This window comes from Lysobacter brunescens (assembly GCF_042677005.1).
GTDB lineage: Bacteria > Pseudomonadota > Gammaproteobacteria > Xanthomonadales > Xanthomonadaceae > Lysobacter_I > Lysobacter_I brunescens.
In genome coordinates, this window is the sequence record NZ_JBHTIF010000003.1 from 280,968 (window position 1) to 335,243 (window position 54,276).

At 66.4% G+C, this 54,276-nt stretch carries 62 protein-coding genes and 4 tRNA genes (1 of these 66 cut by a window edge); 53 read left to right on the forward strand and 13 right to left on the reverse strand.

Features of this window, described 5'->3' with window-relative positions; all coding sequences use genetic code 11:
- Positions 1–266 precede the first annotated feature (266 nt).
- Positions 267–608, forward strand: coding sequence for a hypothetical protein (locus ACFQ0E_RS15245; RefSeq protein WP_386825240.1), 342 nt, complete (start codon positions 267–269; stop codon positions 606–608).
- Positions 609–660: 52 nt separating this feature from the next.
- Here the strand turns inward: ACFQ0E_RS15245 and ACFQ0E_RS15250 are convergent, their stop codons facing one another.
- Positions 661–1,671, reverse strand: coding sequence for a phage portal protein (locus ACFQ0E_RS15250; RefSeq protein ID WP_386825242.1), 1,011 nt, complete (start codon positions 1,669–1,671; stop codon positions 661–663).
- Positions 1,668–3,428 (reverse strand): terminase large subunit domain-containing protein, encoded by a 1,761-nt coding sequence (locus ACFQ0E_RS15255; protein WP_386825244.1) that lies wholly within the window; start codon positions 3,426–3,428, stop codon positions 1,668–1,670. Before ACFQ0E_RS15255 ends, ACFQ0E_RS15250 begins: the two co-directional genes overlap by 4 nt.
- 153 nt (positions 3,429–3,581) lie before the next feature.
- Here ACFQ0E_RS15255 and ACFQ0E_RS15260 point away from each other — a divergent pair, with 153 nt between their 5' ends.
- The 23 genes from ACFQ0E_RS15260 (at position 3,582) to ACFQ0E_RS15370 (ending at position 21,175) form a co-directional block, all read left to right on the forward strand.
- Complete coding sequence (locus ACFQ0E_RS15260) at positions 3,582–4,421, forward strand: GPO family capsid scaffolding protein (protein WP_386825246.1); 840 nt, start codon at positions 3,582–3,584, stop codon at positions 4,419–4,421.
- A gap of 66 nt (positions 4,422–4,487) precedes the next feature.
- A complete protein-coding gene (locus tag ACFQ0E_RS15265; RefSeq protein WP_386825247.1) occupies positions 4,488–5,528 on the forward strand; it encodes a phage major capsid protein, P2 family in 1,041 nt (346 codons plus the stop codon).
- A 69-nt stretch (positions 5,529–5,597) separates the two neighbouring features.
- Entirely contained in the window at positions 5,598–6,455 is an 858-nt protein-coding gene (gpM, locus tag ACFQ0E_RS15270) for a phage terminase small subunit (protein WP_386825249.1), read from the forward strand.
- A 105-nt stretch (positions 6,456–6,560) separates the two neighbouring features.
- Complete coding sequence (locus tag ACFQ0E_RS15275) at positions 6,561–7,037, forward strand: head completion/stabilization protein (RefSeq protein WP_386825250.1); 477 nt, start codon at positions 6,561–6,563, stop codon at positions 7,035–7,037.
- Positions 7,037–7,252 (forward strand): tail protein X, encoded by a 216-nt coding sequence (locus tag ACFQ0E_RS15280; RefSeq protein ID WP_386825252.1) that lies wholly within the window; start codon positions 7,037–7,039, stop codon positions 7,250–7,252. Before ACFQ0E_RS15275 ends, ACFQ0E_RS15280 begins: the two co-directional genes overlap by 1 nt.
- Position 7,253: 1 nt before the next feature.
- Complete coding sequence (locus tag ACFQ0E_RS15285; protein ID WP_386825254.1) at positions 7,254–7,628, forward strand: hypothetical protein; 375 nt, start codon at positions 7,254–7,256, stop codon at positions 7,626–7,628.
- A 1-nt stretch (position 7,629) separates the two neighbouring features.
- Positions 7,630–8,070 carry a hypothetical protein gene (locus ACFQ0E_RS15290; protein ID WP_386825256.1) on the forward strand — a complete coding sequence of 147 codons (441 nt, stop codon included), beginning with the start codon at positions 7,630–7,632 and terminating at the stop codon, positions 8,068–8,070.
- A complete protein-coding gene (locus ACFQ0E_RS15295) occupies positions 8,060–8,716 on the forward strand; it encodes a glycoside hydrolase family 19 protein (protein WP_386825258.1) in 657 nt (218 codons plus the stop codon). The genes ACFQ0E_RS15290 and ACFQ0E_RS15295 overlap by 11 nt, the downstream gene beginning before the upstream one ends.
- Complete coding sequence (locus tag ACFQ0E_RS15300; protein WP_386825259.1) at positions 8,716–9,216, forward strand: hypothetical protein; 501 nt, start codon at positions 8,716–8,718, stop codon at positions 9,214–9,216. Before ACFQ0E_RS15295 ends, ACFQ0E_RS15300 begins: the two co-directional genes overlap by 1 nt.
- Complete coding sequence (locus ACFQ0E_RS15305; protein ID WP_386825261.1) at positions 9,213–9,713, forward strand: phage tail protein; 501 nt, start codon at positions 9,213–9,215, stop codon at positions 9,711–9,713. Before ACFQ0E_RS15300 ends, ACFQ0E_RS15305 begins: the two co-directional genes overlap by 4 nt.
- Positions 9,703–10,164 carry a phage virion morphogenesis protein gene (locus ACFQ0E_RS15310; protein ID WP_386825263.1) on the forward strand — a complete coding sequence of 154 codons (462 nt, stop codon included), beginning with the start codon at positions 9,703–9,705 and terminating at the stop codon, positions 10,162–10,164. Before ACFQ0E_RS15305 ends, ACFQ0E_RS15310 begins: the two co-directional genes overlap by 11 nt.
- Positions 10,165–10,250: 86 nt before the next feature.
- Complete coding sequence (locus tag ACFQ0E_RS15315) at positions 10,251–11,147, forward strand: baseplate assembly protein (RefSeq protein ID WP_386825265.1); 897 nt, start codon at positions 10,251–10,253, stop codon at positions 11,145–11,147.
- A complete protein-coding gene (locus ACFQ0E_RS15320; RefSeq protein ID WP_386825267.1) occupies positions 11,140–11,697 on the forward strand; it encodes a phage tail protein I in 558 nt (185 codons plus the stop codon). Before ACFQ0E_RS15315 ends, ACFQ0E_RS15320 begins: the two co-directional genes overlap by 8 nt.
- 4 nt (positions 11,698–11,701) lie before the next feature.
- The gene (locus tag ACFQ0E_RS15325; protein WP_386825269.1) at positions 11,702–13,093 is read left to right on the forward strand and encodes a hypothetical protein; all 1,392 of its coding nucleotides are present in this window, start codon (positions 11,702–11,704) and stop codon (positions 13,091–13,093) included.
- Complete coding sequence (locus ACFQ0E_RS15330) at positions 13,093–13,728, forward strand: hypothetical protein (protein ID WP_386825271.1); 636 nt, start codon at positions 13,093–13,095, stop codon at positions 13,726–13,728. Before ACFQ0E_RS15325 ends, ACFQ0E_RS15330 begins: the two co-directional genes overlap by 1 nt.
- 61 nt (positions 13,729–13,789) lie before the next feature.
- Positions 13,790–14,341: a phage baseplate assembly protein V gene (locus ACFQ0E_RS15335; protein ID WP_386825273.1), complete on the forward strand. Its 552-nt coding sequence runs from the start codon at positions 13,790–13,792 to the stop codon at positions 14,339–14,341.
- Entirely contained in the window at positions 14,338–14,691 is a 354-nt protein-coding gene (locus ACFQ0E_RS15340) for a GPW/gp25 family protein (protein ID WP_386825275.1), read from the forward strand. The genes ACFQ0E_RS15335 and ACFQ0E_RS15340 overlap by 4 nt, the downstream gene beginning before the upstream one ends.
- A 14-nt stretch (positions 14,692–14,705) precedes the next feature.
- Entirely contained in the window at positions 14,706–15,869 is a 1,164-nt protein-coding gene (locus ACFQ0E_RS15345; RefSeq protein WP_386825277.1) for a phage tail sheath subtilisin-like domain-containing protein, read from the forward strand.
- A 47-nt stretch (positions 15,870–15,916) separates the two neighbouring features.
- Positions 15,917–16,426 carry a phage major tail tube protein gene (locus tag ACFQ0E_RS15350; RefSeq protein WP_386825279.1) on the forward strand — a complete coding sequence of 170 codons (510 nt, stop codon included), beginning with the start codon at positions 15,917–15,919 and terminating at the stop codon, positions 16,424–16,426.
- A 104-nt stretch (positions 16,427–16,530) separates the two neighbouring features.
- The gene (locus ACFQ0E_RS15355; protein ID WP_386825281.1) at positions 16,531–16,866 is read left to right on the forward strand and encodes a phage tail assembly protein; all 336 of its coding nucleotides are present in this window, start codon (positions 16,531–16,533) and stop codon (positions 16,864–16,866) included.
- 126 nt (positions 16,867–16,992) lie between these two features.
- Positions 16,993–19,785, forward strand: a complete 2,793-nt coding sequence (locus ACFQ0E_RS15360) for a phage tail tape measure protein (protein WP_386825283.1) — start codon at positions 16,993–16,995, stop codon at positions 19,783–19,785.
- Between the two features lie 2 nt (positions 19,786–19,787).
- A complete protein-coding gene (locus tag ACFQ0E_RS15365; RefSeq protein WP_386825285.1) occupies positions 19,788–20,183 on the forward strand; it encodes a phage tail protein in 396 nt (131 codons plus the stop codon).
- Positions 20,180–21,175 (forward strand): contractile injection system protein, VgrG/Pvc8 family, encoded by a 996-nt coding sequence (locus ACFQ0E_RS15370; protein WP_386825286.1) that lies wholly within the window; start codon positions 20,180–20,182, stop codon positions 21,173–21,175. Before ACFQ0E_RS15365 ends, ACFQ0E_RS15370 begins: the two co-directional genes overlap by 4 nt.
- Before the next feature lie 254 nt (positions 21,176–21,429).
- Here the strand turns inward: ACFQ0E_RS15370 and ACFQ0E_RS15375 are convergent, their stop codons facing one another.
- Positions 21,430–22,038, reverse strand: coding sequence for a hypothetical protein (locus ACFQ0E_RS15375; protein WP_386825288.1), 609 nt, complete (start codon positions 22,036–22,038; stop codon positions 21,430–21,432).
- 29 nt (positions 22,039–22,067) lie between these two features.
- On the reverse strand, positions 22,068–22,340 hold the full coding sequence (locus tag ACFQ0E_RS15380; protein ID WP_386825290.1) for a hypothetical protein: 273 nt from the start codon (positions 22,338–22,340) through the stop codon (positions 22,068–22,070).
- 485 nt (positions 22,341–22,825) lie between these two features.
- Between ACFQ0E_RS15380 and ACFQ0E_RS15385 the strand changes: the two genes are divergently transcribed.
- Positions 22,826–23,245, forward strand: coding sequence for a hypothetical protein (locus ACFQ0E_RS15385; protein ID WP_386825292.1), 420 nt, complete (start codon positions 22,826–22,828; stop codon positions 23,243–23,245).
- Here ACFQ0E_RS15385 and ACFQ0E_RS15390 read toward each other — a convergent pair.
- Together ACFQ0E_RS15390 and ACFQ0E_RS15395 are read right to left on the reverse strand one after the other, a co-directional pair.
- Complete coding sequence (locus ACFQ0E_RS15390) at positions 23,197–24,765, reverse strand: MASE1 domain-containing protein (RefSeq protein ID WP_386825293.1); 1,569 nt, start codon at positions 24,763–24,765, stop codon at positions 23,197–23,199. The two genes, ACFQ0E_RS15385 and ACFQ0E_RS15390, sit on opposite strands and share 49 nt — an antisense overlap.
- A gap of 52 nt (positions 24,766–24,817) precedes the next feature.
- The gene (locus ACFQ0E_RS15395; protein WP_386825295.1) at positions 24,818–25,921 is read right to left on the reverse strand and encodes a helix-turn-helix domain-containing protein; all 1,104 of its coding nucleotides are present in this window, start codon (positions 25,919–25,921) and stop codon (positions 24,818–24,820) included.
- A 43-nt stretch (positions 25,922–25,964) separates the two neighbouring features.
- Here ACFQ0E_RS15395 and ACFQ0E_RS15400 point away from each other — a divergent pair, with 43 nt between their 5' ends.
- The 18 genes from ACFQ0E_RS15400 (at position 25,965) to ACFQ0E_RS15485 (ending at position 38,503) form a co-directional block, all read left to right on the forward strand.
- Positions 25,965–26,270: a hypothetical protein gene (locus ACFQ0E_RS15400; protein WP_386825297.1), complete on the forward strand. Its 306-nt coding sequence runs from the start codon at positions 25,965–25,967 to the stop codon at positions 26,268–26,270.
- Positions 26,267–26,548, forward strand: coding sequence for an ogr/Delta-like zinc finger family protein (locus ACFQ0E_RS15405; RefSeq protein WP_386825299.1), 282 nt, complete (start codon positions 26,267–26,269; stop codon positions 26,546–26,548). Before ACFQ0E_RS15400 ends, ACFQ0E_RS15405 begins: the two co-directional genes overlap by 4 nt.
- Positions 26,545–26,694, forward strand: a complete 150-nt coding sequence (locus ACFQ0E_RS15410; protein WP_386825301.1) for a hypothetical protein — start codon at positions 26,545–26,547, stop codon at positions 26,692–26,694. The genes ACFQ0E_RS15405 and ACFQ0E_RS15410 overlap by 4 nt, the downstream gene beginning before the upstream one ends.
- Positions 26,687–27,016, forward strand: coding sequence for a hypothetical protein (locus ACFQ0E_RS15415; protein ID WP_386825302.1), 330 nt, complete (start codon positions 26,687–26,689; stop codon positions 27,014–27,016). Before ACFQ0E_RS15410 ends, ACFQ0E_RS15415 begins: the two co-directional genes overlap by 8 nt.
- A gap of 220 nt (positions 27,017–27,236) precedes the next feature.
- Positions 27,237–27,440: a hypothetical protein gene (locus tag ACFQ0E_RS15420; protein WP_386825304.1), complete on the forward strand. Its 204-nt coding sequence runs from the start codon at positions 27,237–27,239 to the stop codon at positions 27,438–27,440.
- An 18-nt stretch (positions 27,441–27,458) separates the two neighbouring features.
- Complete coding sequence (locus tag ACFQ0E_RS15425) at positions 27,459–30,152, forward strand: toprim domain-containing protein (protein WP_386825305.1); 2,694 nt, start codon at positions 27,459–27,461, stop codon at positions 30,150–30,152.
- Between the two features lie 23 nt (positions 30,153–30,175).
- On the forward strand, positions 30,176–30,337 hold the full coding sequence (locus tag ACFQ0E_RS15430) for a hypothetical protein (protein WP_386825307.1): 162 nt from the start codon (positions 30,176–30,178) through the stop codon (positions 30,335–30,337).
- 89 nt (positions 30,338–30,426) lie between these two features.
- Entirely contained in the window at positions 30,427–31,299 is an 873-nt protein-coding gene (locus ACFQ0E_RS15435) for a hypothetical protein (RefSeq protein ID WP_386825309.1), read from the forward strand.
- A gap of 92 nt (positions 31,300–31,391) precedes the next feature.
- Positions 31,392–31,796: a hypothetical protein gene (locus ACFQ0E_RS15440; RefSeq protein WP_386825310.1), complete on the forward strand. Its 405-nt coding sequence runs from the start codon at positions 31,392–31,394 to the stop codon at positions 31,794–31,796.
- A 68-nt stretch (positions 31,797–31,864) separates the two neighbouring features.
- On the forward strand, positions 31,865–32,452 hold the full coding sequence (locus tag ACFQ0E_RS15445; protein WP_386825312.1) for a carbon storage regulator: 588 nt from the start codon (positions 31,865–31,867) through the stop codon (positions 32,450–32,452).
- A complete protein-coding gene (locus tag ACFQ0E_RS15450) occupies positions 32,449–33,018 on the forward strand; it encodes a hypothetical protein (RefSeq protein WP_386825314.1) in 570 nt (189 codons plus the stop codon). The genes ACFQ0E_RS15445 and ACFQ0E_RS15450 overlap by 4 nt, the downstream gene beginning before the upstream one ends.
- Complete coding sequence (locus tag ACFQ0E_RS15455) at positions 33,011–33,379, forward strand: DUF2528 family protein (RefSeq protein WP_386825316.1); 369 nt, start codon at positions 33,011–33,013, stop codon at positions 33,377–33,379. The genes ACFQ0E_RS15450 and ACFQ0E_RS15455 overlap by 8 nt, the downstream gene beginning before the upstream one ends.
- A complete protein-coding gene (locus ACFQ0E_RS15460) occupies positions 33,376–34,032 on the forward strand; it encodes a hypothetical protein (protein WP_386825318.1) in 657 nt (218 codons plus the stop codon). Before ACFQ0E_RS15455 ends, ACFQ0E_RS15460 begins: the two co-directional genes overlap by 4 nt.
- Entirely contained in the window at positions 34,029–35,864 is a 1,836-nt protein-coding gene (locus ACFQ0E_RS15465; protein ID WP_386825319.1) for a DNA cytosine methyltransferase, read from the forward strand. The genes ACFQ0E_RS15460 and ACFQ0E_RS15465 overlap by 4 nt, the downstream gene beginning before the upstream one ends.
- A complete protein-coding gene (locus ACFQ0E_RS15470; RefSeq protein WP_386825321.1) occupies positions 35,861–36,136 on the forward strand; it encodes a hypothetical protein in 276 nt (91 codons plus the stop codon). The genes ACFQ0E_RS15465 and ACFQ0E_RS15470 overlap by 4 nt, the downstream gene beginning before the upstream one ends.
- Positions 36,133–36,378 (forward strand): hypothetical protein, encoded by a 246-nt coding sequence (locus ACFQ0E_RS15475; protein WP_386825323.1) that lies wholly within the window; start codon positions 36,133–36,135, stop codon positions 36,376–36,378. The genes ACFQ0E_RS15470 and ACFQ0E_RS15475 overlap by 4 nt, the downstream gene beginning before the upstream one ends.
- A complete protein-coding gene (locus ACFQ0E_RS15480; protein WP_386825325.1) occupies positions 36,353–36,826 on the forward strand; it encodes a DNA N-6-adenine-methyltransferase in 474 nt (157 codons plus the stop codon). Before ACFQ0E_RS15475 ends, ACFQ0E_RS15480 begins: the two co-directional genes overlap by 26 nt.
- Positions 36,827–37,003: 177 nt before the next feature.
- Complete coding sequence (locus tag ACFQ0E_RS15485) at positions 37,004–38,503, forward strand: recombinase family protein (protein WP_386825412.1); 1,500 nt, start codon at positions 37,004–37,006, stop codon at positions 38,501–38,503.
- On the opposite strand, the gene ACFQ0E_RS15490 is transcribed toward ACFQ0E_RS15485, so the two are convergent.
- From ACFQ0E_RS15490 to ACFQ0E_RS15515, 6 genes are all read right to left on the reverse strand, one after another.
- A tRNA-Glu gene (locus ACFQ0E_RS15490) sits at positions 38,463–38,538 on the reverse strand. The two genes, ACFQ0E_RS15485 and ACFQ0E_RS15490, sit on opposite strands and share 41 nt — an antisense overlap.
- 81 nt (positions 38,539–38,619) lie before the next feature.
- A tRNA-Ala gene (locus ACFQ0E_RS15495) sits at positions 38,620–38,695 on the reverse strand.
- A gap of 166 nt (positions 38,696–38,861) precedes the next feature.
- Positions 38,862–38,937 (reverse strand) — tRNA-Glu (locus tag ACFQ0E_RS15500).
- An 81-nt stretch (positions 38,938–39,018) separates the two neighbouring features.
- Positions 39,019–39,094, reverse strand: a tRNA-Ala gene (locus ACFQ0E_RS15505).
- Positions 39,095–39,171: 77 nt separating this feature from the next.
- The gene (locus tag ACFQ0E_RS15510) at positions 39,172–40,461 is read right to left on the reverse strand and encodes an NAD(P)/FAD-dependent oxidoreductase (RefSeq protein ID WP_386825327.1); all 1,290 of its coding nucleotides are present in this window, start codon (positions 40,459–40,461) and stop codon (positions 39,172–39,174) included.
- Positions 40,462–40,495: 34 nt separating this feature from the next.
- Positions 40,496–41,875: a glutamine synthetase family protein gene (locus tag ACFQ0E_RS15515; protein ID WP_386825329.1), complete on the reverse strand. Its 1,380-nt coding sequence runs from the start codon at positions 41,873–41,875 to the stop codon at positions 40,496–40,498.
- Between the two features lie 213 nt (positions 41,876–42,088).
- Here ACFQ0E_RS15515 and ACFQ0E_RS15520 point away from each other — a divergent pair, with 213 nt between their 5' ends.
- The 10 genes from ACFQ0E_RS15520 (at position 42,089) to ACFQ0E_RS15565 (ending at position 54,265) form a co-directional block, all read left to right on the forward strand.
- Positions 42,089–42,865 carry a gamma-glutamyl-gamma-aminobutyrate hydrolase family protein gene (locus ACFQ0E_RS15520; RefSeq protein ID WP_386825331.1) on the forward strand — a complete coding sequence of 259 codons (777 nt, stop codon included), beginning with the start codon at positions 42,089–42,091 and terminating at the stop codon, positions 42,863–42,865.
- 6 nt (positions 42,866–42,871) lie between these two features.
- A complete protein-coding gene (locus tag ACFQ0E_RS15525; RefSeq protein WP_386825333.1) occupies positions 42,872–44,323 on the forward strand; it encodes a glutamine synthetase family protein in 1,452 nt (483 codons plus the stop codon).
- Positions 44,324–44,346: 23 nt separating this feature from the next.
- Positions 44,347–45,705 (forward strand): aspartate aminotransferase family protein, encoded by a 1,359-nt coding sequence (locus ACFQ0E_RS15530; RefSeq protein WP_386825335.1) that lies wholly within the window; start codon positions 44,347–44,349, stop codon positions 45,703–45,705.
- A gap of 95 nt (positions 45,706–45,800) precedes the next feature.
- Positions 45,801–46,940: an extracellular solute-binding protein gene (locus ACFQ0E_RS15535; RefSeq protein ID WP_386825336.1), complete on the forward strand. Its 1,140-nt coding sequence runs from the start codon at positions 45,801–45,803 to the stop codon at positions 46,938–46,940.
- 64 nt (positions 46,941–47,004) lie between these two features.
- Positions 47,005–48,165 (forward strand): ABC transporter ATP-binding protein, encoded by a 1,161-nt coding sequence (locus tag ACFQ0E_RS15540; RefSeq protein ID WP_386825337.1) that lies wholly within the window; start codon positions 47,005–47,007, stop codon positions 48,163–48,165.
- Positions 48,162–49,082 carry an ABC transporter permease subunit gene (locus tag ACFQ0E_RS15545; protein WP_386825339.1) on the forward strand — a complete coding sequence of 307 codons (921 nt, stop codon included), beginning with the start codon at positions 48,162–48,164 and terminating at the stop codon, positions 49,080–49,082. The genes ACFQ0E_RS15540 and ACFQ0E_RS15545 overlap by 4 nt, the downstream gene beginning before the upstream one ends.
- An 11-nt stretch (positions 49,083–49,093) precedes the next feature.
- On the forward strand, positions 49,094–49,951 hold the full coding sequence (locus ACFQ0E_RS15550; RefSeq protein WP_386825414.1) for an ABC transporter permease subunit: 858 nt from the start codon (positions 49,094–49,096) through the stop codon (positions 49,949–49,951).
- 3 nt (positions 49,952–49,954) lie between these two features.
- Positions 49,955–51,316, forward strand: a complete 1,362-nt coding sequence (locus tag ACFQ0E_RS15555; RefSeq protein WP_386825341.1) for an NAD-dependent succinate-semialdehyde dehydrogenase — start codon at positions 49,955–49,957, stop codon at positions 51,314–51,316.
- A gap of 140 nt (positions 51,317–51,456) precedes the next feature.
- Positions 51,457–53,544, forward strand: coding sequence for a hypothetical protein (locus ACFQ0E_RS15560; protein WP_386825343.1), 2,088 nt, complete (start codon positions 51,457–51,459; stop codon positions 53,542–53,544).
- 4 nt (positions 53,545–53,548) lie between these two features.
- The gene (locus tag ACFQ0E_RS15565) at positions 53,549–54,265 is read left to right on the forward strand and encodes a DUF3142 domain-containing protein (protein WP_386825344.1); all 717 of its coding nucleotides are present in this window, start codon (positions 53,549–53,551) and stop codon (positions 54,263–54,265) included.
- On the opposite strand, the gene speB is transcribed toward ACFQ0E_RS15565, so the two are convergent.
- Positions 54,249–54,276, reverse strand: partial view of an agmatinase gene (gene speB, locus ACFQ0E_RS15570; RefSeq protein ID WP_386825346.1) — the 3' portion only. Its footprint extends 980 nt past the window's final position; only the last 28 of its 1,008 coding nucleotides appear in the window; its start codon lies off the right edge, out of view; it ends in the stop codon at positions 54,249–54,251. The genes ACFQ0E_RS15565 and speB overlap by 17 nt on opposite strands.

Below are 54,276 nucleotides of genomic sequence, written 5' to 3' on the forward strand. Positions count from 1 at the left end.
GGCCGCCATCGTCCCAATCGCAGAACGATGCCCGGAGGGTCTGCCGTACCCCCTGAGTCGGCTCCAGGGGGCTGCGTTGCTCTTTGCACATGAGGCGCGAAGGCGCGGCGGGGTCTCGACGGCGCGCGTGCGGGTCAAGGCATGCCGGTCCGTACTGGTTTGTTCATATGCGTATGGATTGGGCCTCGTCGCGGCTGCTGCCGAGACAGCAGCCGCTCGTCGCGGCTGTTCAGGGGCTGAGACTGGCCGGGCGTAGCATCGCGGCCATGCCCGCCTGCCATGCCCGATACGACGTGCGCTTCAACGACGGCACAGGGGTCGCCGTGGGCGGTGGCCCGCGCTACCAGGCAGTGGTGGACATGCAGGAAGAGCGCCTGCCGGACGACTGGGGCGACCCCGGCCCGCTGGTGTCGGCGCAGCTGCACCGCTGGTGGTCCCCGTTCGTGCGCTCGATCGACTACGCCCCCGTGGGGCATCGCAAGCGCATGCGGCTGTGGGTCGACGGCACACCGCGCATCACGCGCGCCCATCGTCGCCACCTGCGCTGGTGGCTGCCCGACGAAGACCCGCCGCCGGACTTCGATCCCGAATGGATCACGCCCCCCTGAAACGACGACGCCGGCATATGGCCGGCGTCGGTGTCGTAAGTGGCGGCTGCGCTCAGGGCTTTGGCTGCCCGATCACGTAGGGCCGGAAGCTCACCACCTCTTCGCCCACCCAGTCATTGATCTGCCGGAACATGATCTGCAGCGGCAGCAGCTCATTGGCGACGAACACCTCGGCCGCCTCGCTGGCCTTGCCGAAGCCCCCGGTGTTGTTCGGGACCAACCCCAGCAGCTGCGGCGGCACGCGGTGCGCTGCGAGGATGTCGTTGCGGCTGGTCTCCTTGATCGCCTTGAAGTCGTCCTTGCTCGCCACCTCGCTGATCGGGATCAGCTTCACGCCGTCGTTCTTGCCGTTCGGGCTGTAGATGAAGAAGTTCCGGAAGTTGCCCTTGCCCCGCGAATCACGCAGCGCGGCCTTGATCGCCTCGATGTCGGTGCTCTCGTGCAGGGCGTCGTTGATGTACAGGATGAAGCCCGCATGGCTGCCGTTGGCGTAGTACCGGCGGCGGAACACGGTCGCCGCATCGTCCAGCAACAACGACTGGATGGCGGCCAGGTACTGCGGGCGCCCGTAGATCTCCTGGCGCAGGTCCGGCTCGCGCAGGTGGAACACCGAATCCGGTGCGAACTCGAAGGGCGCCGCATAGTTCTGCACGAACCAATGCTGGCCGGGGTTCGTGCCCACGCGCGTGTACATGCTAAGCGAGTGCTGCAGCTTCAGGGGGCGACGGTTGATCGCCATCCGGCGTTCCAGGTAGGCATCACCGAACACCAGCAGGTCCAGGCACGACGCCGAGAACGTCGCTGCATCCATCATCCGGCTCGGGATGAAGGTGGAGAGCAGGATATTGCGCTTCGCGTAGATCGCCGACGAATGGTGCGGCGATGCCTCGAACAGCTTGGCCAGGTGCGACGGCGCCACGGGCGGGTCGTACCAGCGCCCGTTGTGCATCAGCTCGAAGAAGTCGAACAGCTCGGCCCGGTCCATCACGGCCGTCGGTTCGTCGAAGGAAAACACCTCGGCGTGCGCGGGCAGGGTGCCGGCGGTCGCGGTCAGCTCGGTCATGAGAAAATTTCCACTTGGGCCTTGCCGTGGTCGCCAACGGCAGTCAGGGGTTCATTGCGGAGCGCGTGCATCGTGGCCCACGCCACGTCGGCATGGCCGATGCTCTCCGAACGCTGCGAGTAAAACGTGATATGCCGGCCGCTGGCGGTGATGCCCTTGCGGATCGCCATGAACGCATGCGCCACGTCCTGCCAGCCCCGGTCGAACTGCAGGCGCCGCGCCATGATCACTTCCTTGGCCTTGTAGACCATCGCCGTCTTCACGGCCGGCGTGTAGGTGTCGCCAACCACCGTCGGGAAGAAGGTGCGCACGGCCTCGATCACCGACGCGCCGACGGCATTGGTATCCATGCCGATGTGCACGACGTTGTAGCGCTCCGTGAGCCTGCGGATGTGCTCCACCTGCACCGTGTAGTCCATGCCCTTGAACATCTCGCGCTCGACGATGCGGAAGGGCGACAGCGGCGTCTGCGGGGCAGCGATGACCACGATCGCCGCACCGTCGCCGCTCTTCGCCGGGTCGTAGCCGATCCACACCGGCCGGTTGCCCAGCGGGCGCGGCGCGAACGGCTTGAGGTCAAGCCACTCTTCCCAGCTGTCCACCATGCAGGGCTGCAGTTCGGCGAACGGGAACACGCTGGCCGTGTCGTCGATCGGCTGGCATCCAAACTTGTTGGCGTACTCATCGGGGCTGTTTTCCGCGCGGATGTCGTCGATGTCGAACAGGTCGCAGCCGTCCGCCAGAGCGTCTTCCAGCGTCACGATGTTGCGCCACTGGCGGTCTGGCCCCAACGCGCCTTCGCGCAGCGCGTCGTGCGAGATGTCGATGACCACGCGCTCGCCGGCCGGGCGCTTGCTGTTCCAGTGGTCGCCGGACCACAGCGACCAACCGTCGTGCGTCGTGCTTGACGGCGTGGTGATGTACGTCTGCGTGAAGCGTTTCTGCGCCGCCATGCCGGCGGCGGTGTGGCGGATCTTCAGGAAGTTCGCCGTCCACTGGTATTCGTCGAAGATCAGGTCGCCGGAAAAGCCCTGCGTGACGCGGAAGTTGGTCGCGAGGAAATACAGCCGCGCTCCGTTGTTGCCCAGCGTGATCGGGTCGCCCTTCAGCTCCACGCCGACCTCGCGCGCGAAGTCCACGATGTAGGCGCGGAACGCGTATGCCTGGGCCTTCGATGCCGAGATGAACAGCTTGTTCTTGCCGGTCTTCAGTGCATCGATCAGCGACTCGAACGCGATGGCGTAGGTGGCACCGATCTGCCGGGACTTCAGGATGTTGCGGATGCGCGCCGTCAGCAGCGCTTCCTTCCAGCGCAGCTGGTAGCGGAACATCCGGTCCTGATAGTTGCGCTCCAGCTGCTCGATCTGTGCCTCGGTGAAGAAGTTCGCGGGCTTGCGCTTCTTCTCTCCCTTGTTCCGGTTCTCGACGTTCGGGTTGAGGTGGGCTTCATTCCCGCCCGGTTCGAGGAACCGATTGATGCGCGCATGCCGCTCCAGCTGCCGGCCGAGCAGGTCGATTTCCTTGAAATCGTGCGGCGTCTTTTTGTCCTTCAGGACCAACTGCATGTAGCGCGCTTCGGTCGCGGCCTCGATGCGCGCGATCACCGGTGCCTTGTCCCAGCCATCGCGTGTACGCCACGAATGCAGCGTCGTCAGCGGCCTGCCGAACTCGCGAGAAAGCGATGGAATATCCCAGCCGGTCCAGTACAGCAGGCGGCACGCACGGCGGGTGTCGGTCTCGGGGCAGGGGATGAGCATGGCCGAAAGTCTGGCCGGTCGCGCGCGCGCGTCGAACATGTCGCGCACGTAATCGCCGCGCTTACGTCATCGCATCATTGCCCATGTTTTTCAGGGGTTGCAGCATCCTAACCACGCAGCGATGCGGTCAACAACCCACACGAGGCAATCACAATGGCCCGCAAGACCAAGAACATCCGCGTCGCGACCGCCGGTCCGACGATCGACGGCCGAGAGATCAAGGCAGAAGACCTCCGCGAGATGGCCGCTACCTACAACCCGGCGCTGTACACCGCGCGGGTGTTCGTCGAGCACGTGCGGGGCTTCTCCGCAAATAGCGATTTCCCGGCTTGTGGCGATGTCGTGAGCCTGGAGGCCAAGGAGGAGGGCGGCACGGTAGCGCTTTACGCGGTCATCGAAGCGAACGAGCACCTGCTCAGGTTCAACGGCAAGGACCAGAAGGTGTTCCCGTCTATCGAGATCGCCCGCGACTTCGGTGGAACCGGCAAGGCCTATCTCGCCGGCATGGGCATCACCGACACCCCCGCCAGCCTGGCTACGCAGCGTCTGTCTTTTTCCGCCAACGCCAACCGCAGCGAAGGCAGCGGCATCTTCCGCTCGCAGGGCGAAGGCGTTGCGCTGGAGTTCGATGGCGGCGGCACGTTCGACGACTTCAAGGACTGGCTGTCGCAGAAGTTCAGCGCCCTGGCGCCCGCTCCGGCACCCGCTCCGGCCCCCGCTCCGGCCCCCGCTCCGGCCCCGGCCCCGGCCCCCGATCCGTCGCTGCAGAGCTTCAATGCGCAGGCGGTGGCCACAGCTGTTGCCGCGCAGATCATGCCGACCATCGGCGAAGCATTCTCCAAGTCGGCCGACGCGCAGAAGGTGGTTTCGGACGGTCTCGCGGCGCTGGCTTTGCGCGTCGATGCAATCGAAAGCCACAACGCCAACACCGACGGCGATCCGGTCGTCCGCCCGCCCGCCACCGGCAACGGCGGCGACGGCTTCGTCTACTGATCAACCTCGGCGCCCACGCGCAGCACGCCCACACGGGTCATCAATACCCCGCACCTGGAGACACCCATGGATTCCAATACCCGTCGGCTTTTCGATGCCTACTGCGCGCGTGTCGCGCAGGCCAACGGCGTCAGCTCGGCCCACACCCAGTTCACCGTGACCCCGGCGGTCGAGCAGCGCCTGGAGGCGGCGATCCGTCAGGATTCCAGTTTCCTGCAGCTCATCAACATCCAGGGCGTGCGCGACATCAGCGGCCAGGCGATCGGTGTCGGCACCACCGGCACCATCGCCGGTCGCACCGATACCAGCGGCTCCGGCGTGCGCACGCCGCGCGAGATGCATGCGCTGAACGGCGAAAGCTACATCTGCAGCCAGACCGACTTCGACACGGCCATCCGCTACGCAACGCTCGACGCCTGGTCCTCGCAGCCGAACTTCAATGCGCTCGTCTCTGCTCAGATCGTCTCGCAGATGGCCGAGGACCGCATCATGATCGGCTGGAACGGCACCAGCGTTGCCGCCACCACCAATCGCAACACCAATCCGCTGCTGCAGGACGTCAACAAGGGCTGGCTGCAGCGCTACCGCGACGACAATCCGGAGCGGGTCATGGATGAGGGCGTTACCGGGTCCGGCATCATCAAGATCGGCGGTACAAACCCCGACTTCGCGAACCTCGACGCGCTCGTGTACCAGGCCGTGCACGAGCTGATCCACCCGCGCATGCACGGCAGTCCGCGCCTGCGCGTGATGCTCGGTATCGGCATGCTGGACGAGAAGTACTTCCCGCTGATCAACACCAGCAATGCCCCGAGCGAACAGAACGCGCTCGATGTGCTGATGTCGAAGAAGGCCGTGGGCGGCGTTCAGGCGTTGCTCGTGCCCTTCATGCCGCTAGGTACGATCAAGATCGGCGATCCCGCGAACCTGTCGATCTACTACCAGCGCGGTGCCCGTCGTCGCCATATCAAGGATGAGCCCACGAAGAACCGCATCGAGAACTACGAGTCCTCGAACGAGGCCTACGTGGTCGAGAACTACGAGTTCGGCTGCGTGCTGGAGAACATCCAGTTCGGCGACGGCGTGCAGCAGGGCGGCGGCGACTGATCCTCACCCTTCCGATGACCTTCAACGGGGCATGCCAAGGCCTGCCCCGATAGACACCACAGGCCCCACATGACGAACCTCTGCCGCTCCACTTTCATGCGCAAGCGCGCTGCCAGGCTCGGCGTTGCCCCGCAGGGTGCCGACTTGGCAGCGGTCGAAGAAGACACCGCCCACGAAGCCGTCCTTCGCGTGCTCGCGTCCCACAAGTCGCGCCTGAAGGCCATCAGCTCGATCGAGAAGAAGATCGAGTACAAGCGCACCGCGCTCGGCGACATCATGCCGTGGGTCATGGGTGCGGTCGAAGGCGACCGTGGCGCGCAGGACCCGGTGGTGGCGCATGCGCTGCCCTGGCTGCTGGATGTCGGCGCCTACACCGATGCTTTCGTCGTCGGCGAGTACGTGCTGCGCCATGGCCTGAAGATGCCCGACGAGTACAAGCGACCGCCCGCGACCGTCATCGCCGAGGTCGTGGCCGACGATGCGCTGAAGGCGCTCGACACCGGGGCGAAACCTTTGATGTCGGCCATCCTTGTCGCAATCGAATTGACCGCCGGTCACGACATGCACGACCAGGTGCGCGCCAAGCTGCACAAGGCCGCCGGGATGGCGCTGCTGCCGGCGGAGCTGCCCACCAGCTACACCGACGCTGACGAATCGCCCATCCGCGAATCCCTCGGCCACATGCGCCGCGCCTTCGAGCTGCACACGCAGGTCGGCGTGAAGAAGCCGATCGAGCGCGCCGAGCGCTGGCTGGCCGAGTACGACAAGCGCCGCGCGGCCGAGGCCGCAGGCAAACCGAACACCACCGAGAGCGCGAGTAGTACCGGCGCGGAAACCGGCCAGGACGGTGCCGGGGACGCATCGGCCAAGTCGGACGACGGCGGCAATGGACAGCCGCCGCCGCCCGCCAAGGAACCCGCGCCGTAACCGAGTCGACCCGCGCGACAGGCGGCACCGTGGGATGTCGGGCGCATCCCCTGCATCCCCCGGCATGCCCACGGTCCACCGCCTACAACCACACACAGGTGCCTCATGGCCGGATTGGTCGCAACACCGAACATCTCGCAGGCCGAGGCCGCCATCACCATCGCCAGCGATGGCTGGTTCCCGGCGGTCAGCCTCGCCCAGGTCCGCGAAGACCTCGTGCTCGACGGCACCATCACCACCACGCGGCTGCGTCGCGCCATCCGCCATGGCATCGCCCAGGTCAACAACGAACTGCGGGCGTGGAAGGACGAACAGGTGCAGGCCACTGGCGCCGCCAACCTCGCCGCTGTCCCGTCCGAGACCATCGACGGCGAGCACGTCAAGTCGGGCTTCTACTTCCGCGCCGTCTGCGGCTATGTCGAAGCCGACCTGTTCGAGAAGCACCGGGGCTACGACCTCACCGCCGAAGGCCAGCGACGCGCCGAGATGCTGGACGCGCGCATCGGAGAGGCCCGCCGGAACGCGTTCTGGGCGCTGCAGGACATCCGCGGCCTGCCGCACACCGTCAGCGGGCTGGTCTGATGGCGATGACGGTGCGCGCACAGGCAGGCGACACGGTGGACGCCGTGTGTTGGCGGCACGTCGGCCGGACCATGGGCATCACCGAAGCCGTCTTCGACGCCAACCCCGGCCTCGCGGCCGTCGGCGTCCAGCTGCCCGCAGGCCATCCGATCCTGATACCCGACACCGTGGCGACCGTGCGAACGGAATCGCGCACCATCAAGCTGTGGGACTGACATGCACGCGCATCATTTCGCCCGGAACATCGCCGAGAACGTCGCACTGCCCGCATCGTCAGCCGTGCTGGCGTGGAGCTGGCCCTTCGACCAGGTGGCCATCCCGGCCGCCGTGCTCTTCATGGCCTTCCTCGGCGCCGCGATCTGGGTATTCCTCGACCAGCCGCGCGGCTCGCGACTGCGCGTGTACGGCATGGCCATGTGCTATGCGCTGGTGTCGGCGGCATGCGCCGTCGTCGCCGTCTACCTGTTCAACCTCGACCACCGCATCGCCGCGCCCATCGCGCTGCTGATCGCGTCGGGCGGGAAGCTGTTCTACAACGCGTTCCGCCAGGGGGCAACCGAGCGCATCCGCAAGGCTGCAAAAGGTGAATGACATGTCTCCCGATCACATCCTAGCCCTCGCGCATCTCGCCATCGTCTTCGCGGCCATCGTCGGCTGGCTCACGGCCGGCGCCAAGCTCGCCGAGATGCACCCCGGCCTTACGATTCTCGCCACCGCGTGGCGGGTCACCGCAGGCGCCTGCATCCACGGTGCCCGCTTCGGCCTGCATGCGATCGACACCGAGGCCTGGCGACGCGCCATCCGTCCCGTCGTGCGCGCCATCACCGCCGCGCTGGTGTTCGCAGCAGCGCCCGCCGCGCTGTTCGAACTGCTCTTCACGGGGGTGGTCGGGCCCTTCGGGGCTGCGCTCGTCCTGTGCCTCGCGCTGGAAGTGGCGACGACCACGCCCTGTCCGTGGATTCGCTATGTCTTCATCGGCGAGAGGCGCCGCGTGCAGCGGCCGTTCAAGGGAGAGGACCGCCGTGCTCGATAGCCGCAAGCTCGCCGAGTGCCTGCAGTGCCCGCAGTCGTTGGCGGACGCATGGTTCCCGGTGCTGTGGGGGCGCATGGCCCGCCACGGCATCAACACCCCGCGCCGCATCGGCCATTTCCTCGCGCAGATCGGTCATGAAAGCCAGGGGCTGACGCGCGGCGTGGAAAGCATGAATTACAGCGCGCAGCGCCTGGCCGAGATGGGCGTGGCCAACGGTCCCGGCAGCGTCTGGGCGCGCGCTGCTGCGCAATCCGCCCGCCTGGCGCGCAATCCGCAGGCGCTGGCCAACTTCGTCTACGCCGGCCGCAACGGCAACGGCGACGAGGCCAGCGGCGACGGCTGGCGCTATCGCGGGCGTGGCCCCATCGGCCTCACCGGGCGCGGCAACTACGCCGACATGGCGCGCGACACCGGCCTGCCGCTGGTTGAACAGCCGGACCTGGTGTCGGGCATCGAGGGCGGCGCCGCCGTCGCCTGCGCGTGGTGGAAGGACAAGGGCTTGAACGTCTACGCCGACCAGAACGACGGCTTGTCGATCGGCCGCATCATCAACCTCGGCACAGCCAAGACCCGCCGCATGCCCATGGGGCAGGACGACAGGCACCGCCGCAAGCTGCATGTGTTCCGCGTGCTGGGGATCAGCTGATGCGTGCCACCGTCGCCATCATCGTCGCCCTCGTCATCGCGCTGCTGCTGTCGATCATCTACAGCTTGCGCGCCGACGGCAGGGCGGACGAAGAGCAGCGCAAGGCACAGGCCGCGTTGGTTCAGGTCGGCATGCTGCAGTCCGCGCTCACCACCGAGGCCGGCAAGGAACGCATCGTCACCCGTTACGTCGATCGCGTGCGCGTGGTGCGCGAAGTCGGCGCCACCATCGTGAAAGAGGTCCCGCGCTATGTCACCGTTGAAGATGATCGCGCTTGCGCTATCCGTGATGGCTTTGTCCGCCTGCATGACGCCGCAGCCCAGGGAGTGCCCCCCGCCCAGGCCGGCACCGGAGCTGCTGATGCGTCCGCCCCCGCCGTTGCGCTCTCTACCGTCGCCGAAACCGTCGCCGACAACTACACCACCTGCCACGCCATCGCCGCGCAGCTGATCGCGCTGCAGGAACACGTGCGCCTGATCGAGGGTGGGGCAGGGCGGTGAACAAGGTCCACTCACTGCGCGACCACCTCACCACCCATTTCGGCTGGCTGGCCGCCAACCCGCAGGCCATCTCCGTCTTCGTGAAAGGCGGCACCTTCGGCGACGTGCTGTCCGAACCCGGCGAGCCGCTGCACATCGGTTACGCCTACACGGCGCGCATCCTGCTGATCGACTTCGCGGGCGACATGCGCGAGTTCACGGCGGTGCTGTGGGACTGGATCAACCGCCATCAGGAAGACGTGGCGCAGAACCCGCAGCGCCGTGCCATGGTCCGCTTCGAAGTCGAGCTGCTGGACAACGCGTTGGCGGATGTCCAGATCGATCTGCCGCTCACCGAACACGCGAAGTTCACACCACGTCCGGGCGGTGGCTTTGAGGTCGAAGATGGCCAGGAACCGCAGTGGGAAGCACCTCATTACCCCGCAGGCTGGGGCGTTACTGTGGACGGCCAGATAATCCGCCCGTTCCCGAGCACGGACGACCCGGGTGAGCGATGACTTGACCGCGCTGGAGACCTGGGCCGAGCCGCTGCTTGCGCGGCTGTCGCCCGGCGAGCGCCGCGCACTGTCGATGACCATGGGCCGCGAGATTCGCCGATCACAGCACGCCCGCGTGCAGGCCCAGCTCGACGCCGATGGCCGACAGTTCGTGCCGCGCAAGGCCCTGCGCGACCAGGCCGGCCGCATCCGCCGGCAGCGCGACGGCAAGCTGTTCCGGCAACTCACCAAGGCAGACTACCTGCGCGTGCAGGCCACCCCCGATGGCGTTGCCGTGGGTTTCTTCGGCCGCGTGGCGCGCATCGCGCTGGTGCATCAGGAAGGGCTGGTCGATCAGGTCAAGCCGGGCGGCCCGTCCGTGCGCTACGAACGCCGCAAGCTGCTGGGCTTCACGCCCGAAGACCGCGAGCGCATGCGCGACCTGCTGCTGCAGCATCTTTCCGCGCGATGACGTAATCCCGGCGTTCACGGTCGCCGCCGCTGGAGGATACGCGCGCGCGCGTCGACGCTAGGCGGAACCTTCCCACGCCTGCGGCCATGACCGAATTCACCGCCATCGATGTCAGCCGGCTGCCCGCGCCCGCAGCGGTGGAAGTGCTGGATTTCGAGGTAATTCTCGCGGACATGGTCGCCACGCTGACCAACCCGGACGTCTTCCCGCAGTTCAGTGCGATCACCGAATCCGACCCGGCCTACAAGGTCCTGATCGTCTGTGCATACCGCGAGATGGTGCTGCGGCAGCGCATCAACGACGCCACGCGGCAGAACATGCTTGCCTTCGCCACCGGCTCGAATCTCGACCACCTCGCCGCCAACCTGCTGATCACCCGCAAGGTGCTGGTGCCTGCAGATCCCGAGACCAACACACCGGCCGTGATGGAAAGCGATGCGGAGCTGCGCCGCCGCGTGCAGCTGGCGCCGGAGTCCTACACCACTGCCGGCAGCGCCGGTAGCTACGTCTTCCACGCGCTTGGCGCACACCCCGACATCCTCGATGCGTCGGTCGATTCGCCCGAGCCCGGCGAGGTCGTCGTCACCATCCTGTCGCGCGTCGGCGACGGCGTGCCCAGCACCGCCGCACGCGATGCCGTCGTGGCACGGCTGTCCGGCGACACCGTCCGCCCGCTTACCGACCTGGTCACGGTCAACAACGTCACCGTGGTCGACTACGCGATCGAGGCGGAGATCTACACCTTCGAGGGCCCGGATTCCGCGCTGGTGATCGCTGCGGCGCAGGCCAATGCCGAGGCCACCCGCGACGCGCTCAAGCGGATTGCACGCGACATCCCGCTGTCCGCCATCTACGCCGCGCTGCACGTCGAAGGCGTCAGCCGCGTGGTGCTGATCACGCCGGCCAGCAGCATCACCATCGGCCCCGGCGAGGTCGGGCACTGCACCGTCATCGAGCTGATCCACGGTGGCATCGATGCCTAGCATCCTGCCGCCCAACGCCACGCCGCTGATGCGGGCGCTGGAGCAGGTCGCCGAGCGCGCCTTCGACATCCAGCACCCCATCGGCCAGATCAACAACCCCGACACCTGCCCGGCGCGGTTCCTGCCGTTCCTCGCCTGGGCGTACTCGGTCGACACCTGGCGGCCGCAGTGGCCCGAGCACGTGCAGCGCGCCCGCATCAAGGCCTCGCTGTCGGTGCACAGGCGAAAGGGAACCGCTGCAGCCGTGCGCGAAGTGGTCGCCAGCTTCGGTGGCTCGCTGGTGCTGCGCGAATGGTTCGAGATGCAGGCCGCCGGCATCGCTGCGCCGCCGCACACCTTCGAGATCACGTTGAACGTGGCCGATGCCGGCGACCCCTACACCGCGTCTGCTGCCTACGTCGACGACATCATCGCCGAGGTCATCCGCACCAAGCCAGTGCGCTCGCATTTCACCTTCACACAGGGCGTGCAGGCACGCGGCGATGTCGCGCTGGTCGCCGCCGCGCGTGTCCAGACGTACCGCCGCATCGAAGTCACCGCAACGGGATAAGCCCATGCAACTGCGCATCACCGCCGCCGGCCGCGCCGCGCTGAGAAACAATCAAGGAACTGGGACGCAGGAAACGGTGATCGCCGAGATCGGCCTCACCGCCACAGCCTTCAACCCGTCCACCGCCACCTCGCTGCCCGGCGAGATCAAGCGCGTCACCAGCTTCGGCGGCGACGTGGTGGACGAGGAAACCATCCACGTCACCATCGTCGACAACACCACCGACACCTACAGCCTGCGCGGGCTCGCGGCCTACCTGGACGACGGCACGCTGTTCGCCATCGGTGGCGATGAGAATGCCGCGAACGTCATCACCGAGAAGGCCAGCGCCGCGCAGCTGCTGCTCAGCGTGGACGTGCGCCTGGCCGAGCTGACCACCGCCACCATCACTTTCAGCGGTGGCGGCTTCACCAATCCGCCCGCGTCCGAAACGGTGCTGGGCGTGACCCGCAGATCGAGCACCTTGCAGGCCATCGGCGGCGTGAACACCGATACCGCGATGGCCCCCGCCACGACCAAGGCACAGATCGATGACCGGTTCGGCGCCGAGGCCCCGAGCGCGCTCACCAAGACCATGCTGGCGCGGACGACGGCGGCACAGCTGCGCAGTGACCTCGGCCTCAAGTCGGCGGCGCTGAAGGACGAAGGCACCGGCAACGGACTGGATGCCGACACGCTGGATGGCCTGCAGGCGACGGCGTTCCTGCTCGCCACGTCTCGCGGCGCCAACGGCGGCGTCGCGCCACTGGATGCCGGCGGCAAGGTGCCGGAATCGTACCTGCCCAGCATCGCCGTCGTGGACGTCTTCCCGGTGGCATCGCAGGCGGCACAGCTGGCGCTGTCAGCGCAGCGTGGCGACGTGGCGGTGCGCACCGACCTCAACCGGTCCTACATGCGCAACGCCGGCACGTCCGGCACCATGAGCGACTGGACCGAGCTGCGCACGCCCACCGATGCCGTGCTCAGCGTCGCCGGGAAGACCGGCGCCGTAGCCCTGGTCATCGCCGACATCGGCGGACTGCAGCTTGCGCTGGACGCCAAGGCCAACCTGTCCGGCGCCACGTTCACCGGTACGGTCGCCGCGCCTACCTTCAACGGCACCAGCGCGCCGCCATCGTCCGAGCGCTACAAGGAATTGATCCGGGGCATCGACCCGGCCGACGCCATGCAGATCCTGCGCGACATCGGGTTCTGCTGGTACCGGATGCGCGAGAGCGGCCTCGAATCGGCCGGCGTGATCGCCGAGCGCCTGGCCGATGGCCCGCTGGATTTCTGCGTGCTGCGCGATGCCCAGGGCCGTCCCGATGGCGTCAACTACCACCCACTGTTCACCGTCGCCTGCGCCGCCGTGCTGGACATCGACCGCCGCCTGCGCGCGATCGAGGAGTCGCGCTGATGCCTGGCCGCATCCTCTGGCAGGGGCAGCCCTGGGAAGACCTGTTCGATGCGGACGTGATCGGCGACGGGCCGCAGGCGCACAGCTTCACCGACGATGGCGTGCCCATGAAATTCGCGCACATCCAGCACGGCACCAAACGCCCCGACATTGGCTTCACCGTGCGCATCGGCGGCGTGGACGTGGACGTGACCACGCTGTGGGCGCAGAAGGGCAGCGCCGTCTACATCAACACGGCGGCCGTGCCTGCCGACCTGATTGTGGTCAACGAAGGATCTACACCTCCGGTCACCGCCACGGTGTCCATGGCCTTCAACCGCAACGGCACCGTCACCTTCGTCAACGGCGGCGCCGCCACCGCAAACTTCATTCTGAACCCAACGTCCACCAGCGGCGATGCCTACCGGGTGCGCTTCCGGTTGATATCGAAGTCCACCGCCGGCACATTGAGCGGCACGTTGGACACCTGGCTGCAGATCAGTGAATCGCGCAGCATCGCCTTGTCGGTGACCGTGCCCAACGCGGTATTTGTCACGGCGTGGGCAAACCTGCAGATCGATATCCAGCGCATCAGTGACGGCGCAACCGTGCACACCTACGCTGTCCGCATGGAAGCCGGCGCCGGCATCACGTAATCCCCGCGCTTACAACCGCCGCCGCGTGAGTCCCGCGCGCGTGCGTGGCAACGTTTGCGGCATGAGTACGCACGACGACACGCCACGCGAGCTGCAGGCCGCCACGCTGTTCGGCACGATCGAATCGGTCGATGTCGCAACCGCGACCTGCCGCGTGCGTTCGGGCGACATCCTCACCGATGCCGTGCCCTGGGCGGCGCAGCGCGCCGGCACCACGCGGCGCTGGTCTCCGCCGACCGTTGGCGAACAGGTCGTGCTGCTATGCCCCGGCGGCGACACGCACGGCGCGGTGGCGCTGCTTGGCCTGTACACCACCAGCAACGCCGCGCCGTCCGCCAGCGCCGATGAGGACGTGACCGAGTACCCGGACGGCACGCGCATCGTCTACAACCACGCCGCCAAGAAGCTGACCGCCACGCTCGCGGATGGCGGCGAGATCGACATCACCGCCACCAAGATCAAGATCACCGGGGATGTGGAGGTCGACGGCAAGATCGACTGCACGAAGACCGTGACCGCGACCGAGGATGTCATCGGCGGCGGCAAGAGCCTGAAGACGCACCCGCACACCGGCGTCCAGTCCGGCAGCGGCACATCGGGTCCGCCCGCATGATCGGCATGCACGCCCGCACCGGGAAGGCCGCAGACGGCGTCGAACACCTGGCGCAGTCGGTGCTCGACATCCTCACCACGCCCGTCGGCACGCTGCCCATGCGCCGCGACTACGGCTCGCTGCTGCCCGCGCTGGTGGACCACCCGTACAACGCCGAGAACCGCGTGCGCCTGTTCGGCGCCACCGCGCAGGCCTTGCGCCGCTGGGAGCCACGCCTGCGCCTGCAGCGCGTCGCCGTTGACCAAGGCCCGAGCACATCGCAATTCACCGTGCGGATCGAAGGATTCCGCATCGATACCCCCGGCAAGGCCGAAGCCGTTCGGCTGTCCATCCCCATCACAGGCAACTGAAGCGAGGCCCCACCATGAGCGCACCCTTCCACGGCATCAACATCGTCGAGAGCAGCGTCGGCGCCCGCCCGGCGTCGCGCGCACCGAATGCCGTCATCTACCTGGTCGCGACCGGCGACGACGCCGATGCCGACACCTTCCCGGCCAACGATCAGGTGCTGATCACCAACGTCCGCGCCGCCGTGGGCGCCGCCGGCACCACCGGCACGCTGCGCGGTGCGCTGCTCGCCATCGCCGACCAGTGCGAGCCGCTGGTCATCGTCATGCGCGTGCCGGCCGGCGAGGACGCGGCCGCCACGGCCGCCAACACCATCGGCAGCAGCAGCGGTGCCACCTACACCGGCCTGCAGGGTGCCCGCGTCTCCCGGCAGCGCTTCGGCCTGGTGCCCAAGATCATCGGCGCGCCGGGGCTGGAAACGCAGGCGGTGATCGCCGCCATGGTATCGGTCGCCCAGGCCGTGCGCGGCATGTGCTACGCCAATGCCGAGGGCGCCACCAAGGAAGAGGCCGCCACCTTCCGCGACAACTTCGATGCCCGCGAGCTGGTACTGCTGTGGCCCAACGTGGTCCGCTTCGACACCGTGGAGGAAGACAACGTCGAAGCGCCGGCCAGCGCCTACGCGCTCGGCATGCGCGCCAAGATCGACGCCACCATGGGCTGGCACAAGACCCTGTCGAACGTGGCGATCAACGGCATCCTCGGTCTCGCGCAGGATGTCAGCTTCGACATTCTCAGCGGCGCGAATGATGCCGGCTACCTGAACACCAACGATGTGTGCGCGGTGATCCACTCGAATGGCTACCGGTTCTGGGGCAACCGCACCACCTCCGACGACGCGGCCTTCGCCTTCGAGTCTGCAACGCGCACCGCGCAGGTGCTGCATGAGGACGCCGCCGATGTGCTGGCCGCCTACATCGACAAGCCGATGGGTGTGCAGTCCATCCGCGACATGACGGAAAGCATGAACGCCCGCGCCCGCGCCCGCGTGGCGTTGGGTCAGCTGATCGGCGCTCGCTACTTCATCGACCCCGCACTGAACCAGCCCAACCAGCTGGCGGCCGGTCAGCTGCGCATCTCGTGCACGTATACAGCCGTGCCGCCGATGGAGTCGATCACCGTCGATCAGGCCATCACCGACGAGTTCTTCTTCCAGTTCGCCCAGGCCATCGCCGCCTGATCCGCCGGCACCGGCGCCACGCACACGCATAGATCCCGGAGGATCCCATGGGCCTGCCCTATTCGCTGTACCGCTTCAACACCTTCATCAACGGCGATTCCTTCCTCGGCGAGACCGAAGAAGTCGAACTGCCCAAGCTGTCGCGCAAATTCGAGGAATTCCAGTCCGGCGGCATGGGCGGGCCGGTCAAGCTGGACTTCGGCAACGAAGCCATGGAGGCGTCGATCAAGTTCGGCGGCCTGGTCCGCCGTGCGCTGTCGCACTACGCCGCACCCACCGTGGATGGCGTGCAACTGCGCTGGGTCGGTGCCTACAAGTCCGGCACCAGTGCCATCCCGCAGTCGCTGGAAGTGACCATGCGCGGACGGTTCCAGGAAATCGAGTTCGGCACGCAGAAGGCTGGCGAGAAGTCCGAGCAGAAGATGAAGTTCCCGATCAGCTACTACAAGGTCGTGATCGACGGACAGACCGTCATCGAGATCGACCAGCTGGCCGGCATCACCATCGTCGACGGCGTGGATACCGACGCGGCCTTCCGCGCCATCATCGGTCTGTAACGCCGGCACTCGCTTTCGCTGTCGGCGTGAAGGTGTCGGCGCCGGCAGCGCTTTTTCCCACGGCACCAACGCGCACACCGCGCACCACATAACGAGACCCACCCATGAATCAGACCGACACTGACACCGCAGCGGCCGCGCCCCAGCGCGACCCGCACGCTTTCACGCTGGAACAGCCCATCAACCGTGGCGACATGACCATCAGCGTGGTCAAACTGCGCAAGCCGAACGTGGAAGCCACGCGCGGCCTGCAACTGGCCACCCTGGCGCAGATGGACGTGGACCAGCTCACCAAGCTGCTGCCGCGCATCAGCACGCCAGCACTGACCGAGCACGACGTAGCCCAGCTGGACGTGGCCGACCTGCTGAAGGCCGGCGGGATCGTGCTGGGTTTTTTGTTCCCGAAGGCAGCGGGCGACCTGCAATCCCTGAGTGCGTAGAGGACGCCGAAGCCTACCTCTTCGGCACATGGGGTGGCTTCAACCCGCAGGTCACAGGCCCCATGGCGATCGACGAGCTGATGGAGTGGTACCAGCGGGCCGTAGACCAGAACCGAAGGCAGAACGATGGATAAGCTGCAGCTCGAACTCATCCTGTCTGCCATCGATCGCGCCACGCGCCCGCTGCGCGCGATCAACAAGGAATCCGGCGCAACGGCCAAGGCGCTGCGCCAGAGCAAGGATGAGCTGGCGGCACTCAATGCCCTGCAGCAGCGCGTGCAGGGCTTCCGCAAGCTCAAGATCGACGCCGATGCGTCAAAGGTCGCGCTCGCCGCTGCCACGCAGCGCCTGAAGGCCATCAAGGCCGCCACCGAAGGCACCGTCGAACCCACGCGCAAGCAGGCCGTCGAGCTGGCCCGCGCGACCAGGGCGCTGGAGAAGAGCCGCGCCACGCACGTCGCCAACCTCGGCGCGTTGCGCCGATCGCGCGAGGGCCTGCAGGCCGCCGGCATCTCGGTCGCCAAGCTCAGCCAGCACGAGAAGGACCTGGCGATGAAGATCGCCGCGGCGAACACGCGCGTCGATCAGCAGACCACCAAGCTGCGCGCCCTGGCCGACGCCAACCGCCGCGTGCAGCGGGCGCAGGAGGCCGTGAACAAGGCACAGGCGGCAGCAGCGAACCTGCGCAGCACCGGCGCTTCGGCAACGGCCGGCGCGGGCGCCATGGGTGCGGCAACGCTGGCGCCCATCCTCGCCTTTGCCAAGCAGCAGGAAGCCGCCGCGCAGCTGCAGGCGTCCATGATGGGCGCCGATGGCCGGGTGTCGGCCGAGTTCGCGAAGCTCGACGCGCTGGCCAAGAGCCTGGGCGACCGCCTGCCGGGCACCACGTCCGACTTCTACGAAATGCTGACCATGCTGCGCCGGCAGGGCATGTCGTCCACGGTCATCCTCGGCGGGTTGGGCGAGGCGACGGCGTACCTGGGCGCGCAGCTGCGCATCCCCTACACCGAGGCCGCCGAATTCAGCGCCAAGCTGCAGGACGCCACGCGCACCAGCGAACGCGACATGCTCGCGCTGTCCGACGTCATCCAGCGCACGTTCTACCTCGGCGTCGACCAGAACAACATGCTGCAGGGCTTCTCGAAGCTGTCGCCGGCATTGAGCACCCTGCGCATGGAGGGCCTGCAGGCGGCCGAAGCGCTGGCGCCGCTGCTGGTGCTCGCCGATCAGGCGGGAATCAAGGGCGAGGCGGCCGGCAATGCGTTCCGCAAGGCCTTCCAGTACAGCCTCGACCTCAAGAAGCTGGGCAACGCCAACGAAATCCTCGCCGGCACCGGCATCAAGCTGGACTTCAGCGACGGCCGTGGCGAGTTCGCCGGCCTCGAAAAGATGTACGCGCAGCTGGCGCAGCTGCGCCGGCTCGACACGCAGACCCGCAACGCGGTGATCAACAAGATGTTCGGCGACGATGCCGAGACCATGCAGGTCGTGACCATCATGATCGAGAAGGGCATGGCCGGCTATCGCGAAGTGCAGGCCAAGATGGCCGCACAGGCGAACCTGCAGACCCGCGTCAATTCGCAGCTCGGCACCATCAGGGCCCTGTGGGAAACCGCCACCGGCACCCTGACCAACGTCCTGGCCACGGCCGGCGAAACCGTGCGGCCCGACATCGAGAAGCTGATCAAGACACTGGGCCGTTACAGCGAGCGCGCCGGTAAATGGATCCGCGAGAACCCGCAGCTGACCGCCGGGCTGCTCAAGATGGCGGCCGTCGCCACGGTGTTGTTCGGCGTGTTCGGCATCGGCGCCATGGCTGTGTCCGCGCTGCTCGGCCCGCTGGCGATGGCCCGCTATGCCGTCACGGGGCTTGGCGTCCGCTTCGGTCCCCTCATGCGCAACATCATGCCCCTGGCGCGCAACGCCATCCCGATGCTGATGCATGGCCTGCGGCTGCTGCTGCCGCTGTTCGCCGGCATTTCCGGCCCCGTGCTTATCGTCATCGCCGTGGTCGCGCTGCTGGCTGGCGTGATCTACAAATACTGGAAGCCGATCAAGGCATTCCTGTCCGGCTTCTTCGACGGCATGAAGCAGTCGTTGGCGCCGGTGATGGATCAGCTGATGGCCGCGCTGGAACCGCTGCGCCCGGTGCTGGATGCCGTGAGCGGCGCGCTCGGCGATGTGTGGACGTGGATCACCGAGCTGTTGACGCCCGTCAACTCGACCAGCGAAGAGCTGAAGAACGCCGAGGGCTACGGCCGCAAGTTCGCGAACGTGCTGTCCATCTTCGTGGTGCCCGCGATCCAGGGCGCCATCATGGTCATCGGCTGGATCGCCGAGGCACTGGCGGTTGCCTTCAAGTGGTCGCCGCTGGGCCTGATCATCAGCAACTGGGACGCGATCAAGGCCTACTTCACCGGTTTGCCCGCGAGGATGCGCACCATCGGTGGGCAGATCATGGACGGCCTGCGCGTGGGCATCGAGATCGCGATGGGTCCGCTTACCTCCGTCATCAAGCGCGTCGGCAACATGCTGCCCGACGGGCTGCGCGCCAAGCTGGGCATCAAGAGCCCGTCCCGCGTGTTCATGGGCATCGGCCAGCACACCATGGCAGGCCTGGCCTTGGGCATCACCGGCAACAGCGGACTGCCGGTGCGGGCCATCGACGCGCTGCAGGGCCGCGTACAGGCCGCAGGCGAGGCGCTGGCCCGTGGCCGCCCCGGCACAGCCACGCGGCCCGGCACGGCGCCTGCAGGCGCTGCCAGAGGGCAGGGCGGCGGCAACACCTACGCCATCACCATCAAGGTGGCCAACGGCGACCCCAACACCATCAAGCGCGCCGTGCGCGAGGGCATCGCCGAGGCCGATCGCGCCAGGCAGACCCGCACCCGCAGCGCCCTGACCGACTCCGGTGACTGACCATGCACCTGCTCGCCCTCGGCACATTCGTCTTCCAGCTGACCACGCTCCCGATCGAGCAGCTGCGCCGCACCCGTGACTTCCGCCACCCCACGGTCGAGCGCGTGGGCGCGCGGCCGGCCTCGCAGTACGCCGGCCCGGGCGAGGAAAAGATCACCCTCGGCGGTGCCATGCCCATCGAATTCAGCGGCGGCATGCTGCCGATCGACACCCTGGCCGCCATCGCCAACAGCGGCGAATCCCGCGAGCTGGTCACCGGCTACGGCGAGGTGCTGGGCAGCTTCGTGGTCACCAACTTCAGCGAGAGTCACCGGGGCCTGATGCACGACGGCATGCCGCGCCTAGTCGAGTTCGACATCGACCTGCTGCGCGTGGACGACCCGACGGAATACGCATGAGCCAGAACACGCAGCCGCGCTCCGCCTACCGCCTCACCATCGACGGGCAGGACATCACCGGGCGCGTGCGGCCCATCCTGTCGTCCCTCAGCATCAGCGACCGCCAGCGCGGCGAGGCTGACGAGCTGGAGATCCGCCTCGACGATACCGACGGCAAGATCGAGATCCCGCGCAAGGGCGTGGTGTGCCGCGTCGCGATCGGCTGGGAAGGGCAGGCGCTGGTCGACAAGGGCGCCTTCGTCGTCGACGAGACCGGCCACGAAGGCCCGCCCGACACCGTGGTGATCCGCGCCCGCTCCGTCGACTTGACCAACCAGGCGCGCAACCGCCGCAACCGCAGCTGGCACCAGACCACGCTGGGCGCCGTCATCAGGGACCTCGCCGCATCTCAGGGCCTGCAGCCGCGCATCTCGGCCGACCTCGCGCAGATCCCGGTGGCGCACCTCGACCAGGTGGGCGAGTCCGACGTGAACCTGATGACGCGGCTCGCGAAGCAGCACGACGCCACCGCCACCGTGAAGGGCCGCGCGCTGATCTTCCTGCGCATCGGCAAGGGCACTACGGCCAGTGGCGCAGCACTGCCCGGCTTCACGATCGAGCGCAGCAACTGCGGCCGGCACAACGTCACCTTCGCCGACCGCGACCGCTTCAGCGGCGTGCACGCCGAGTGGCACGACAAGGCCAGCGGCACGCGCAAGAAGGTGCAGGTGGGCGACGGCAAGAACAGCAAGGGCCTGCGCCGCGTCTACCACAGCGAGAGCGAGGCCCGGCAGCATGCCGACGCCGAGTACCGCAAGCACCAGCGCGGCGAAGCGCGCATGAGCGTCACGCTGTCACGCGGCGACGCTAACCTCTCCGCCGAGATGATCGGCCGTGCACGCGGCTGGCGGCCCGAGATCGACAGCATCCGCTGGCTGGCCGCATCGGTGAATCACACGCTCACCGGCAGTGGCGGTTTCGAGACCACCCTGGAGCTGGAAAAGGCGCCCTGAGCCTGTAGGGTTTTTCCTACACCGCGCCGCGCACTTCCCCGATGGCCCGGCCTGCGCCGCAGGCCTAATCTGTCCCTGTCAGCAACGCCCGCGCATCGATTACGACGCGAAGCCATCCCACGATTCGTCCGATGGTGTCACCGATCGAAGCCATCCACCGGGCGGGCCCCACTCGGGAGAGTGGGGCTGCTGGCAAATCCCGCGCAAAGAAAAACCCCGCCGGAGCGGGGTTTTGAATGAACCTGTCTCGCAGGCTAGGCAGCCTGCAGTTGCCCATGGAACAGTTGCTCCATGTATGGCACGCGCTGATACAGCTTGCTCAGATTTTCCGTCGGGTTCTTCTTGCTTGGGATCGAGGTCAGCACGGGCTCATGTTCGTGATGCTTCGACTGAAGAGCTGTGTGCAGCTGCTTCAGGATCACATCGGCAACGCCGGCGTCGACCATGTACCGGAGGTTCCTGGCGTACTCATTGCTGTAGGCCATGCTGGCCAGCGAGATCTTCAGCATGATCGAGCGAACGCGGTCTTGCTCTTCTTTCGACAGCGCGTCATAAGCGGTCTTCTTGCCTTTCCGTCGCCCTGTGTCCGCATGCTCGGAAGCCATCGCTGCAAGATCAGGGTTGTTCGCGATCTCGTACAGGAACTTGCTGGACAAGGCCATGGTGGCGATGTTTGAAACGTACTGCTTCAGGTTGTGTGATGCGCTCTTGTCGTCGAGCAGAACATCGCAATCCTTGAGGATGGCTTCGCGGATGTCGTAGCTGTACTGCGTGTTGATGTATTGTTCCCGCGCTTTGTATGCGCTGTAGATTGCGAATCCGGCAAGCAGGGCAATCACTACGGTGGTGGCGATAATTAACATTGACATTCTTGTCTCCAGATAGAACTCGATTAGTCCTTCGTGACCGATTTTTTCAACTTCATCCTTTCAGTATCGTGTTCTAGCTTCTTTACTTTTAAGAAAATATCTCGGGTGTCCGGGGATTTCAGCAGGGAAGCTTCAAGCTTTTTGATCAACAAGCGATAGCATAGCCAAGAGAGGAAGGCTACTAATCCGATGACCGATAGCAATGAAATTAAAGGATAGGCAGCGCCGGCTGCTACAAGCACCGCCTCCACCCCATCGGGTGGCAACGGTTGGGTGGGTATAGGCAAATCTTGCACCAGCTAGCTCCTCCGTTGAGCGCAGCGCGTTGGCAGTCTTGTGCGATTGCGACCGGGGGATCGCATTGTTCTGGGCTGGCATCACCGGTGCAGACTCATGGGGGGTCTCATCTGCAAAGCCGGTCGGTGCCGGGATGGGGGAACGGTAATCCTTAAAGGCAAGCCCAACAAGGGGTTTCTGACCTCTAGGGGCACATTTTTGGTCAATTGGGCACATTTTGTACCTTGGCGGGGCCTGATTTGCGCGGTGCAGTGCCTAACGATAGGCCCTGTCAATTGTGGTGGTCCGAGCCATCTACGCAGGTAGACCATCCCTGAAAGGCCGAGTTCCCAAACCCTCAGTGAGATTGATCCGATAGCAACCCGCCCGGGGAAAGCGCCTGGGCATGGACGGGTGAAACCCGTTGACCACAGATCAGTTCTGTAGTGGTAACGTCGCTCGGCGCTGGTAATGGCGCATTCACATAACTGCAAGGAGCTGAAGCATGTCTCGCTACCAACCGTTTGCTGTCGTTGCCCTTGGCCTGGCCATTTTGTCGGTGCCTTCATTTGCTCACGCCTGTTGCCCTTCCGGTGGAAACACGGACCCCAAGCCGGCGTTGGGGCTCGGCCAGGAATACCCGTCTGCGGCCAATGAATCGATCGACCCGAACTGGCGCGTCTACAACTTCGAGCGTGACGGGATTCATTATCTGCAGGTCAACGACAGCAATGGTGTTGTGCGTGCAGCCGTAGGCCGGATTGCAGACACGATGTGGGTTCTGCCTCTGGGTAGCGATGCTGACCGCGTCAACACCGACAGTATCAGCGCTGGGCTTCTCATCTACAGCGACGAGACGATCGAAGTCCGCCGCTATCAGACGCCAAACGGGGATGCCTGGTTGATCGGTCCGAATGATCGATAAGCCTCCAGTGTGTCCGTGTCAGGCAAAAGAACACTGATCTGATGCCCTCGGCGGCGCCAGCTGGCGCCGTTTCGAGTTTGAACGCGATTATCGATGTCGATCTCTGACATCGACGACGCCATGGTTGCATTCAGCCGCCCGCCGCCTACAGCCTCGATGCACAGGTAGATTCCCCGTGATCTCTTGGCAATCCAGACGCGTGCATGCACTCGATAACCGGCAGGGTGCGCGGCTGATAGAACCCCGATGGCGCTACTGATGGTGCGGTACGCGGTGAGTTGAGCATCCGTCGATAGAAGCTTTGGCTGCCCCTTGAGGCGAAAGCGTACCTCGCTGCCACCGGCGACGATGACGGGGAAGGAGGACGACTGTAGTGCGTGATACAAGCCCTCGGACAAGATCGAAACAGGATAAAGGGCGCTGTTGTGGGCCTCGAAGAATTGAGGCTGCATGACCCACGCGCGGATGACTTCTTCCGCAGCCGAGTGGTTGCCTTCTGCACGCAGACGGGCGACGAGCTGGGCTTGCGCTTCTTCGATCTGGTTCTGGCACTGCATGAGGAACATGACGCGGTCGCGCATCTGCTGCTCCGTGTCGATGATCCCCAGGCGCGCTATACGCTTGGCCTTTTCCTCGGCAATGCCGAGGCGGCGCAGTGCTTCGAAATGACGCGAAAACAACTCGCCGCTGATGATCAGAATTGTTGCGAAAAAAGCCAAGACTAACTGAGCATTGAAAGTCGTCGTGTTGTGGTCGCCAAGCTTGCTCAAGTCAGGGATGCTCAGCCCGATTGCAACGTTGGTCATCGTGACGCCAATGGCTGCACCGCGCCAGCCATGCACGGCACTCAGCGCCATGGCGGGCGTGATCAACACCAGTAGCAGGACCACACGGAGCGAGTTTTCCATATTCGGCGCAGCCATCAGGCCAAGAAAGAGGCCCAGAACGATCACGCCGGCAAGCCCGACATCCCGTACGAAGTTGCTGACGACCGGCTCGGCTTCCCTCGCCCGGTCATAGACCAGGATAGGCGGGACGATGACGAGCATGCCCAGGTAGTAGCCTGCAGCCCACCGCAAGAAGATTTCCAGCGTCACGGGCTGCGGCATGGTGAATGCATTGATGGTCTGCATCCACAAGGCGGTCCAGATTGCCATGGCCGCGAAGATGACGGGCTGCCAGAGCCCGGCCTTCGAGAATTTGGGGATGAACAATCGGCTGATGAACGGGATGATGGAAATCAGTGGCAAGAGCAGTATCGATGCCACGATCGCACCGATGACCTGTTCGTCGTTTGTCGCCTGCGGTATGCGCAGGTACATGACCGCAGCAGCATCGCCGATGAATACGTAAGGCCACAGCCGATACCGCAGCAGCAGCAGGCTGGCGGCCCGGATGCCTGCGGGCAGGTACCACTGGTCAAACGAAAGGTGCCAAAGGCCCACGAAGAGTGCGGCGTAAATGAAGCTGGTTAGCAGGCCGCGCAGCACGGCCACAATATCGATGCGCAACAAGTCCATTTCCCCCGTTCCGTGCCGCTCGGTACCCCCTGGCGGCTCCCTGTTGTCAACTTTATAGCACCGCGATCACGACCCCCAGAATCTGCAGCCCTGCAAGATCTGACAGGTACACGTCGCGCGAGTCGCCGCCGCGCCCCGGGCCGGCCAACGTCCAGTGGTCCTTGCGGATGAGGATGCGGCGGATGTCGGCGCGGCCGTTGAGCGTGTAGGCGTAGACCTCGCCGTCGGTCACCTGCTCGCGCGTGCAGCGCGACACGTCCAGCGCGACGGCGGCGCCGCGTGCGATGGCGGGTTCCATGGCGGCGGTGGGCATCAGGCCCCAGCGCACCGCGTCCAGCGGCACCGCGCCGGCCTTGGCGCGCACGATGAAGTCGGGGAACAGCGCGAACAGCGGCGCATCCAGCGCGCCCAGCTGGGGCACGCGTTCCAGGCGCAGGTGGCCCGGCGGCGGCTCGCTGCTGCTCCGCGCCGGCAGCGGCGCGGCGCCAGCGGGCAGGGCGTCGGCATGGCGGCGTGCCAGGTCGCGCATCACCCAGGCGCGCTCGCGCGGGGCCAGGCTGCGGAAGGCCTGCAGCAATGCGGTCTCCTGCGGCGTTTTCGCGCTGGGCTGGCCGGTGAGCACATAGCCCACGTCCATGCCGTGCGCGGCGGCGTCGATCAGCACGGCGCTGTTGGGCAGGTTCCTGCCCGCCTCGAAGTTGGCCACGGCATTGCGCGAGACGCCGATCAGTTCGGCCCAGCCGGAGGCTGTGTGCCCCAGCGCCACGCGCTCGGCCTTCATGCGTTCGCCGGGCGTAGCGGGTACCGGTTGGGCGATGTAGGCGGGCCGGTCCTCTTCGCCGACTGCCAAGTTAACTGTGCACGCCGCATCGGCTGCTGCCTGCGCCTCATAGCCATTCCGGCCTAATTCGGCGACGCGCTGACCTGTAACCAAAAAGTGAACGTCGTATCCCAAGCGCGCCAGAGAGAAAAGTACCTCTGCACTTGGCGAATACCTGCCTTTTTCAAGGCGATTGACGTGCCCCTGACTCAGGCCGGTTGCATCGGCGACAGAGGCCTGCGTGATGCCCAAGCGCAACCGTTCGTCGCGAAGTCGCGCAGCCAAAGCTTCGCCCTCTTGACGTATGACGTATTCGTCAATACCTTTCCGGTCCATGGACGATTTTATCCCCAATTGTCCCAATCAGGACGCACACCCCATGACTTACGCGAAACAGGCAAAGCGCAGGACAGCCGCGAAAAACAGCCGAAAGGCCGCAGCGACCAAGCCCGAGCCCGCCAACGCACCCCGCACCATCCGCTGCACCCGCGTGGTCAGCCGCGACGAAGCGCGTGCCAAGTTGATTGCGCAGGGCCTGACGGTGTCGCAGTGGGCCAAACAGAACGGCGTGCCCTACGACACCGCCCGCAAGGTGCTGCAGGGCCACAACACCGGCAAGTTCGGTGCGGCCCACAAGGTCGCCGTGCTGCTCAGCCTGAAGCGGGGCACGGCTGTCCTGGCATGAACAAGCCGGCCGCCAGCCACTTCCGGATGACGTGCCCGCACTGCGAGGCGCCCGCCCGGGTCCGCGACAGCCGCGAGCAATCCACGCTCGTCCGCGCGCTGATCTTCCAGTGCACCAACTGGGAATGCGGCCACGTCTTCGCCGCGCTGCTGTCGGTCGAACGCACCATCTCGCCCTCTGCCATCCCCAAGCCCGACGTCGTGCTGCCGCTGTCGCAGCACATCCGCAGCGACGTGCTGCTGCGCCAACTCGACATGTTCCCAAAGGAGCAACCATGAACAGCTTCGACAAGTTCCTTGCCATCTGCGTGATCTGCGCCGCCAGCATGCTCGGCGGATTCTTCATCGGCTGGTCCGCCCTCGCGTTCGGCGCCGCCGGCATCGGCTTCGTGGCCCTGGCGAAGGAGTCGGGCAGCCATGAATGAAGAACTGCGCGCCGCCGCGCTGCACGCGGCCACGGCCTTCTACGACGAACACGCGGCCCAGTACCTCAGCCGCGACGAAGACACGCTGCAGGCCCTGTGCGGCGACTACATCGCCAACCGCTACGGCATCAGCACCCGCGAAGGGCAGGGCATCGCCATGACAGCCCGCGCCGACATGCTCAGTGCCGGCGCCGAGGGCTTCATCGACCTGGACCGCTGCACCTCGAGCATGGTCGTGATCCGCGACACCGCGCAGGACCGCGTGCGGATGGTGCCGGTGACGAAGCTGTTGGCGATCAGCCGCGAAGGCGGTGTGGAATGAAGAGGCAGATAGGGACATCAAGGTTTCAACTGCTTGCGTTTTTGCTTGCGGCCTCTGCCACTCCGGTTTTGCCAACGCCCGCGACATCTCCCAAAAAGCCTCAGCCATGCCGTGACGAAGAAGACATCAGTGCACGTCAGAGGAAGCGGCAGGCAAAGCTCGCCAGGCGCGCAGCAAAGCATGCGGGTGATGCGAAGGCAGAACGCGAAGGCGGTGTGGCGTGAAGACCCGAATCCACGATTGGTTCGACACCAAGCGCAACCGTGTCATGTACGGATTCCAGGTGCACACGGCAGACGGCTGGAAGAACGTGGCCGAAGACGGCAAGCCCTGCATCTATACCTGCCCGGAACAGCGCGACGCGAAGCGTGCCGAATACCGCCGCCGCAAAGCGATCCGCAATACCAACTTCAGCGCCAACTGACCCGACGAACACACCCGCATGCGCCCAGACCTGCACGCTGAAATCACCCGCCGCCTTGTGGCCGAGTACGGCTTCAAGACGCACGGCCGGTGGCTGCAAAAGGGCAAGTGCCCGGAGTGCGGGCATTCGGAGATGTACACCAGCGCGGAAAAGCCGTGGATGCTGCGCTGCGGCCGGGCCAACAACTGCGGCGCGGAGATCAAGGTCAAGGATGTCTTCAGCGACCTGTTCGAGAGCTGGTCCGACAGGTACGTGGCTACCGAGACCGATCCGACGGCGGCGGCCGATGCCTACCTGCAGTTCAACCGCGGGTTCTGCCTCAACCGCCTGCGGGGCCTGTATACGCAGGACGTGTATGCGCCGCGCGACCTGGGCATCAGCAGTGCCACGGTGCGCTTCGCGCTGCCCGGCGGCAGCTACTGGGAGCGCATCATCGACCGCCCGGAGCGGTTCGGGAAGCGCAAGGCGAACTTCGGCTACGGCACCGCGTACCAGGGGCTGTGGTGGGAGATGCCGGACACGGTGCAGATGCCGAACGAGCTGTGGCTGGCCGAGGGCATCTTCAAGGCGATTGCGCTGGAGTTGAACGGCATACCCGCCCGCGCGCTGCTGTCGTGCGTGAACTACCCGGAGAAGGCCCTGCAGGCGCTGGCCGCGCAGTGCCGCGAAGCCAACGTGCCGCGCCCGAAGCTGGTGTGGGCGCTGGACGACGACGAGGCCGGCAAGCGCTACACGCTGGAGTTCGTGGAGCGCGCTCGCAAGGATGGCTGGGAGTGCGATGCGGCGCAGCCGCCGGCAGGGAAGGGTGGCGAGAAGCTGGACTGGGACGAGCTGCACGCACGCGGGCGCATGGCCGCGAAGGACGTGGAGGAATACCGGCATCTGGGCGCGCTGCTGATCGCGAAGACGCCGCGTGCCAAGGGCAAGCTGATCCACAAGCGCAGCCGCCGCAACGCGTTCCACTTCGAGTTCCGCGACCGCCTGTTCTGGTTCGCCTACGACCCGGCCAAGGCCGAGAAGGCACGCGGCACCAGCACCGCCGACGAGGCCGAGGATGCCGACGACGAAGCCGGCGAGGCCGCCACCACCGAGGACGCCGACGCCCAGGCGATCACCGTCACCGAGATCTGCAACGTGCACCCGGTGCCGCTGTACTACATGCGCAACGACCTGACCGATGAAGCCTGGTACCAGTTCCGCGTGAACGTGCCGTGGCGCAAGGCGCCGATGCGCACCAGCTTCACCGCGCTGCAGCTGAGCAGCGCGCCCGAGTTCTGCAAGCGCCTGATCCACTCGATTGCCGGCGCCGACTTCTACGGGTCGCCCTCGATGCTCAAGGCCTACTACCGCGAGACGTGCAGGGACCTGAAGGAAGTGAAGACCATCGACTTCATCGGCTACAGCGCCGAGCACAAATGCTACGTGTTCAGCGATTACGCGGTGAAGGACGGCGTGGTGTACCCGATCAACGCCGACGAATACTTCGAGATGGGCCGGCTGTCGATCAAGACCCTGACGGCCAGCCTGAAGCTGGCGATGAATCCGGACCTGAAGGCCTTCCGCACCGACTGGGTAGACGCTCTGTGGCGCTGCTACGGCCCCAATGGGCTGATCGCGCTGGCGTACTGGCTGGGCAGCCTGTTCGCCGAGCAGATCCGCGCGGCACACGAGATGTTCCCCTTCCTCGAAATGTCGGGCGCACCCGGCGCCGGCAAGTCCGCGCTGATCGCGCTGCTGTGGAAGCTGGTGGGCCGCACGGGCTATGAAGGCATCGACCCGACCAAGTCCACGCTGGCGGGCCGCTCGCGCACGTTCCTGCAGACCAGCAACATCCCGGTGGTGCTGGTGGAGGCCGACCGCGCCGACGAGAAGAGCCGCGAGAAGCCCTACGACTTCGACGAACTCAAGCCGCTGCTCAATGGCCGGTTCGGCCGCGCCATCGGCGTGAAGACCGCCGGCACCAACGACACCTACGAACCGCCGTTTCGCGCCTCGATCGTGATCGAGCAGAACGCCCAGGTGACCGGCTCGCAGGCGCTGCTGGAGCGCATCATCTACACCCACTACGACAAGAGCCGACACACGCCCGAGAACCGCCGGCACGCGCACGCGCTGAACGCGTTGACCGTGGACGAGCTGTCCGGCTTCGCGCTGCTGGCCGTGCGCAAGGAAAAGCAGCTGCTGGAGATCGTCGCCGCCGAGCGCACCATCTATTCCGAGCAGCTGACCGGCAACGGCGAGGTCACCAACTACCGCATCGCCGACACCCACGCGCTGATGATGGCGCTGGTGGATTGCCTGCGTCTGGTGCTGAAGATCGACGACGCCATGATCGCCGAGACGCACGAGCAACTGCGCGCCACGGCCCGCCAGCGGCAGGAGCTGGTGCAGGACGACCCGCCGGTGGTGGCCGCGTTCTGGGAGCTGTTCGACCACCTGGAAGGCACGGCCATCGGCGCCGACCGCGACGGCCAGCCCGAACGCATCCTGCTGAACCACAGCGGCGACCCGGAACAGATCTGGATCAACCTGCCGCACTTCGAGCAGGTGGTGAACAGCCGCCGCCTGACCATGCCCTGCGACCTCATCACCCTGAAGCGCGAGTTGCCGAAGAGCACGTCGCGCAAGTTCGTGACCGCCAACGCCAAGAATCGCAGCGCGATCACCGGTTACACGAAATCGGTGTGGGTGTTCAAGGCGCCGCGTAACTGACCCACCCACCAAAGGAGTGTGACATGGACCAGCACCAGCAGCGCGCCCGACTCTTGAGCGACGACGCCATCAAGCAGGAATTGAAGCGTCTGGAGCGCGAGAAAAAGGACGCGCAGAAATACAAGAAGTCGCTCATCGACGAGTTGCGCTTCCGCAAGCAGCACACCCATCCGGAAGGCGAATGACAGCGGCAGCCCCGGCGGTGCGAGGTCGCAACTCGCACCCTCGGGGCACCTCTCCACCACGAGAACCCAGCTCACCAAGGAGTACTGCTATGAACAGCACTGACCAAGCGAGTCACCTGGATGGCTTCAAGGCAACCACCGGGGCTGCCGGCGGGGACTGTAGCACCGGGGACAACACCGTCCAATCGGAAGACAAGGCCGCCGCCTACCTGCGCGCACGGCTGACCGTGATGATGGCCAGCCGCAACCGCCTGCAGGCGGAGCTGGAGGAGCACCGCGCCCGCGCCGCCATGCACCGGGCCTGCCCGGCCGGCAGCGACGAGTCCGCACGGCTGGCGCTGTGTGCCGACTACGATGGCGACCGCATCCGCGACACGATCGAGAGCGTGAGCGGGCGCATCAACGACTTCATGCAGCGCCACCCGGAGCTGGAAGGCGAGACCCACTACCTGCGGCTGATGGTCTGCCGCACCGGGAACCGCCATAAGTACATCGCCCAGGTGCAGCAGGTGACTGAGGCGATGGCGAAGCATTCGCCGGATGCGGCGGCCCGCGCCCTTGTGCTGGTAGCCGAGCGGCATACCACCCCGCGCGGCGTGCGCACGTTGTGCGGTGACCTGCAGGCCACGGTGCGGCATGCCCATGCCGATGTACTGGCCGACGAAGCGCCGCACGCCCGCGTGACGTTCGAGATCGGGCACAACACCATCACCGCATCGGTGGCCTTGAACATGGGCAGCACCGTGAGCGCATCGCGCACCTGGTGCCGCAGCGGCAACGTCAGCTGGAACAGCACCGAGCGCGACTTCGCGCAGCGCAGCCCCAACCTGGGCGCCGAACTGGCCGAGTTCGTCGACGGCATCGACCTGCCCATGCGCGTCGCCGACATGCTGCCCGTGCGCCGCCACGGCACCGACACCGCCGCCCAAGCCGCCGCCGCCAAGGCCCTCGCGCAGGGCTGACGCCCACCCACCCGCAACGCCTTCCCGTGCCTGGTCACCCAGGCGCGCTCGATCCCCGCGCCCATGCGGCGCCATTCACCGGAGAAACCCCGATGTACATCAACCCCGGCTTCATCGAGCTGAAGATCTCGCCGACCACCAGCAGTGCCTTCTACCCGCAACCGCAGACCGACCAGACCACCGGCGAACCGATCGCGTGCATGCCCATCGTGGTGCACCCGCCGATGCATGCAGGCACCACCAGCCCCAGCCCGGGGCCGAGCCGCATCAAGGTGCGGGCGTTCTCTCCGGGCTTAACGGAGCTGGAAAGTGTCCACTACGGCTACATCTGCTGGGTGAACCACGACGGCAGCCTGACGCGCGGCGCCGCACTCTATGCCGACCTGGACCACGAAATCGAGGGTCCCGACGCGGTGGTGATCGAGAAGATTGAAACGGTCTTGCCGATCGGCGTGCAGCTGCTCGGCTTCAGCGATCAGGCCGGCAGCGACCGCTGACCACACACCCCGCACCGCCCCGGCGGTCGCAACGCCGGGGCGCCGTGCAACATCACGGAGAACCCACCATGTTGATCCTCACCCGCAAGACCGGCGAAGCCGTCTACATCGGCGACCACATCGTGCTGCGCGTTGTCGCCAAGGCCGGCCGCACCGTGACCTTCGACATCGATGCGCCTGCCGGCACGCAGATCCGCTTCGGCGAATCCGCGCTGAAAACCCCGACACCCGCCTTCGTCGTCATCCGCGGCGAAACCTTCAAGATCATGCAGCCCAACGGCGTGTGGTGCGACATCACCGTCTTTCCGCACAACGCCATCCGCTCGCACCTGAGCCTCGGCTTCCACGCCCCCCGCCTGCTGCCCGTGCACCGCGAGGAAGTCGCGAAGCGCATCGCCAAGGGCATCCCGCCGCGTCGCGCCGGCATCGCGCACCTGGCCGCCGTCGGGCTGATGGTGTCGCTGCTGTCCGGCTGCGCCACCGGCCGCGAGTTGAACGGCGCGTGGTCGCTGACCATGGGCCGCTACGGTACCTGCCGCGTGATCGAGCACCGCGCGAAGACCGACCAGCTGGACACCCACACGACGTGGCGCGGCGAAGGCTGCGCCACCGTGGACGCCGAACGCGAAGCGGGCGGGGCGGAGGTGTCGCCATGAGCTGGCATATCAGCAGCGCGGGGGCTGCGGTGATACTGAATGCGCTGAGGGGTGCCATGGGGGACGCGCGACATACGTTCTTCGCGGACGGAGTTCCTACCAGCGTGCAGGCCTTCTTCAATGTTCATGGCCACGACCTCGAAGGATTGCTGGCAGGCATGGCGGAGGAGCGCACCCAAACATCGGTGCCCAATGCATACGACGTTCTGCAGATCGCGCACCGCATCGATGTAAGCGGATCGGCAGATGCGCCCGCACTGCGGCGGCTGGCGGACTGGATGATCGCGCAGGCCTCGCCGCCGTCTCCGGTGTCCATGGGCGTGGACTTCGCCGAGGGCGTCACGATCGACGCGGAGGAATCGCTCAAGGCGTTGGGCGATTACATGCTGGAACTCCACAAAGCGTATGCCGCAACGGCATCCGGCTTGTTCATCCAGCGCGACATGGAGCGCGTAGGCCTGTGGTTGAAGACCGTGTCGTCTCACCACGCAACCGCACAGGTCGGCCGCATCAAGCCGTTTCCGGTGCACGGGATGCAGCTTGCCATGGAGGTGGGTCATGGCTGACATCCGCACCTTCCTTTGCACCTGGGAGCAAAGCTGGGACATCGAGGTGAAAATCGCTGTTGACTTCGACATCCTCAAAACCAAGCGGGCTGCGGAGATCAATGCTTTCTGGGTCGATGCCGATAGCCGCCTGGCCTCCTGCGACGACGAGCCGATCAGTACCGTCATCCGGTTGGCCGCTACAGCCGCGATCGATCTTGCTATCTCGAATAGCCATGCCTCGGCTGCGGAGATCGACCGGCTTTTCCATGACTCGGAAGGCTGGGGTGACTACGACTACAACGGCATCCGGATCACGGACGTGGTCGGCCTTCCGCAGGTCGATTTTGAACAAGTGACTGCCGATGAGGTCGACGGATGAAAACCTCCGCCACCCTCGCACACCACATTGCCGCGATCCTCATCCCGCGCGTGGCCGATTGCCGCGCCCCGGACTTCGTGGTCGGTGCCGACAGCCCAGGCGGCGCCTACCTGCGCCGCTGGTACCTCACGCCCTGGCGCCGCCTGCAGGGCCGCCTGCGCGATCGCGCCGAGGCCCAGCCCACGCGCTGGAACCGCGCCACTGCCCGAGTCGTCGGCCTGCTGCCCAACCTCTACCTGCACCAGTTCCTGCGCGACGACGACGACCGCGCCCTGCATGACCACCCGTCCTGGGCGGTGTCGTACATGCTGCGCGGTGGCTACATCGAGCACACCATCGCCGCCGGCGGCATCCACCACCGCACCGCGTACCACGCCGGTTCGCTGCGCTTCCTCGGCACGCGCTTCGCGCATCGGATCGAGCTGTTCAAACAGCCTGCATCCGAACTTGGCCAGCTCTTTCAAAAGGTGGCTGTTTTTTTCGGCATCGGCCTGCAAGTGCCGGCGGAATCGTTGCCCTGCTGGACGCTGTTCCTGTTCGGCCCGACCGTCCGTGACTGGGGCTTCCACTGCCCCGATCGCGGCTGGGTGCACTGGCGCGAGTTCACGAAAGCAGGCAAGCCCGGCGAAGTCGGGCAGGGGTGTGATGCATGATCCCCGCCCGCACTGAATTCGAGATCCGCCACGGCGGCCTGTTCTGCGGGCTGGGCGCGGGTGCCAAGGGCTTCAACCAGGCGCGGCCGGACATCGGCAGCGCATCAGCGCGGTTCCGCTGCGTCGGCGGCATCGACAACGACCCGGCCGCCATCGCCGACTTCGAGCGCATCGCAGGCGTGAAGGGCACCGTGCTGGACCTGTTCGATCGCAACCAGTACATCGCGTTCCACGGCCGCGAGCCGGCGAGCGACTGGCGCGAGGCGACGCCGGCCGACATCCACCGCGCGTTCAACAACGAACACCCGCACGTGGTGTTCCTGTCGGCGCCGTGCAAGGGCTTCTCGGGCCTGATGCCTGAGGGCAAGAGCCGCACCGACAAGTACCAGGCGTTGAACCGCCTGACCCTGCGCGGCATGTGGCTGATGCTGGAGGCGTACAAGGACGACCCGGTCGAGATGATCCTGTTCGAGAACGTGCCGCGCATCGCAACGCGAGGCCGGCATCTGCTCGATCAGATCGTGTCGATGCTGACCCACTACGGCTACGCCGTCGCCGAGACCACGCACGACTGCGGCGAGATGGGCGGGCTGGCGCAAAGCCGCAAGCGCTTCCTGCTGGTGGCGCGGCACCAGGCCAAGGTGCCGCCGTTCCTGTACGAACCTGCACGCCGGCCGCTGCAGGCCGTGGGAACGGTGCTGTCGCGCATGCCGCTGGCAGGTGACGTCGAGCGCGCCGGGCCGATGCATCGCGTGCCGGCGCTGCAGTGGAAGACGTGGGTGCGTCTGGCGTTCGTCGAAGCCGGAAAGGACTGGCGATCGCTCAACCGGCTGGCGATCGAGGATGGCCACCTGCGCGACTACCTGATCGTGCCGGAGCACAGCGAGGCATGGCATCGCAACGTCCTGGGCGTGCGGGACTGGAACGAACCGTCGGGCACCGTCACCGGCAATGCGCGGCCGACCACGGGCGCCTTCTCCGTCGCAGACCCCCGCGCACCCGAAGGCGCGGCGCAGTACTCGCAGTACGGCGTGATGCGGATGGAAGACACGGCGGGCGCGGTGATCGCGGTGAAGTCGCCGGGGCAAGGCACCTTCAGCGTGGCGGACCCGCGCCACGCTGGACCAGCCAAGCACAACAACTGTTTCCGGATCATTCGGACGGATCAGCCATCGGGAACAGTGACCGGAGGCGGACATCCGTCAGCTGGCGGACTGTGCGTGCAGGATCCACGCGCCGCGTGCGGTTTCGAGGGCGCGGGCAAGTACCGCGTGACCGGCTTCGACGAAACCGCTGGCACCGTGATCGCGCGCAGCGACACCGGGCAGGGCGCGTTCGCCGTGGCCGACCCAAGGCCCGCCAACCAGCGCACCACGGGCGACGCCTACCTGACCAATGGCCACTACGGCGTCGTGCCCTGGGAAGCGCCCAGCGGCGCCGTGAGCGCTGCCGCTGGCCACGACAACGGCCGGTGGAGCGTGGCGGATCCGCGCCTGCCTGATGGCGCGCAGCAGCTGGTGTGCGTGATCCGCTCGCTCGACGGCACGTGGCACCGGCCGTTCACCACGCTGGAGCTGGCGGCGCTGCAGTCGCTGGTCGACCCCGAGGAACACCTGGAGCTGCACGGACTGAGCGACCAGGCGTGGCGCGAGCGCATCGGCAACGCGGTGCCGCCTGCCGCAGCGAAGGCCATCGCCGAAGAGATCGGCCGCACGCTTCTGCTCGCGTGGACTGGGCAGACGTTCGCGCTGGGCTCTACGCCGATATGGGTTCGCGATGTCGCGCTGGCACTGACCATGCCCGGCGCAAACGAGTGCGGGAGGTCGTCATGACGCAGATCCACCACACCCATGCCGGCGAGCTGCCGCCGTGTGGCGAGGGCCACCCGGCCCGGCACATCGAGGACCGGCGATCGGCGCAGGCCGGCGGCGGCCACTTCATCGAATGCCAGTGCCGCAAGACCGCGAAGCATCCGACGTTCGAGGAAGCCGCGAAGGAATGGTGCGGCGCCCTGCGCGCGCGCGTGCCGCGCTGGGTGCAGCGCGAGCGCGAGGACGCCAAGGTGCTGCAGTTCGTGCTGCCGCTGGCGGGGAGGAAGCCATGACGGCCGCGAAGATCAAGCCCGGCGCGGTGTTCGTGACCCGCGCCAAGAAGACCCGCACGCCCTCGCGCCGCGTGCTGCTGGTGAAGGACGGCCGCGTCGCCTACAGCAGCGGCGGCGACACCATCCGCTGGTGCTCGCTGCGCTGCTTTCGCCTTTGGCTGGGCCGGTACCAAGTGAAGGCCACGCGGACGCGCAGGGCGCGGACGTTGGCGTTGGATGGGAAGGGGGCAGAACGTGGCTAAGTCATCTGCCTATGTGAACTGGTACGGGAAGGGGCGTGCTCAGAACTGTCGCACGCCACGATCAATGTTCGATCAGCTTCACGCGGAATACGGCTTTACGCTGGACGGCGCAAGCGAGCCAGGCAACGGCCTGCTTCCCTTGGCGTCCACCGCGAAAAAGCCGATCGCTTGGGATGGTCAACGCGTGTTCTGCAACCCGCCCTGGTCGAACATCCGGCCGTTCATCGAGCAGGCTCCGGCTGCGGAGCTGGCCGTCTTCCTGGTTCCAGCTCGGACTAATGTCGCCTGGTTTCATCGCGCGATCGAGCTGGGAGGCAAAGCACGCTTCTTCCAGGGACGGCCTAGTTTCGAGCTGCCCGGGCGCACAAAGAAGTCACACAACAGCCCGGTGGACTGCCTGCTGTTGGTCTTTGAGAGGCCCAAGAGGGCGCGCAGGCGGCCGGCGTGAGGAAAGGACGAAACTGTCCCAATCTGGTTAAGATTGTCCGCACCGGACCATTGCCGGGCCAGACCGTCGCCCATGTGATCGGGGCGGTGCTGGCTTCGGCCCTGCGGGGCGATCTTGACCGATACGAAGGACAACCGGGCCGCGATCTACCTGCGGTCGTCGAAGGACAGGGCGGATGTGTCGCCCGACGCCCAGCGCCGTGCGCTGCAGGCGGTGGCGAGCCAGCGCGGGCTGGTGATCGCGCAGGAGTTCGTCGACGCCGTCGTCAGCGGTAAGGACGACAACCGGCCGGCCTTCCGGCAAATGATGGACGCCGTGCGCAATGCGCGGCGGGGATGGTCCACCATCCTGATCCATGACACCTCGCGCCTGTCGCGCAGCCGACACACCGCAATCATCTTCGAGCACGAGGCCCGCCGGCACGGCGTGGCCGTGGTCTACAAGTCCATCCCCGATGCGGATCCGCTCACCGAAATGGTGGTGCGGTCGATGTTCCAGGCGTGGGACGAATGGCATTCACTGAATTCCAAGGCGAAGGGGCTGGCAGGCATGGCCGAGAACGTGCACCAGGGCTTCCGTGCGGGCGGCCGTGCGCCGACCGGGTACAAGCTGAAGCCGGTCTTCACCGGGGCGCAGCGCGACGGCGCGGCCGTCGTGAAATCGACGCTTGCCGTCGACCCGGATACCGCGCCGGCCATGGCGTCGTACCTGAGCGATCGGGCCCTGGATATCCCCCGCGCCAGGGCGAAACGCAAGGCGGGCTCGCCGCTGGTCGAGATGAGCGATTCGACGCTGATCGGGATCGAGTGGAACGCGCTGACATACGCGGGGCACACCGTCTGGAACGTCAACGCGGAGCGGACGGCCGACGGCTACAAGGGCGGCACGAAGCGCCGGCCGCGTTCGGAGTGGGTGATCCACCGCGATACCCATCCGGCACTGATCGACGACGATCAGGCCGAGGCCGTGCTGCATCGCCTGGAGCGGCACGCAGCCGACAGGCGAGGCAATGCCGGCATGACGGTGGCGCGCGAGTCGGACGCGCTGCTGGGAGGCCGCCTGTTCGCGCCTGACGGGCGGAAGTGGTGGGCGGAGTCGGACCGCTATCGCATCGGCGCGAAAGGCGCCGGCCAGCGGTCGATCAGCAAGCCGCAGATCGAGACGCCCGTGGTGCGCCAGGTGCTGGCCGACCTCGGGTCCGCCGAGTTCGCGACGCGCCTGCTGGAAGGCACGCGCCGCGCGATCGAGGCGTCCGCCGATCCGGGACTGGTGCGCAGGCTGCGCGATCAGGTCGCGCGGCTGGAAGCGCTGGCGGCGAAGATGCTGGACATGGCCGCGAACCTGGCCGACCCGGCGCCGGCACTGCGGCGCGTCGACGAGCTCGAACGCGAGAGGCAAGAAGCGATCGCGCAGCTGCGCGATGCGGAACAGGTGGCCGAGGAGCTGCGCGCCTTCGCGGACGTGTCGGCCGTTGACGTCGCCGCGGCGCTTTCGAAGGTGGCAGAAATGGCTGAGGACGACGACCGCGATGGGTTGCGGTCCGCCGTCCTCAGTGTTGTTGACCGGGTCGAACTCGATCCGGTCACCCTGGAGGCATCGATCGAATACCGACTCGACACGCCTCCGGGGGTTGTAGTGGCGTCCCCACGGGGATTCGAACCCCGGTCGCTACCGTGAAAGGGTAATGTCCTAGGCCTCTAGACGATGGGGACGCTGGTAGAGCTCTCGAGTGCGACGAGATCTTTCGATCAGGCCTGTGTCGCAGACGATTTTTTGAAACTTGCCTTGAAACTTGGTGGAGCCAGCCGGGATCGAACCGGCGACCTCCTGCATGCCATGCAGGCGCTCTCCCAGCTGAGCTATGGCCCCACATTTGGGACGCGCATCTTAATCAGATGTCCCTGATCCCGCAAGCGTTTGCGATGAAAATCTGATGTGATCGTTGCGGAGTCGGCAACGTCGGGACAATGTCCCTGCAAATCCGTGGTGCTGGAAACGACGAAGCCCGCTTTCGCGGGCTTCGTGCTTGAAGAAGTGGCGTCCCCACGGGGATTCGAACCCCGGTCGCTACCGTGAAAGGGTAATGTCCTAGGCCTCTAGACGATGGGGACGCTGGTAAAGCTCTCGAATGCGACGAGATCTTTCGATCAGGCCAGTGCCGCAGACGATTTTTTGAAGCTTGCCTTGAAACTTGGTGGAGCCAGCCGGGATCGAACCGGCGACCTCCTGCATGCCATGCAGGCGCTCTCCCAGCTGAGCTATGGCCCCACGGGCTGGAAGCTCGATATCTTAACAGGGCTTCCGGATGCGTCAAGCATCGTTGGCCGACTTTTTGCATCGATCACTCACCAGAGCGCGTCGCGGAGCTTGTACCAGGCCATCGCCGCGACCAGCAGCGGGGTGCGGAAGGCCCGGCCGCCGGGGAAGTCGCGGTGGCGGATGTGTTCGAACACGTCCAGCCGCTCCGATTGCCCACGCACCGCCTCGGCGATCAGCGTGCCGGCCAGGCCGCTGACGTTGACGCCGTGGCCGGAGAACCCCTGCGCGAAATACACGTTGCGCTGGCCGATCCGGCCCCAGTGCGGCGCGCGGTTGAGGCTGATGTCGATGGTGCCACCCCACAGGTGTTCGAAACCGACGTCGGCCAGATGCGGGAAGACCCGGTGCATGCGCCGCGCCATGACCCAGCGCAGGTTCGGCGGTTCGAGGTTCGAGTAGCTGGCGCGCCCGCCGAACAGGAGACGCCCGTCGCTGGCCAGCCGGAAATAGTCCAGCGCCCAGTTGATGTCGGCCACGGCCATGTCGGTCGGGAGCAGGCGCTGCGCGAGATCGCCCAGCGGCGGGGTGGCGCCGATGTAGGTGCCGACCGGCATGATCCGGCGATCCAGTTCGGGGGCGACGCCCTTCACCAGCGCGTTGCCGGCGAGCACGGCGATGTCGCATCGGACGTTGCCGAGCGCGGTCTTGAGCACGGGCCGGGCGCCATGTTCGATCCCGGTCACGCGCGTGCCTTCGCAGATCCGCACGCCGCGTTCGAGTGCGGCGCGTGCGAGGCCGAATGCGTACTTGAGCGGGTGCAGGTGACCGGAACGACCGTCGTACAGGCCGCCGAGGTAGCGCGGCGAGGGCAGCCGTTCCTGCAGTGCGTCGCGATCCAGCCAGTCCAGCGGATAGTCGTAGTGCGCCTGCAAGTCGTCGCGCCACTCGTGCAGTGCGCGGACCTGGCGCGGCTTGATCGCGACGTGGCAGTGCCCGTCGCGCCAGTCGCAGTCGATGCCGTACCGTTCGCGGCGTTCGTGGATCAGTCGGATGCTCTCCAGCGACCAGTCGAACATCCGCCGCGCGTCCTCCCGGCCGAGCTGCGCTTCGAGCGTGGCTTCGCTGCAGCCCCAGCCGAAGATGACTTGGCCGCCATTGCGGCCCGACGCGCCCCAGCCGATGCGCTCGGCCTCCAGCACGACGACGCGGTAACCGGCCTCGGCCAGCGCCAGCGCGGCGGACAGGCCGACGTAGCCGGCGCCGAGGATGCAGACATCGGCGTCGAGGTCGCCATCGAGCGGCGGCTGCGGCGGCTGCGGTGCGACGCTGGCGGCGTACCAGCTGGGCGGGTAGGGGGCTGGCGCGTGTGTCGTCACGAGCAGGTTCCTAGCGAGGTCCGATATCGGTGCCTCAGACCGATCGCAGGTACCAGTCGTATTCCAGCGTGGTCACTTCACGATAGAAGCTGTGCAGTTCCTTCAGTTTCTGCTGGCCGTAGATGTGCCGGAACTTGTCGCCGAATTGCGTGGCGATGAAGTCGCTGGCCATGAAGTCACCGATCGCGTCGCGCCAGTACGGTGTGCGGATCTCGGTCTGCTCGTAGGCGTTGCCGACGATCGGCGCGCCCGGGTCGTAGCCATGTTCGATGCCGTCGAGCATGCCGGCCAGCACCGCGGCGGCGGCGAGGTAGACGTTCGCGTCGGCGCCGGCGATGCGGTGTTCGATGCGCGTGTTCTTCCGGTCGCTGTGCGGGATGCGCATCGCCACGGTGCGGTTGTTGAAGCCCCAGACCTCGTTGAGCGGCACGAAGGCGTTCAGCACGAAGCGGCGGTAGCTGTTGGCGTTCGGCGCGAACAGCAGCAGGCAGTCGCGTGCGCTGCGCTGCAGGCCGCCGATGGCGTGCTTCAGCGCATCGGCGGGCTGGTCGGGCGAGCAGGCGAAGATGTTGTTGCCATCGTTGTCGAGCACGCTGACATGGATGTGCAGGCCGCTGCCCGCCTGTTCGGCGAGCGGCTTGGCCATGAAGCTGGCCTGCAGGCCCTGCTGCTGGGCGACGGCCTTGATCGCGCGTTTGAGGTAGATGGCGTCGTCGCAGGCGAGGAGTGCATCGTCGCGATGCTTGAGGTTGATCTCGAACTGGCCGGGTGCGTATTCGGCGACGGCGGTGTCGGCCGGGATGCCCTGTGCCTTGCAGGTACTGGCCACGGCGTCGATGAACGGGCCGAAGTCGTTCAGGTCCTCGATGTAGTAGACCTGTGTGCTGGTGTTGCGTGCGCCGTTGTGCGGGTTGACCGGCGGCTGCGGGCGGCCGTTGGCGTCGGGCAGGCGGTCGAAGAGGTAGAACTCCAGTTCGATCGCGACCACCGGCTTCAGGCCGCGCGCGGCATAGCGGGCCAGGACGCGCTTGAGCACTTCGCGGGGATTGGCTTCGAAGGCGCTGCCGTGGGTGTCCTCCATCGACAGCAGCAGCTGCGCCATCGGCTTGTTCGACCAGGGCACCGGGCGGAGCGTCCCGGGGACGGGGCGACAGATCCTGTCCTCGTCGCCGATGTCGTAGCCCAGGCCGGTTTCCTCGACGGTGTTGCCGGTGATGTCGGTGGCGATCAGGGACATCGGCAGGCAGACGCCGGATTCGTAGACCTTCTCCAGCGCGTCGCGGGTGATCCGCTTGCCGCGCAGCAGCCCGTTCATGTCGGGCAGGATCAGATCCACCAGTTCGCAGTCGCGAATCTGTTCCATGGCGAGGCGGTCTTCGTGGCTGAGGCTTGCGGACATGGGCGGGTGGGTCATCGAGGGCTCCGCAACAGTGTGACAGTTGGCGACGCAGGACGGAAACGGCGTCAAGAATAATTAACAGGCTTTCCGGATGATTTCCAGAAAAATCAGACATCAAAGCTGCTGCGCCGCAGCATTTCCGCAACGCCGGCGAGCCCTGATGGCGAAGTGTTGCAGAAATCGAACATCGCGGTTAACGTTCGGACGAGGTCTCGTCGAGCGTTCCGCATGACTCCACCCCCGGCTTCACTCCCGCCAGGCGCACCACGGGTCGGCCTGCCCGCCGACCGCAAGCTCATCGGGCCGCACCCCTTCCACGCGGTCGGCGAGAAGTACATCCGCGGGGTGGTCGACGGCGCCGAGTGCCTGCCCGTGCTTCTGCCGGCCCTGCAGCCCGCACTCCCGGCCGATGCCCTGCTGGCCGGGCTCGACGGCCTGCTGCTGACCGGCTCGGTCAGCAATATCGAACCGCATCATTACTCCGACGAGTCCAGCTGGGACGGCAATCCGCACGATCCGGCTCGCGACGAGAACAATTTCGCGCTCATACCCCGCGCCATCGCGCTCGGCCTGCCGATCCTGGCGATCTGCCGGGGTTTCCAGGAGATCAACGTCGTCTTCGGGGGCAGCCTGCACCAGAAGGTCCACGAGGTGCCCGGCCTGATGGACCATCGCGAGAATCCGGAGGATCCGCTGGACGTGCAGTACGCCCTGCGCCACGAGATCTCGCTCGCGCCGGACGGCCTGCTCGCCGGCATCGCCGGCACGGATCGGGTCATGGTCAATTCGGTCCACGGCCAGGGCGTGGACCGGCTGGGCGAGGGCCTGGTCGCGGAGGCCTTCGCGCCCGACGGTCTCGTCGAGGCGTATCGTCGGGATGGCGGCGCCTTCCTGCTCGCGGTGCAGTGGCACCCGGAGTGGAAAGTGCGCGAAACCCCTTTCTATCACGGCATTTTCCGTGCGTTCGGCGACGCCTGTCGCCAGCGCGCGCAGCAACGGATGTGAACCCCCATGAGTTCCTCGACACCACCCGGCAAGAACAAGGGCAAGACCGGCTCCCGAAAACGCAGCGCGGCCGCGACCAAGGCGGCCGCCAGACGCGCCGCGCGCGACGACGCCGGCGAATCGCAGCTCCTGCGCTGGCTGAAGCAGCGCCACATCACCGAAGTCGAATGCCTGGTCCCGGACATCACCGGCAACGCGCGGGGCAAGATCATCCCGGCGAGCAAGTTTTCCCACGACTACGGCACGCGCCTGCCCGAGGGCATCTTCGCGACCACGGTCACCGGAGAATATCCCGATGACTACTACGACCTGACCTCGCCGTCCGATGCCGACATGCTGCTTCGGCCGGATCCGGACACGGTGCGACTGGTGCCCTGGGCCGCGGATCCGACCGCGCAGATCATCCACGACTGCTACACCAAGTCCGGCGAGCTGCACGACCTCGCGCCGCGCAACGTGCTCAAGCGCGTGCTCGCCGAATACGAGGCCGAGGGCCTGCGCCCGGTGGTCGCGCCCGAGGTGGAATTCTTCCTCGTGCAGAAGAACACCGATCCCGATTTTCCGCTGCAGCCGCCCGCCGGGCGTTCGGGCCGCCCGGAGACCGCGCGCCAGTCGTATTCGATCGACGCGGTCAACGAGTTCGACCCGATCCTCGACCTCATGTACGACTACTGCGACGCGATGGAGCTGGATGTCGACACGCTCATCCATGAGTCCGGCGCGGCGCAGCTGGAAGTGAACCTGCTGCATTCGGATGCGATGTCGCGCGCCGACCAGGTGTTCCTGTTCAAGCGCACCATGCGCGAGGCCGCGCTGCGCCATGGCGTGTACGCGACCTTCCTCGCCAAGCCGATGGAGAACGAACCGGGCAGCGCGATGCACATCCACCAGAGCCTGGTGGACGCGAAGACCGGCAAGAATGTCTTCGCCGGGCGCAAGCCGAACGAGCACAGCGCCCTGTTCACGCACTATCTCGGCGGTCTGCAGGCCTTCGTGCCGGCGGCCATGGCCTTCTTCGGGCCGAACGTGAATTCCTATCGCCGGCTCGCGTTCGGCGAGGTCTCGCCGAAGAACGTGCAGTGGGGTTACGACAACCGCACCTGCGGCCTGCGCGTGCCGCTGGACACGCTGGAGAACACCCGCGTGGAGAGCCGCTTCGCCGGCTCCGACGCCAATCCCTACCTGGCGATGGCTGCGACCCTGGCCTGCGGCCTGCTCGGCATCCGCGGCAAGCTCGAGGCCACCCAGCCGCTGGCGACCAGCGCCCATGAAGCCGGCTACGTGCTGCCGCGCTCGCTCGGCGAGGCGCTGGACCGCCTGGAAGCCTGCACGGAACTGCAGGAGATGCTCGGGCCGCGTTTCGTGCGCGCCTACATCTCGGTCAAGCGCAAGGAGTACGAAACCTTCTTCCGCGTCATCAGCTCCTGGGAACGCGAGTTCCTGCTGCTGAACGTCTGATCCCCTTTTCATCCGGAATCGCCATGGAACACATCGACATCACCCGCCTGCAGCATCTCGACGCCGAGCACCACCTGCATCCGTTCAACGACAACGCCGCGCTGGCGAAGAAGGGCACGCGGATCCTCGTGAAAGGCGAGGGCGCCTACGTCTGGGACGCCGAGGGCCACAAGCTGCTCGACGCCTTCGCCGGGCTGTGGTGCGTGAACCTCGGCTACGGCCGCCGGGAACTGGGCGAGGCCGCGTCGCGGCAGATGACCCAGCTCGCCTACTACAACAGCTTCTTCCAGTGCACGGTCGAGCCGACGATCCAGCTTGCCGTCAAGCTCGCCGAGCTGACTCCCGCCGACCTCAACCACGCCTTCTTCACCAACTCCGGTTCCGAGGCCAACGACACCATCCTGCGCCTGGTCCGCCACTTCTGGGCGGTGCAGGACCAGCCGCAGAAGAACATCTTCATCGGCCGCCGCAACGGCTACCACGGCACCACGATGGCCGGCGCCAGCCTCGGCGGCATGGCCGGCATGCACAAGCAGGGCGGGCTGCCGATTCCCGACATCCACCACATCGACCCGCCTTTCTGGTTCGCCGACGGCGGCGACCTGTCGCCGGACGAGTACGGCATCGTCGCCGCGCGGCGCCTGGAGCAGAAGATCCTCGAACTGGGGCCGGACCGCGTCGCCGCCTTCATCGGCGAGCCGATCATGGGCGCGATCGGCGTGTACATCCCGCCCATGACGTACTGGAAGGAGATCGAGCGGATCTGCCGCCAGTACGACGTGCTGCTGGTCGCCGACGAGGTGATCTGCGGCTTCGGTCGCACCGGCGAGTGGTTCGGCTCGCAGTATTTCGGCATCACTCCGGACGTGATGACCCTGGCCAAGGGCATCACCTCGGGCTACATCCCGCTGGGCGCGGCCATGTTCAACGACCGCGTGGCCGGCGTCCTGAAGCATCAGGGCGGCGAGCTGGCCCATGGCTGCACCTATTCCGGGCATCCGGTGTGCACGGCCGTGGCGCTCGAGAACATCCGGATCCTGCAGGAGGAGGGCATCGTCGACCGCGCCCGCACCGAGATCGCGCCCTACCTGGCCGAGCGCTGGGCCGAGCTGGGCGAGCACCGCCTGGTCGGCGAGGCGCGCATCGCGGGCATGGTCGGCGCACTGGAGCTGGTGCCGCGCAAGGGCGAACGCCGGTTCTTCGACGAGCGGGGCCACGTCGGCGTGCTGTGTCGCGACACCGCGCTGAAGAACGGCCTGATCCTCCGCGCCACCTACGACTCGATGCTGCTGTCGCCGCCGCTGATCTGGACCCGCGAGCAGGTCGACGAACTGTTCGAGAAGGCCTGGAAGTCCCTGGACGAGACCGCCGCCACGCTGTAGTGCAGCCGGTCGACATTGCCGCTACTCTTGGTTCGATATCTGGGACTTCGCGTCCACACATCCACGACTGGGCCCGGAAGGGCGAGGGAACACACATGAAACTGCGAATGCTGGCGCTGTCCGTCGTCGTCTCCATGCTGGTCGCCTGCGGTGGCGGGTCCGACAAGGCTGCACCGGGCGCAAAGCCCGATGCCAAGGCCGACGGCAAGGGCGGCGAGCGTGTCGTGAACATGTACAACTGGTCCGACTACATCGCCGAGGACACGATCCCGAACTTCACCAAGCAGACCGGGATCAAGGTCGTCTACGACGTCATGGACGCCAACGAGACGCTCGAAGCGAAGGTCATGCAGGGCAATACCGGCTACGACATCGTGGTGCCGTCGCTGCAGTTCCTCGCCCGGCAGATCCAGGCCGACGTCTACCAGCCGATCGACCGTGCCAAGCTGCCGAACTACAAGAACCTCGATCCGTCGCTGATGGCGATCATCGCCAAGAACGATCCCGACAACAAATTCGGCGTGCCCTATCTCTACGGTTTCACCGGCATCGGCTACAACGTCGCCAAGGTCAAGGCCGCGCTGGGTGATGTGCCCGTCGACAGCTGGGACCTGGTCTTCAAGCCCGAGCTGGCCTCCAAGCTGAAGGGCTGCGGCATCATGGCCCTCGACACCCCGACCGAGCTGGTGCCGATCGCGCTGAACTACATCGGCGAGGATCCGAACTCGCAGGATCCGGCGGTGATCGCCAAGGCCGCGCCGTTGCTGAAGGTGCTCAACGCGAATATCCGCAATTTCCATTCCTCCGAATACGTCAACGCGCTCGCCGCCGGCGACGCCTGCGTGGTGGTCGGCTGGTCGGGCGACGTCTTCCAGGCCCGCGACCGCGCCGAGGAAGCAGGCAGCGCCGAGGTCGGCTTCGTCATCCCGAAGGAAGGCGCGCCGATCTTCTTCGACATGATGGCGATCCCGAAGGACGCGAAGAACGTCGACGATGCCTATGTATTCATGAACCACCTGCTGGAACCGAAGGTGATGGCCGGCATCTCCAGCTACGTGTCCTACGCCAACGTGGTGAAGGACAGCGAGCCGCTGATCGACGAGGCCGTGCGCAAGAACCCGGGCGTGTATCCGGATGCCGAGATGATGAAGAAGGTCTTCCCGCTGGAGCCGCTGACCCCGGCGATGAGCCGCCAGTACGCCGACATGTGGTCGGCGATGAAGAGCGGCAAGTAAGCATCGCGTCCCCGGCGGGGCAGTCGGCCCCGCCGGTTTCCACAGCAGTCCACGCGGAGCGGGCATGACGGACATCGCGACTCCTGCGGCGCAGGCCGCACAGGCGGCCAACGGCGCCAGGAACGACAAGCTGGGCAACGAGCACTACCTGCGCATCGAACACGTGCGCAAGGAGTACGACGGCGTGGTCGCGGTCGACGATGTCGACTTCTCGATCCGCAAGGGCGAGATCTTCGCCCTGCTTGGCGGTTCCGGCTGCGGCAAGTCGACCCTGCTGCGCTGCATGGCCGGGTTCGAGAAACCGACCCGCGGCCGCGTGCTGCTCGACGGCCAGGACATCACGCCGCTGCCGCCCTACGAACGGCCGGTGAACATGATGTTCCAGAGCTATGCGCTGTTCCCGCACATGACCGTCGCGCAGAACATCGCCTTCGGCCTGAAGCAGGACGGTCTGCCGAAGCCGCAGGTCGAGCAGCGCGTCGACGAGATGCTGAAGCTGGTGCAGATGGAGAAGTACGGCAAGCGCAAGCCGCATCAGCTGTCCGGCGGCCAGCAGCAGCGCGTGGCGCTGGCGCGGTCGCTGGCGAAGAACCCGAAGCTGCTGCTGCTCGATGAGCCGATGGGCGCGCTCGACAAGAAGCTGCGCTCGCGCATGCAGCTGGAGCTGGTCAACATCATCGAACGCCTGGGCGTGACCTGCGTGATGGTCACCCACGACCAGGAAGAGGCGATGACCATGGCCCACCGCATCGCGGTCATGGACACCGGCTGGATCCGCCAGATCGGCACGCCCGACGAGATCTACGAACAGCCCAGCTGCCGCTTCACCGCCGAGTTCATCGGCTCTGTGAACCTGTTCGACGGGCGCATCCAGGACGATCATCCCGACTACGTCACCATCGCCTCGCCGATGCTCGAACATCTCCTGTACATCGGTCACGGCATCACCGGCTTCGAAGGGCAGGAAGTGTCCCTGGCCCTGCGTCCCGAGAAGATCGAGGTGAGCAAGGAGGAGCCGGCGCAGCCGCACAACAAGGCGCGCGGCACCATCGAGGACATCGCTTATTTCGGCAGCCACTCGGTGTACCACGTGCGCCTGCCGACCGGGGCCAAGGTGATGGCGAATTTCGCCAACACCCAGCGCTGGGCCTCGGAACGCTTCACCTGGAACGATCCGGTGTGGCTGTCGTGGGACGACAACGACGGCGTGGTGCTGACCTCATGAACGCCATCGCCCGACGCCTGCTGAAAGCCGTGACGCCCGGGCCGCGCTGGTTCGTGATCGCGCCGCCGTACGTGTGGATGCTGATCTTCTTCGCGATTCCTTTCCTGATCCTGCTGCAGATCTCCTTCGCGAAACCGCTGATCGCGTCGCCGCCGTACAGCGACCTGTTCAGCACGGCCGGTGGCGAGATCAACCTCACGCTCAACCTCAACAACTACACGGCGCTGTTCCACGACAGCAAGTACGCTGGCGCCTACCTCAGCTCGCTGAAGATCGCCGGCATCTCGACCCTGCTGTGCCTGCTGGTCGGCTATCCGATCGCCTATGCGGTGTCGCGCCTCTCGCCGGCGGTGCGCAACGTCGCGCTGATGCTGGTGATCCTGCCCTCGTGGACCTCGTTCCTGATCCGCATCTACGCCTGGGTCGGCCTGCTCAAGGACAACGGATTCATCAACAAGGCATTGATGTCGATCGGACTGATCGACGAGCCGCTCAAGATTCTCTATACCCCGATCGCGGTGTACATCGGCATCGTCTACGCCTATCTGCCGTTCATGGTGCTGCCGCTGTACGCGAACCTGATCAAGCACGACCAGCGCCTGCTCGAAGCGGCGTACGATCTCGGCGCCAAGCCGCTGAAGGCCTTCTTCCAGGTCACGGTACCGCTGTCGTTCGCCGGCATCGTCGCCGGCTGCATGCTGGTGTTCATTCCGGCGGTGGGCGAGTTCGTGATTCCCGAGCTGCTCGGCGGGCCCTCGACCAAGATGATCGGCAAGGTACTCTGGGAGGAATACTTCACCGCCAACGACTGGCCGCGCGCCTCGGCGATCGCGATCGTCATGCTGATGCTGCTGGTGATCCCGATCACCATCTTCCATCGCTACCAGTCGCGCCAGCTCGAAGCGAGGCTGTCATGAGCGGCGCGTCCATGGGTAGTGCCTCGCGTAGCGCTGAACTGCTGTCGTTCCGCAGTCTGGTGCTGCTGCTGGGCTTCCTGTTCCTCTACGTGCCGATGTTCAGCCTCATCGTGTTCTCGTTCAACGAGTCGCGCATGGTCACGGTCTGGTCCGGGTTTTCCGTCAAGTGGTACGGCGAACTGTTCCGCGACCAGCTGATGCTGGACGCGGCCTGGATGTCGCTGAAGATCGCGTTCTACACCGCCTGCGCCTCGGTCGTGTTCGGCACGATGGCGGCACTGGTCATGACCCGGATGCGCGCCTTCCGTGGCAAGACCCTGTTCGGCAGCCTGATCACCGCACCGCTGGTCATGCCCGAAGTGATCACCGGTGTCTCGATCCTGATGATGTTCGTCGCCGTCGGCGACATGCTGGGCACGCCGATCCAGCGCGGCCTGAGTACGGTCTGGATCGCGCACGTCACCTTCACCGTGGCCTTCGTCACTGTGGTCATCTCCTCGCGCCTGCAGGACATGGACCGTTCGCTCGAAGAGGCTGCGATGGATCTCGGCGCCAACCGTCTGAAGGTGTTCTTCCTGATCACCCTGCCGATCATCGCGCCGTCGCTGGTTGCCGGCTGGCTGCTCGCGTTCACCCTGTCGCTGGACGACCTGGTGATTTCCGCGTTCACCAACGGCCCGGGCTCGACCACGCTGCCGCAGAAGGTGTTCTCGTCGGTGCGACTGGGCCTGAGTCCGAAGATCAATGCGCTGGCCAGCCTGCTGATCCTGGCCGTGTCCACGGCCGGCTTCATCGCCTGGTGGTTCATGGCCCGCGAAGAGAAACGACGCCAGCGCGACATGCAGCTCGCGATGCAGAAAGGAGACTGATCCGTGACCGTGGAACTGATCCATCCCTGGACGGGCGAAGTCGATTATCGCTACGACTACGTCGGCGAGGCCGAGGTCGAGCGCGTGCTGGCCGCCGCCGCGCAGGCAGCCCCCGGATGGGCGGCGCGTGCGCTCGACGAGCGTGGCGCGCTGCTGCGCAAGGTCGCGTGCGCGCTGCGCGCGCGGAAGGACGACATCGCGGCGACCATGTCCGCCGACATGGGCAAGCTGTGTCGCGAAGCGCTGGCCGAGATCGAGAAGTCGGCATCGGCCTGTGATTACTACGCCGACCACGCCATCGACTACCTGCGCGACGGTGCCATCGCCACCGAGGCGCAGCGCAGCTACGTGACCTACGAACCGCTGGGTTGCGTGTTCGCGGTGATGCCCTGGAATTTCCCGATCTGGCAGGTGTTCCGTTTCCTCGCGCCTGGCCTGATGGCCGGGAATGTCGCGGTGCTCAAGCATGCGACCAACGTGCCGCGCTGCGCAGACGCGATCGCCGACGTGCTGCGCGAGGCCGGCGTGCCGGACGGCGTGTTCGGCGTGCTGCACATCGACAACAGGATGGCCGAGCGCGTCATCGCGGACCGGCGCGTGAAGGCGGTGACGCTGACCGGCAGCGAGCGTGCCGGCAGCGCGGTCGCGTCTGCGGCCGGCAAGCACCTCAAGAAATGCGTGATGGAGCTGGGCGGCAGCGATCCCTTCGTCGTGCTGGACGATGCCGATCTCGACGTGACGATTCCCGCCGCCGTGGCCTCGCGTTTCGGCAACGCTGGGCAGACCTGCATCGCGGCCAAGCGGTTCATCGTGACGCCGGGGATTGCGGATGCCTTTGTCGCGCGCTTCGTCGACGCCGCGTCGAAGCTGGCCGTCGGCGACCCGATGGTCGATGCGACCACGCTCGCGCCGATGGCGCGCGGCGATCTGCGCGACGAAGTGCATGCCCAGGTCCAGCGCAGCATCGAGGCCGGCGCGACCCTGCTGCTCGGCGGCACGCCGGGGCAGGGTGCGTCGCACTATCCGGCGACGATCCTCGACAATGTCGTGCCCGGCATGCCCGCCTATCACGAGGAACTGTTCGGCCCGGCCGCGTCGATCCTGCGTGCGAAGGACGAGGACGACGCGGTGCGTATCGCCAACGACACCGATTTCGGCCTCGGTGCCAGCGTCTGGACCACCGACAAGGCGCGTGGCGAAGCCGTGGCCCGTCGCCTCCAGGTCGGCGCGACCTTCGTCAACGCCATCGTGCGCAGCGACGTGCGCCTGCCGTTCGGCGGCACCAAGACTTCGGGTTTCGGCCGCGAACTCGCCGAACACGGCATCCACGAGTTCATGAACATCAAGACGGTGTATGTGGCCTAGTCGCACGATGTTTTGTGGGAGCGACGCAAGTCGCGATGTTTGACTGGATTCGCGACTAGCGTCGCTCCCACAATGGCTGCCGAAGCCTTCCGCTTCCCGCGCTAGAATCGCGCATCCCCCTCCAGATACGAGAAGGCACGATGCGCATCCTCATCGCCACGCTGCTCGCGCTCGGCGCGCTGTCGGTCGGTTCGCCGGCCCTGGCCAGTTCCGACATGGGCTGCGAGCCGCGCCTCGTGCCGGTCTCGGCGACCTTCTCCGATTGCGCGAGCAGCGCCCTGCTGGCGCCCGGCAACGACACCCGCGTCAATCTCGCCTGGCTGATGATGGATGCGCATGGCGGTCGCCGGGCACCTGCAGCAAAGCCCGCCGATCCCGGGCAGCGGCCCATGTCCTCGGTGCCGTTCGGATGGACGGACATGTACCTGCGCTTCCTCCCACCCGAGGACAGCGAGCAGGACGGCCCGCAGGCATGGTCGAGCGGCGAGGGCACGACCTGCGTCAGCAACGTGCGCGGACAGGCAGATTTCCTCGACGCCTTGCAGGCGGAACGCAAGCTCGCCGGCAACGAGCGCGATGACCTGACCGCCGCGCGCAAGGCCATGGCCTGCCCGGTGGGCGAAGGCGCTTCAACGCCCGGCGACATCGCGGTGTCGTCGGATGCCGGCCGTGCCTTCGCCGACTACCTGCGTGCGACTGCGGCGTTCTACGCCGGCAACCACGATCCGGCCCCGTTCCAGGCCCTGTCCGGCAGCAAACAGCCGTGGGTGCGCGAAGCCTCGCGCTACATGGTCGGCCGTGCCTGGGCACTGGTCGGCCAGGCCAGCGGTTTCGGCACCTATGGCGAACTCGAACACGAACGCATGGACAAGGCCGCGCTGGCGAAGGCCCGGTCCGCGCTCGAGGCCTATCTCAAGGCCTATCCGAAGGGTCGCTACGTGGCGTCCGCACATGGTCTGATCCGCCGCGTGCATTGGCTGGCCGGCGATACCGACGCACTCGCCGCGGCCTACGGCTGGCAGATCGACCAGCGCGATCCCGCTTTGCGCAATGCGCATGAGATCGACCTGGCGCAGGAGATCGACGCCAAGCTGGCGACGGACCCCTATCTGTCGAAGAATGCGCATCCGGTGCTGGTCGCGGTCGAGGTGCTGCGTCGCATGCGCAAGACCGGCGACGACGACAGCGGCCGTATCACGCGCAAGGAGATCGAAGCCCTGCGCCCGCGCTTCAAGGGGCGCGAGGATCTGTACGGTTATCTCCTCGCGGCGCACGCGTTCTTCGTCGATGCCGCACCGCACCGCGTGCTCGAACTGATCCCGGCCGAGACGCCATCGCGTCCAATGGACACCGTTACCTTCAGTCGCCAGACCCTGCGTGCGCTCGCGCTCGATGCGCCGAAGGACAAGGAGGCACGCGCGGCCTTGATCTCCTTGTTCCCCCAGGCGCAAGGCGTCCACCAGCGGCAGACGCTGGAGCTGGCGCTGGCCATGCACGAGGAACGCAACGAGGGTCTTGCGCGGGTGTTCGCGCCGGACAGCCTGGTCGTCGATCCCGCGCTGCGCGAGCAGTTGCTGATCCATGTCGCCGGTCCAGATCTGCTGCGCGCACGCGCCGACGACGTGAAGGCCTCGAAGCGCGAGCGCGCTCTGGCGCTGTACGTGCTGCTCTACAAGCAGCTGACACGCGCGCGGTACTCGGAATTCCTCAAGGACGTGAAGCGCCTGCCGTCGAAGATCGACGGTGATTCAGGCAGTTACGACAAGCTCGGCGAATTGACCGCGCTCTCGGATTTCCGCTGGCAGGGCACGCGCGACGGCTATGTCTGTCCGTCGCTGCAGCAGATCGCGACGATGCTGGCCGCCGACGCCAAGGCCACGAAGGCCAGCCTGTGCCTCGGCGATTTCCTGCGGCTCAAGGGCTATGACCGCGTCGAATCGTGGTCCTTCGCCGTCCGCGGTGACGAACTCGGTGGCACGCCGGGGCAGTTCCCGGGCCGCTTCCTGCCGCGACAGGGCATCTACCAGGCGATCATCGCCGATGCCGCCGCGCCGGCGGACGAGCGCGCCTATGCGCTGTTCCGCGCGGTGAACTGCTATGCACCGGCCGGCTACAACGACTGCGGCGGCGAGGATGTGCCGGTAGCGACCCGCAAGGCCTGGTTCAACCAGCTGAAGACGCGTTATCCCAACTCGACCTGGGCCCAGCAGCTCCGCTACTACTGGTGACGCGATGCGTCGTCTGCTTGCGCGGTTGCTCCTCTCGTTCTGCGGCCTGATCGCCGCGACGGCGGGCGCGGAGAGTCGCGTCGATGCGTCGCACCACGATGCCTTCTGGCTGTGGGCGGGCGTGAAGCCGCAGCCCGTGCTCGACCGCGCGAAGACGGTCTATGTGCTGCACAGCGAGATCAAGTCGGTGCCGGACGTGCGCATGGTCGCGCAGCGCCCGGCGACACCGCGCATCCGCCATGCCGATGTCTGGATCGTGTATCGCGTCGAGACCCTGCGCTGGACGCCGCAGGTCCATGCACAGCTGCTGGCGCAGATCGAACGCTGGCGCGCGGCCGGCAATCGCCTGGTCGGGGTGCAGATCGACTTCGATGCGCGCACGCGGCATCTCGACGAATACGCCACGTTCCTGCGCGATCTGCGCAAACGCCTGCCGGCACGCTACAAGCTCGGCATCACCGGTCTGCTGGACTGGAGCGCCAATGGCGACCCGGAAGGCCTGCGCGCGCTGGAAGGCGTGGTCGACGAGATCGTGCTGCAGATCTACCAGGGGCGTCGGGTCATCCCCGGCTATGCGCGCTACCTGCAGCGGCTGGATCGCCTCAACGTGCCGTTCCGCATCGGCCTGCTGCAGGGCGGCGAATGGACGCCGCCGCCGTCCCTGGCGGCACATCCGAAATTCCGCGGTTACGTGGTCTTCCTGCTCAATCCGCCTCGCTGAGAGTCCGGTCC

Excerpts from the sequence above, each read along its gene's own strand:
- ACFQ0E_RS15245 (WP_386825240.1), top strand. The coding sequence starts at position 267 with ATGCCCGCCTGCCATGCCCGATACGACGTGCGCTTCAACGACGGCACA.
- ACFQ0E_RS15250 (WP_386825242.1), bottom strand. The coding sequence starts at position 1,671 with ATGACCGAGCTGACCGCGACCGCCGGCACCCTGCCCGCGCACGCCGAG.
- ACFQ0E_RS15255 (WP_386825244.1), bottom strand. The coding sequence starts at position 3,428 with ATGCTCATCCCCTGCCCCGAGACCGACACCCGCCGTGCGTGCCGCCTG.
- ACFQ0E_RS15260 (WP_386825246.1), top strand. The coding sequence starts at position 3,582 with ATGGCCCGCAAGACCAAGAACATCCGCGTCGCGACCGCCGGTCCGACG.
- ACFQ0E_RS15265 (WP_386825247.1), top strand. The coding sequence starts at position 4,488 with ATGGATTCCAATACCCGTCGGCTTTTCGATGCCTACTGCGCGCGTGTC.
- gpM (WP_386825249.1), top strand. The coding sequence starts at position 5,598 with ATGACGAACCTCTGCCGCTCCACTTTCATGCGCAAGCGCGCTGCCAGG.
- ACFQ0E_RS15275 (WP_386825250.1), top strand. The coding sequence starts at position 6,561 with ATGGCCGGATTGGTCGCAACACCGAACATCTCGCAGGCCGAGGCCGCC.
- ACFQ0E_RS15280 (WP_386825252.1), top strand. The coding sequence starts at position 7,037 with ATGGCGATGACGGTGCGCGCACAGGCAGGCGACACGGTGGACGCCGTG.
- ACFQ0E_RS15285 (WP_386825254.1), top strand. The coding sequence starts at position 7,254 with ATGCACGCGCATCATTTCGCCCGGAACATCGCCGAGAACGTCGCACTG.
- ACFQ0E_RS15290 (WP_386825256.1), top strand. The coding sequence starts at position 7,630 with ATGTCTCCCGATCACATCCTAGCCCTCGCGCATCTCGCCATCGTCTTC.
- ACFQ0E_RS15300 (WP_386825259.1), top strand. The coding sequence starts at position 8,716 with ATGCGTGCCACCGTCGCCATCATCGTCGCCCTCGTCATCGCGCTGCTG.
- ACFQ0E_RS15315 (WP_386825265.1), top strand. The coding sequence starts at position 10,251 with ATGACCGAATTCACCGCCATCGATGTCAGCCGGCTGCCCGCGCCCGCA.
- ACFQ0E_RS15320 (WP_386825267.1), top strand. The coding sequence starts at position 11,140 with ATGCCTAGCATCCTGCCGCCCAACGCCACGCCGCTGATGCGGGCGCTG.
- ACFQ0E_RS15325 (WP_386825269.1), top strand. The coding sequence starts at position 11,702 with ATGCAACTGCGCATCACCGCCGCCGGCCGCGCCGCGCTGAGAAACAAT.
- ACFQ0E_RS15330 (WP_386825271.1), top strand. The coding sequence starts at position 13,093 with ATGCCTGGCCGCATCCTCTGGCAGGGGCAGCCCTGGGAAGACCTGTTC.
- ACFQ0E_RS15335 (WP_386825273.1), top strand. The coding sequence starts at position 13,790 with ATGAGTACGCACGACGACACGCCACGCGAGCTGCAGGCCGCCACGCTG.
- ACFQ0E_RS15340 (WP_386825275.1), top strand. The coding sequence starts at position 14,338 with ATGATCGGCATGCACGCCCGCACCGGGAAGGCCGCAGACGGCGTCGAA.
- ACFQ0E_RS15345 (WP_386825277.1), top strand. The coding sequence starts at position 14,706 with ATGAGCGCACCCTTCCACGGCATCAACATCGTCGAGAGCAGCGTCGGC.
- ACFQ0E_RS15350 (WP_386825279.1), top strand. The coding sequence starts at position 15,917 with ATGGGCCTGCCCTATTCGCTGTACCGCTTCAACACCTTCATCAACGGC.
- ACFQ0E_RS15355 (WP_386825281.1), top strand. The coding sequence starts at position 16,531 with ATGAATCAGACCGACACTGACACCGCAGCGGCCGCGCCCCAGCGCGAC.
- ACFQ0E_RS15360 (WP_386825283.1), top strand. The coding sequence starts at position 16,993 with ATGGATAAGCTGCAGCTCGAACTCATCCTGTCTGCCATCGATCGCGCC.
- ACFQ0E_RS15365 (WP_386825285.1), top strand. The coding sequence starts at position 19,788 with ATGCACCTGCTCGCCCTCGGCACATTCGTCTTCCAGCTGACCACGCTC.
- ACFQ0E_RS15370 (WP_386825286.1), top strand. The coding sequence starts at position 20,180 with ATGAGCCAGAACACGCAGCCGCGCTCCGCCTACCGCCTCACCATCGAC.
- ACFQ0E_RS15375 (WP_386825288.1), bottom strand. The coding sequence starts at position 22,038 with ATGTTAATTATCGCCACCACCGTAGTGATTGCCCTGCTTGCCGGATTC.
- ACFQ0E_RS15385 (WP_386825292.1), top strand. The coding sequence starts at position 22,826 with ATGTCTCGCTACCAACCGTTTGCTGTCGTTGCCCTTGGCCTGGCCATT.
- ACFQ0E_RS15390 (WP_386825293.1), bottom strand. The coding sequence starts at position 24,765 with ATGGACTTGTTGCGCATCGATATTGTGGCCGTGCTGCGCGGCCTGCTA.
- ACFQ0E_RS15395 (WP_386825295.1), bottom strand. The coding sequence starts at position 25,921 with ATGGACCGGAAAGGTATTGACGAATACGTCATACGTCAAGAGGGCGAA.
- ACFQ0E_RS15400 (WP_386825297.1), top strand. The coding sequence starts at position 25,965 with ATGACTTACGCGAAACAGGCAAAGCGCAGGACAGCCGCGAAAAACAGC.
- ACFQ0E_RS15405 (WP_386825299.1), top strand. The coding sequence starts at position 26,267 with ATGAACAAGCCGGCCGCCAGCCACTTCCGGATGACGTGCCCGCACTGC.
- ACFQ0E_RS15410 (WP_386825301.1), top strand. The coding sequence starts at position 26,545 with ATGAACAGCTTCGACAAGTTCCTTGCCATCTGCGTGATCTGCGCCGCC.
- ACFQ0E_RS15415 (WP_386825302.1), top strand. The coding sequence starts at position 26,687 with ATGAATGAAGAACTGCGCGCCGCCGCGCTGCACGCGGCCACGGCCTTC.
- ACFQ0E_RS15425 (WP_386825305.1), top strand. The coding sequence starts at position 27,459 with ATGCGCCCAGACCTGCACGCTGAAATCACCCGCCGCCTTGTGGCCGAG.
- ACFQ0E_RS15430 (WP_386825307.1), top strand. The coding sequence starts at position 30,176 with ATGGACCAGCACCAGCAGCGCGCCCGACTCTTGAGCGACGACGCCATC.
- ACFQ0E_RS15435 (WP_386825309.1), top strand. The coding sequence starts at position 30,427 with ATGAACAGCACTGACCAAGCGAGTCACCTGGATGGCTTCAAGGCAACC.
- ACFQ0E_RS15440 (WP_386825310.1), top strand. The coding sequence starts at position 31,392 with ATGTACATCAACCCCGGCTTCATCGAGCTGAAGATCTCGCCGACCACC.
- ACFQ0E_RS15445 (WP_386825312.1), top strand. The coding sequence starts at position 31,865 with ATGTTGATCCTCACCCGCAAGACCGGCGAAGCCGTCTACATCGGCGAC.
- ACFQ0E_RS15450 (WP_386825314.1), top strand. The coding sequence starts at position 32,449 with ATGAGCTGGCATATCAGCAGCGCGGGGGCTGCGGTGATACTGAATGCG.
- ACFQ0E_RS15455 (WP_386825316.1), top strand. The coding sequence starts at position 33,011 with ATGGCTGACATCCGCACCTTCCTTTGCACCTGGGAGCAAAGCTGGGAC.
- ACFQ0E_RS15460 (WP_386825318.1), top strand. The coding sequence starts at position 33,376 with ATGAAAACCTCCGCCACCCTCGCACACCACATTGCCGCGATCCTCATC.
- ACFQ0E_RS15465 (WP_386825319.1), top strand. The coding sequence starts at position 34,029 with ATGATCCCCGCCCGCACTGAATTCGAGATCCGCCACGGCGGCCTGTTC.
- ACFQ0E_RS15470 (WP_386825321.1), top strand. The coding sequence starts at position 35,861 with ATGACGCAGATCCACCACACCCATGCCGGCGAGCTGCCGCCGTGTGGC.
- ACFQ0E_RS15475 (WP_386825323.1), top strand. The coding sequence starts at position 36,133 with ATGACGGCCGCGAAGATCAAGCCCGGCGCGGTGTTCGTGACCCGCGCC.
- ACFQ0E_RS15480 (WP_386825325.1), top strand. The coding sequence starts at position 36,353 with ATGGGAAGGGGGCAGAACGTGGCTAAGTCATCTGCCTATGTGAACTGG.
- ACFQ0E_RS15515 (WP_386825329.1), bottom strand. The coding sequence starts at position 41,875 with ATGACCCACCCGCCCATGTCCGCAAGCCTCAGCCACGAAGACCGCCTC.
- ACFQ0E_RS15520 (WP_386825331.1), top strand. The coding sequence starts at position 42,089 with ATGACTCCACCCCCGGCTTCACTCCCGCCAGGCGCACCACGGGTCGGC.
- ACFQ0E_RS15525 (WP_386825333.1), top strand. The coding sequence starts at position 42,872 with ATGAGTTCCTCGACACCACCCGGCAAGAACAAGGGCAAGACCGGCTCC.
- ACFQ0E_RS15530 (WP_386825335.1), top strand. The coding sequence starts at position 44,347 with ATGGAACACATCGACATCACCCGCCTGCAGCATCTCGACGCCGAGCAC.
- ACFQ0E_RS15535 (WP_386825336.1), top strand. The coding sequence starts at position 45,801 with ATGAAACTGCGAATGCTGGCGCTGTCCGTCGTCGTCTCCATGCTGGTC.
- ACFQ0E_RS15540 (WP_386825337.1), top strand. The coding sequence starts at position 47,005 with ATGACGGACATCGCGACTCCTGCGGCGCAGGCCGCACAGGCGGCCAAC.
- ACFQ0E_RS15545 (WP_386825339.1), top strand. The coding sequence starts at position 48,162 with ATGAACGCCATCGCCCGACGCCTGCTGAAAGCCGTGACGCCCGGGCCG.
- ACFQ0E_RS15550 (WP_386825414.1), top strand. The coding sequence starts at position 49,094 with ATGGGTAGTGCCTCGCGTAGCGCTGAACTGCTGTCGTTCCGCAGTCTG.
- ACFQ0E_RS15560 (WP_386825343.1), top strand. The coding sequence starts at position 51,457 with ATGCGCATCCTCATCGCCACGCTGCTCGCGCTCGGCGCGCTGTCGGTC.
- ACFQ0E_RS15565 (WP_386825344.1), top strand. The coding sequence starts at position 53,549 with ATGCGTCGTCTGCTTGCGCGGTTGCTCCTCTCGTTCTGCGGCCTGATC.